Source organism: Pseudidiomarina atlantica (assembly GCF_000753735.1).
GTDB lineage: Bacteria > Pseudomonadota > Gammaproteobacteria > Enterobacterales > Alteromonadaceae > Pseudidiomarina > Pseudidiomarina atlantica.
The window spans coordinates 56574-113267 of the sequence record NZ_JPIN01000002.1; the positions used below are offsets into that span (position 1 = coordinate 56574).

The 56694-nt window shown below is 51.8% G+C and carries 57 protein-coding genes and 1 riboswitch (2 of these 58 running past the window's edge); of the genes, 24 read left to right on the top strand and 33 right to left on the bottom strand.

Features of this window, described 5'->3' with window-relative positions; all coding sequences use genetic code 11:
* Both hemN and ubiT read right to left on the bottom strand, forming a co-directional pair.
* Positions 1 to 487: the beginning of an oxygen-independent coproporphyrinogen III oxidase gene (gene hemN / locus IDAT_RS03055; RefSeq protein ID WP_034730404.1), read on the bottom strand. Its footprint begins 881 nt before the window's first position; the window shows 487 of its 1368 coding nt (coding positions 1-487); it begins with the start codon at positions 485 to 487; the stop codon falls past the left edge of the window.
* Positions 488 to 577: 90 nt separating this feature from the next.
* On the bottom strand, positions 578 to 1060 hold the full coding sequence (gene ubiT / locus IDAT_RS03060; protein WP_051986534.1) for a ubiquinone anaerobic biosynthesis accessory factor UbiT: 483 nt from the start codon (positions 1058 to 1060) through the stop codon (positions 578 to 580).
* A gap of 87 nt (positions 1061 to 1147) precedes the next feature.
* Between ubiT and ubiU the strand changes: the two genes are divergently transcribed.
* From ubiU to mog, 3 genes are read left to right on the top strand one after another with little or no spacing between them, the layout of a single operon-like run.
* Positions 1148 to 2143 (top strand): ubiquinone anaerobic biosynthesis protein UbiU, encoded by a 996-nt coding sequence (gene ubiU / locus IDAT_RS03065; protein ID WP_034730771.1) that lies wholly within the window; start codon positions 1148 to 1150, stop codon positions 2141 to 2143.
* Between the two features lie 3 nt (positions 2144 to 2146).
* Positions 2147 to 3046 (top strand): U32 family peptidase, encoded by a 900-nt coding sequence (locus tag IDAT_RS03070; protein ID WP_034730406.1) that lies wholly within the window; start codon positions 2147 to 2149, stop codon positions 3044 to 3046.
* Positions 3036 to 3578 carry a molybdopterin adenylyltransferase gene (gene mog, locus IDAT_RS03075; RefSeq protein WP_034730407.1) on the top strand — a complete coding sequence of 181 codons (543 nt, stop codon included), beginning with the start codon at positions 3036 to 3038 and terminating at the stop codon, positions 3576 to 3578. The genes IDAT_RS03070 and mog overlap by 11 nt, the downstream gene beginning before the upstream one ends.
* 38 nt (positions 3579 to 3616) lie before the next feature.
* Here the strand turns inward: mog and IDAT_RS03080 are convergent, their stop codons facing one another.
* Positions 3617 to 6283, bottom strand: coding sequence for a nitrate/nitrite transporter (locus tag IDAT_RS03080; protein ID WP_034730408.1), 2667 nt, complete (start codon positions 6281 to 6283; stop codon positions 3617 to 3619).
* Positions 6284 to 6588: 305 nt separating this feature from the next.
* Between IDAT_RS03080 and IDAT_RS03085 the strand changes: the two genes are divergently transcribed.
* Complete coding sequence (locus tag IDAT_RS03085) at positions 6589 to 7794, top strand: NnrS family protein (protein ID WP_211250573.1); 1206 nt, start codon at positions 6589 to 6591, stop codon at positions 7792 to 7794.
* Here IDAT_RS03085 and IDAT_RS03090 read toward each other — a convergent pair.
* Genes IDAT_RS03090 through norR form a run of 3 tightly spaced genes read right to left on the bottom strand, consistent with a single transcriptional unit; the run spans position 7791 to position 10472 of the window.
* A complete protein-coding gene (locus IDAT_RS03090) occupies positions 7791 to 8546 on the bottom strand; it encodes a HesA/MoeB/ThiF family protein (RefSeq protein ID WP_034730409.1) in 756 nt (251 codons plus the stop codon). The genes IDAT_RS03085 and IDAT_RS03090 overlap by 4 nt on opposite strands.
* Entirely contained in the window at positions 8533 to 8922 is a 390-nt protein-coding gene (locus IDAT_RS03095; protein WP_034730410.1) for a YbaN family protein, read from the bottom strand. The genes IDAT_RS03090 and IDAT_RS03095 overlap by 14 nt, the downstream gene beginning before the upstream one ends.
* 14 nt (positions 8923 to 8936) lie before the next feature.
* A complete protein-coding gene (norR, locus tag IDAT_RS03100) occupies positions 8937 to 10472 on the bottom strand; it encodes a nitric oxide reductase transcriptional regulator NorR (protein WP_034730411.1) in 1536 nt (511 codons plus the stop codon).
* A 164-nt stretch (positions 10473 to 10636) separates the two neighbouring features.
* Here norR and IDAT_RS03105 point away from each other — a divergent pair, with 164 nt between their 5' ends.
* On the top strand, positions 10637 to 11158 hold the full coding sequence (locus IDAT_RS03105; RefSeq protein WP_034730414.1) for a hemerythrin domain-containing protein: 522 nt from the start codon (positions 10637 to 10639) through the stop codon (positions 11156 to 11158).
* A 2-nt stretch (positions 11159 to 11160) separates the two neighbouring features.
* On the opposite strand, the gene fnr is transcribed toward IDAT_RS03105, so the two are convergent.
* Entirely contained in the window at positions 11161 to 11856 is a 696-nt protein-coding gene (gene fnr / locus IDAT_RS03110) for a fumarate/nitrate reduction transcriptional regulator Fnr (RefSeq protein ID WP_034730416.1), read from the bottom strand.
* A 175-nt stretch (positions 11857 to 12031) separates the two neighbouring features.
* Between fnr and IDAT_RS03115 the strand changes: the two genes are divergently transcribed.
* The 4 genes from IDAT_RS03115 (at position 12032) to yjjG (ending at position 14435) form a co-directional block, all read left to right on the top strand.
* Positions 12032 to 12439, top strand: a complete 408-nt coding sequence (locus tag IDAT_RS03115; protein WP_034730417.1) for a DUF1761 domain-containing protein — start codon at positions 12032 to 12034, stop codon at positions 12437 to 12439.
* Positions 12440 to 12474: 35 nt separating this feature from the next.
* Positions 12475 to 12660, top strand: a riboswitch (yybP-ykoY riboswitch).
* Between the two features lie 5 nt (positions 12661 to 12665).
* Positions 12666 to 13226, top strand: coding sequence for a TMEM165/GDT1 family protein (locus tag IDAT_RS03120; RefSeq protein WP_034730420.1), 561 nt, complete (start codon positions 12666 to 12668; stop codon positions 13224 to 13226).
* On the top strand, positions 13223 to 13735 hold the full coding sequence (locus IDAT_RS03125; RefSeq protein WP_034730422.1) for a GNAT family N-acetyltransferase: 513 nt from the start codon (positions 13223 to 13225) through the stop codon (positions 13733 to 13735). Before IDAT_RS03120 ends, IDAT_RS03125 begins: the two co-directional genes overlap by 4 nt.
* Before the next feature lie 13 nt (positions 13736 to 13748).
* Complete coding sequence (yjjG, locus tag IDAT_RS03130) at positions 13749 to 14435, top strand: pyrimidine 5'-nucleotidase (RefSeq protein ID WP_034730424.1); 687 nt, start codon at positions 13749 to 13751, stop codon at positions 14433 to 14435.
* Here the strand turns inward: yjjG and IDAT_RS03135 are convergent.
* Entirely contained in the window at positions 14421 to 15107 is a 687-nt protein-coding gene (locus IDAT_RS03135) for a gamma-glutamyl-gamma-aminobutyrate hydrolase family protein (RefSeq protein WP_034730427.1), read from the bottom strand. The two genes, yjjG and IDAT_RS03135, sit on opposite strands and share 15 nt — an antisense overlap.
* The gene (locus IDAT_RS03140) at positions 15083 to 16054 is read right to left on the bottom strand and encodes an amidoligase family protein (RefSeq protein ID WP_034730429.1); all 972 of its coding nucleotides are present in this window, start codon (positions 16052 to 16054) and stop codon (positions 15083 to 15085) included. The genes IDAT_RS03135 and IDAT_RS03140 overlap by 25 nt, the downstream gene beginning before the upstream one ends.
* 131 nt (positions 16055 to 16185) lie before the next feature.
* Here IDAT_RS03140 and IDAT_RS12935 point away from each other — a divergent pair, with 131 nt between their 5' ends.
* From IDAT_RS12935 to IDAT_RS03155, 3 genes are all read left to right on the top strand, one after another.
* On the top strand, positions 16186 to 16683 hold the full coding sequence (locus IDAT_RS12935) for a hypothetical protein (RefSeq protein WP_051986535.1): 498 nt from the start codon (positions 16186 to 16188) through the stop codon (positions 16681 to 16683).
* A 30-nt stretch (positions 16684 to 16713) separates the two neighbouring features.
* Positions 16714 to 17034: a hypothetical protein gene (locus IDAT_RS03150; RefSeq protein ID WP_034730431.1), complete on the top strand. Its 321-nt coding sequence runs from the start codon at positions 16714 to 16716 to the stop codon at positions 17032 to 17034.
* 114 nt (positions 17035 to 17148) lie between these two features.
* Positions 17149 to 17976 (top strand): MipA/OmpV family protein, encoded by an 828-nt coding sequence (locus IDAT_RS03155; RefSeq protein ID WP_034730434.1) that lies wholly within the window; start codon positions 17149 to 17151, stop codon positions 17974 to 17976.
* Here the strand turns inward: IDAT_RS03155 and IDAT_RS03160 are convergent.
* The 11 genes from IDAT_RS03160 to pilM form a co-directional block, all read right to left on the bottom strand.
* Positions 17947 to 19179 (bottom strand): BaiN/RdsA family NAD(P)/FAD-dependent oxidoreductase, encoded by a 1233-nt coding sequence (locus IDAT_RS03160; protein WP_051986536.1) that lies wholly within the window; start codon positions 19177 to 19179, stop codon positions 17947 to 17949. The two genes, IDAT_RS03155 and IDAT_RS03160, sit on opposite strands and share 30 nt — an antisense overlap.
* A complete protein-coding gene (locus IDAT_RS03165) occupies positions 19176 to 19856 on the bottom strand; it encodes a class I SAM-dependent methyltransferase (RefSeq protein WP_051986537.1) in 681 nt (226 codons plus the stop codon). The genes IDAT_RS03160 and IDAT_RS03165 overlap by 4 nt, the downstream gene beginning before the upstream one ends.
* Positions 19853 to 20311: a GNAT family N-acetyltransferase gene (locus IDAT_RS03170; RefSeq protein WP_244441590.1), complete on the bottom strand. Its 459-nt coding sequence runs from the start codon at positions 20309 to 20311 to the stop codon at positions 19853 to 19855. Before IDAT_RS03170 ends, IDAT_RS03165 begins: the two co-directional genes overlap by 4 nt.
* Positions 20308 to 21183, bottom strand: coding sequence for a Dam family site-specific DNA-(adenine-N6)-methyltransferase (locus IDAT_RS03175; protein WP_034730435.1), 876 nt, complete (start codon positions 21181 to 21183; stop codon positions 20308 to 20310). The genes IDAT_RS03170 and IDAT_RS03175 overlap by 4 nt, the downstream gene beginning before the upstream one ends.
* Positions 21184 to 21199: 16 nt before the next feature.
* The gene (gene aroB / locus IDAT_RS03180) at positions 21200 to 22306 is read right to left on the bottom strand and encodes a 3-dehydroquinate synthase (RefSeq protein ID WP_034730437.1); all 1107 of its coding nucleotides are present in this window, start codon (positions 22304 to 22306) and stop codon (positions 21200 to 21202) included.
* A 15-nt stretch (positions 22307 to 22321) separates the two neighbouring features.
* The gene (aroK, locus tag IDAT_RS03185; RefSeq protein ID WP_034730440.1) at positions 22322 to 22840 is read right to left on the bottom strand and encodes a shikimate kinase AroK; all 519 of its coding nucleotides are present in this window, start codon (positions 22838 to 22840) and stop codon (positions 22322 to 22324) included.
* Between the two features lie 122 nt (positions 22841 to 22962).
* Positions 22963 to 25062 carry a type IV pilus secretin PilQ gene (locus tag IDAT_RS03190; RefSeq protein WP_051986538.1) on the bottom strand — a complete coding sequence of 700 codons (2100 nt, stop codon included), beginning with the start codon at positions 25060 to 25062 and terminating at the stop codon, positions 22963 to 22965.
* Positions 25059 to 25601 carry a pilus assembly protein PilP gene (locus IDAT_RS03195; protein ID WP_051986539.1) on the bottom strand — a complete coding sequence of 181 codons (543 nt, stop codon included), beginning with the start codon at positions 25599 to 25601 and terminating at the stop codon, positions 25059 to 25061. The genes IDAT_RS03190 and IDAT_RS03195 overlap by 4 nt, the downstream gene beginning before the upstream one ends.
* Positions 25598 to 26179 (bottom strand): type IV pilus inner membrane component PilO, encoded by a 582-nt coding sequence (locus tag IDAT_RS03200; protein ID WP_034730442.1) that lies wholly within the window; start codon positions 26177 to 26179, stop codon positions 25598 to 25600. Before IDAT_RS03200 ends, IDAT_RS03195 begins: the two co-directional genes overlap by 4 nt.
* Positions 26176 to 26769 carry a PilN domain-containing protein gene (locus IDAT_RS03205; RefSeq protein WP_051986540.1) on the bottom strand — a complete coding sequence of 198 codons (594 nt, stop codon included), beginning with the start codon at positions 26767 to 26769 and terminating at the stop codon, positions 26176 to 26178. Before IDAT_RS03205 ends, IDAT_RS03200 begins: the two co-directional genes overlap by 4 nt.
* Positions 26757 to 27827, bottom strand: a complete 1071-nt coding sequence (gene pilM / locus IDAT_RS03210) for a type IV pilus biogenesis protein PilM (RefSeq protein ID WP_034730443.1) — start codon at positions 27825 to 27827, stop codon at positions 26757 to 26759. The genes IDAT_RS03205 and pilM overlap by 13 nt, the downstream gene beginning before the upstream one ends.
* A 217-nt stretch (positions 27828 to 28044) precedes the next feature.
* Here pilM and IDAT_RS03215 point away from each other — a divergent pair, with 217 nt between their 5' ends.
* On the top strand, positions 28045 to 30507 hold the full coding sequence (locus IDAT_RS03215; protein ID WP_034730444.1) for a penicillin-binding protein 1A: 2463 nt from the start codon (positions 28045 to 28047) through the stop codon (positions 30505 to 30507).
* 4 nt (positions 30508 to 30511) lie between these two features.
* On the opposite strand, the gene metL is transcribed toward IDAT_RS03215, so the two are convergent.
* A complete protein-coding gene (gene metL / locus IDAT_RS03220) occupies positions 30512 to 32965 on the bottom strand; it encodes a bifunctional aspartate kinase/homoserine dehydrogenase II (protein ID WP_211250574.1) in 2454 nt (817 codons plus the stop codon).
* Positions 32966 to 33164: 199 nt separating this feature from the next.
* Here metL and metJ point away from each other — a divergent pair, with 199 nt between their 5' ends.
* On the top strand, positions 33165 to 33485 hold the full coding sequence (metJ, locus tag IDAT_RS03225) for a met regulon transcriptional regulator MetJ (RefSeq protein ID WP_034730445.1): 321 nt from the start codon (positions 33165 to 33167) through the stop codon (positions 33483 to 33485).
* A gap of 1 nt (position 33486) precedes the next feature.
* Here metJ and argH read toward each other — a convergent pair whose 3' ends face one another.
* The 8 genes from argH to rpmE all read right to left on the bottom strand — a co-directional run bounded on the left by argH (position 33487) and on the right by rpmE (position 41946).
* Positions 33487 to 35328 carry an argininosuccinate lyase gene (argH, locus tag IDAT_RS03230; protein WP_034730446.1) on the bottom strand — a complete coding sequence of 614 codons (1842 nt, stop codon included), beginning with the start codon at positions 35326 to 35328 and terminating at the stop codon, positions 33487 to 33489.
* Positions 35325 to 36554: an argininosuccinate synthase gene (locus IDAT_RS03235; protein WP_034730447.1), complete on the bottom strand. Its 1230-nt coding sequence runs from the start codon at positions 36552 to 36554 to the stop codon at positions 35325 to 35327. The genes argH and IDAT_RS03235 overlap by 4 nt, the downstream gene beginning before the upstream one ends.
* Positions 36551 to 37465: an ornithine carbamoyltransferase gene (argF, locus tag IDAT_RS03240; RefSeq protein WP_034730449.1), complete on the bottom strand. Its 915-nt coding sequence runs from the start codon at positions 37463 to 37465 to the stop codon at positions 36551 to 36553. The genes IDAT_RS03235 and argF overlap by 4 nt, the downstream gene beginning before the upstream one ends.
* Before the next feature lie 57 nt (positions 37466 to 37522).
* Positions 37523 to 38290 carry an acetylglutamate kinase gene (gene argB / locus IDAT_RS03245; protein WP_034730451.1) on the bottom strand — a complete coding sequence of 256 codons (768 nt, stop codon included), beginning with the start codon at positions 38288 to 38290 and terminating at the stop codon, positions 37523 to 37525.
* Positions 38287 to 39306 carry an N-acetyl-gamma-glutamyl-phosphate reductase gene (gene argC / locus IDAT_RS03250; RefSeq protein ID WP_034730794.1) on the bottom strand — a complete coding sequence of 340 codons (1020 nt, stop codon included), beginning with the start codon at positions 39304 to 39306 and terminating at the stop codon, positions 38287 to 38289. Before argC ends, argB begins: the two co-directional genes overlap by 4 nt.
* 70 nt (positions 39307 to 39376) lie before the next feature.
* The gene (locus tag IDAT_RS12940; protein ID WP_051986543.1) at positions 39377 to 40105 is read right to left on the bottom strand and encodes a helix-turn-helix domain-containing protein; all 729 of its coding nucleotides are present in this window, start codon (positions 40103 to 40105) and stop codon (positions 39377 to 39379) included.
* Between the two features lie 105 nt (positions 40106 to 40210).
* Positions 40211 to 41455 (bottom strand): malic enzyme-like NAD(P)-binding protein, encoded by a 1245-nt coding sequence (locus tag IDAT_RS03260; protein WP_034730453.1) that lies wholly within the window; start codon positions 41453 to 41455, stop codon positions 40211 to 40213.
* Between the two features lie 269 nt (positions 41456 to 41724).
* Complete coding sequence (gene rpmE / locus IDAT_RS03265) at positions 41725 to 41946, bottom strand: 50S ribosomal protein L31 (RefSeq protein WP_034730455.1); 222 nt, start codon at positions 41944 to 41946, stop codon at positions 41725 to 41727.
* Positions 41947 to 42121: 175 nt separating this feature from the next.
* On the opposite strand from rpmE, the gene priA reads away from it, so the two are divergent.
* The 7 genes from priA (at position 42122) to IDAT_RS03300 (ending at position 50249) form a co-directional block, all read left to right on the top strand.
* A complete protein-coding gene (gene priA, locus IDAT_RS03270) occupies positions 42122 to 44335 on the top strand; it encodes a primosomal protein N' (protein WP_051986544.1) in 2214 nt (737 codons plus the stop codon).
* A gap of 39 nt (positions 44336 to 44374) precedes the next feature.
* Positions 44375 to 46117, top strand: a complete 1743-nt coding sequence (gene argS / locus IDAT_RS03275; RefSeq protein ID WP_034730457.1) for an arginine--tRNA ligase — start codon at positions 44375 to 44377, stop codon at positions 46115 to 46117.
* Positions 46118 to 46119: 2 nt separating this feature from the next.
* Positions 46120 to 46683, top strand: coding sequence for an SPOR domain-containing protein (locus IDAT_RS03280; protein WP_034730459.1), 564 nt, complete (start codon positions 46120 to 46122; stop codon positions 46681 to 46683).
* Between the two features lie 68 nt (positions 46684 to 46751).
* Complete coding sequence (hslV, locus tag IDAT_RS03285) at positions 46752 to 47288, top strand: ATP-dependent protease subunit HslV (protein WP_034730461.1); 537 nt, start codon at positions 46752 to 46754, stop codon at positions 47286 to 47288.
* The gene (hslU, locus tag IDAT_RS03290; RefSeq protein ID WP_034730463.1) at positions 47281 to 48612 is read left to right on the top strand and encodes an HslU--HslV peptidase ATPase subunit; all 1332 of its coding nucleotides are present in this window, start codon (positions 47281 to 47283) and stop codon (positions 48610 to 48612) included. The genes hslV and hslU overlap by 8 nt, the downstream gene beginning before the upstream one ends.
* Positions 48613 to 48713: 101 nt before the next feature.
* Entirely contained in the window at positions 48714 to 49199 is a 486-nt protein-coding gene (rraA, locus tag IDAT_RS03295) for a ribonuclease E activity regulator RraA (RefSeq protein WP_034730465.1), read from the top strand.
* A gap of 3 nt (positions 49200 to 49202) precedes the next feature.
* Positions 49203 to 50249, top strand: coding sequence for a formimidoylglutamase (locus tag IDAT_RS03300; protein WP_034730467.1), 1047 nt, complete (start codon positions 49203 to 49205; stop codon positions 50247 to 50249).
* On the opposite strand, the gene hutI is transcribed toward IDAT_RS03300, so the two are convergent.
* Complete coding sequence (gene hutI / locus IDAT_RS03305; protein ID WP_034730469.1) at positions 50231 to 51442, bottom strand: imidazolonepropionase; 1212 nt, start codon at positions 51440 to 51442, stop codon at positions 50231 to 50233. The genes IDAT_RS03300 and hutI overlap by 19 nt on opposite strands.
* 119 nt (positions 51443 to 51561) lie before the next feature.
* On the opposite strand from hutI, the gene hutC reads away from it, so the two are divergent.
* The 3 genes from hutC to hutH are packed head-to-tail and all read left to right on the top strand — an operon-like array spanning position 51562 to position 55484.
* Positions 51562 to 52260 carry a histidine utilization repressor gene (hutC, locus tag IDAT_RS03310; RefSeq protein WP_034730472.1) on the top strand — a complete coding sequence of 233 codons (699 nt, stop codon included), beginning with the start codon at positions 51562 to 51564 and terminating at the stop codon, positions 52258 to 52260.
* A gap of 12 nt (positions 52261 to 52272) precedes the next feature.
* A complete protein-coding gene (gene hutU / locus IDAT_RS03315) occupies positions 52273 to 53952 on the top strand; it encodes a urocanate hydratase (protein ID WP_034730473.1) in 1680 nt (559 codons plus the stop codon).
* Complete coding sequence (hutH, locus tag IDAT_RS03320; RefSeq protein ID WP_034730476.1) at positions 53949 to 55484, top strand: histidine ammonia-lyase; 1536 nt, start codon at positions 53949 to 53951, stop codon at positions 55482 to 55484. The genes hutU and hutH overlap by 4 nt, the downstream gene beginning before the upstream one ends.
* Here hutH and IDAT_RS03325 read toward each other — a convergent pair.
* The 3 genes in view from IDAT_RS03325 to dtd are tightly spaced (at most 42 nt apart) and all read right to left on the bottom strand, a layout consistent with a single transcriptional unit that may run on beyond the window.
* Positions 55481 to 55729: a TraR/DksA family transcriptional regulator gene (locus tag IDAT_RS03325; protein ID WP_034730478.1), complete on the bottom strand. Its 249-nt coding sequence runs from the start codon at positions 55727 to 55729 to the stop codon at positions 55481 to 55483. The two genes, hutH and IDAT_RS03325, sit on opposite strands and share 4 nt — an antisense overlap.
* Positions 55730 to 55771: 42 nt before the next feature.
* Positions 55772 to 56671: a bifunctional GNAT family N-acetyltransferase/hotdog fold thioesterase gene (locus IDAT_RS03330; protein ID WP_034730481.1), complete on the bottom strand. Its 900-nt coding sequence runs from the start codon at positions 56669 to 56671 to the stop codon at positions 55772 to 55774.
* A 2-nt stretch (positions 56672 to 56673) separates the two neighbouring features.
* On the bottom strand, positions 56674 to 56694 hold the 3' end of the coding sequence (gene dtd / locus IDAT_RS03335; RefSeq protein WP_034730484.1) for a D-aminoacyl-tRNA deacylase. It continues 426 nt past the right edge of the window; the window shows 21 of its 447 coding nt (coding positions 427-447); its start codon lies beyond the right edge, outside the window; the stop codon is at positions 56674 to 56676.

The window sequence follows — 56694 nt, forward strand, 5'->3', positions numbered from 1 at the left end:
GATTGAAGCCGAGCTCGCGCAGATGGCGCAACTTCTCATCACTGCAACTGCGCGGGTCGATTTCGATGCTCAACTCAGCATCGTCAGTGATGCGAAAGTGTTGTTGCAGTAACGCCATTAAGCGACTTAATTGCGCTTCGGTGAGGAAGGTTGGTGTGCCTCCGCCCATGTGAATTTGATTGACGGCTTTGTGTGCGATATGCGGCTGATAAATGGCCATTTCTTTCGCCAGCATGTCGAGGTAGCGGTCCGCTTTGTGCTGATGGCGGGTAATAACTTTGTTACAGCCACAGTAATAGCAAAGCTTGTGACAGAATGGCAAATGGATGTAGAGGCTTAACGCCTGTGGTCCATGTGCCAAAGTATCAAAAACCTTTTGCTGCGGGAAACCCGACTGCAGCGCAAGCGCTGTAGGATACGACGTATAACGCGGCCCATTGATATTGTACTTATCGATGAGTGCTTGATCCCATTTGACTGCAGACATAATAGGCTCCCAACTTGCTGCAAGTGTGAGCCTGAATTTTACGTGATTTAGCTCATAAATTTGATACTCCTGAAGGGTTACTTCTTTGATCTAGATCATGGAATTCTCTGCCAGCTTGCACAATTGCTGATACATGACCGCAGGTAGTCGCTGTTTCAGCTCAATGGTGTCTAATAGGTTCTTGATTTCGAGGCCTAGCTCAGTATCACCCGTAATCAGCAGTTTACGTCGAAAAAATAATGTATCTGGATCGACTTGCTGTGTTGCCAGTTGCAGCAAAATCGGCCAGCTCACCCGCATTTTGACATCCCCCTCACCAGCTGCAGGACTCACCACCAGTGTAGTGCGCTGATAGCGTTGCGTGGCACTCACCTGAAACATTAGCTCAAGGTCGGTAAGGTGAATCGTTGCCGTTTTACCTAATAAGAAATCAAAAGCGCCGCGTTCACAATCTTGTTGAAATAGATGACGAAAGATTTGCGTCATGACGCCATACGAAAGTGGCTCGGGTAGCCATCTAACTGCCAACTTCACGAATACTGGAGTTTGCTCTACTACTTTAGGAATAGCCATTCATTGCCTCTGTTTTTGCGCGCCGTCAAAGATATCAGCGATTATAATTGCCATTATGAATGCATGTTTATGGCAGGGATCAATAAAATGGAACTTCTTTGTCCGGCTGGCAGTATGCCGGCATTAAAAGCAGCGTTAGAAAATGGTGCTGATGCGGTTTATGTTGGCTTTAAAGGCGAAACCAATGCACGGCATTTTGCCGGGCTCAATCTCGATATGCCCACGCTGCGCGAGGCAGTACGTTTAGTTCATAGCTACGGCAAAAAAATCCATGTGGCGATTAATACTTTTGCCCATGTGCGCACTTGGGATCATTGGCGACAAGCGGTCGATGATGCAGCGGCAGCTGGTGTCGACGTGCTTATTGTTGCAGACGTTGCGGTATTGGCCTATGCGGCCGAGCGCTATCCCAAACTAGAGCTGCATTTGAGTGTACAAGCTTCCGCTACAAATGCTGCGGCTATCGACTTTTACAAGCAGTTTCATGTCACTCGTGTGGTGTTACCGCGGGTGCTGTCAATGCAGCAAGTGCGAGCCTTGGCGCGCACCACCGATGTCGAGTTGGAAGTCTTCGCCTTTGGCAGCTTGTGTATTATGGCAGAGGGGCGTTGTTACCTGAGCTCCTACATGACTGGGCAATCCCCAAATACCGCTGGCGCTTGTTCACCGGCGCAGTTCGTGCGCTGGGATGAAACCGCCGATGGCGGGCTCGAGTCGCGCTTGAATGGCATTCTTATCGACCGCTTTGCTGCAGACGAAACCGCTGGTTATCCGACGCTCTGTAAGGGGCGTTTCAAAGTCGGTGATGACACTTACCATGCACTTGAGGAGCCGACCAGCCTTAACACCCTCGATTTATTGCCTGAGCTTTACCGAGAAGGTATTGCCAGCCTAAAAATTGAAGGTCGCCAACGCAGCCCTGCTTATGTGGCACAAATTACTAGAGTCTGGCGCCAAGCTATCGACCACGTAATGTCAGACCCCGAACGATTTACCGTCGCTGACGAGTGGAATGTCGTGCTTGCGGGGCTCTCTGAAGGCAGCCAAACCACCCTTGGTGCGTACCACCGAAAATGGAAGTGATGTATGCAATTCTCGTTTGGACCTATTCTCTATTTTTGGCCGCGCCAACAAGTTGAGGCTTTCTACCAAGAGGTCGCGGCCTCAGACGTTGACTGCGTCTACCTTGGCGAAACCGTTTGTAGTAAGCGCCGCGAGTTGAAATTTGAAGACTATTTTCGTATTGCGCAAATGCTACGTGAGGCTGGCAAGCAAGTTTGTTTATCGACCATGACCTTACTGGAAGCTCCTTCAGAGCTCCGTGAGCTACGCAAATACTGTGATAACGGCGAGTTCATGGTGGAAGCCAATGACGTCGGCGCAATTAGCATGTTGGCGGAGCAAAAACTTCCCTTTGTTGGTGGTGCCGCACTGCAAATCTACAATCAGCATAGTTTGCGTAAATTTATCGGCATGGGTATGAAACGCTGGGTTATTCCGGCGGAATTGTCGCGCGATTGGCTAGCAGAATTGTTATCGGAACCAATGGTCGATAGTGTGCGCGATTGTTTCGAAACTGAACTCTTGGCTTTTGGCCACTTACCGCTGGCATGGTCCGGGCGTTGCTTCACCGCACGCTCGGAAAATCGCGCCAAAGACCAGTGCGAATTATGCTGTATCAAGTATCCACGAGGACGTAAGGTTACCAGTCAAGATGGCACTGAAGTATTTGTGCTCAATGGCATACAGACGCAATCCGGAAGCAGGTATAACTTGATCAATCAGCTCAAAGACATGCATGGTTTGGTGGATATGGTACGCTTAAGTCCAGAACCCAAAGACAGTCTGTTATGGTTGCGCCGTTTTCAAATGAATCAAGATGGTACGCGGCCGCTACAGCTCGCCAAGTTTGAAAGCAATGGTTACTGGCTGAAGCTGGCAGGCTTAGTACAAGTACAAGAGACTCCGGAGCGCTATGAAAGCTGAACAAAAACCTGCAAAGATTGGGATTTTGACTGTGAGTGACCGCGCCAGCGCGGGCATTTATGAAGATATCTCAGGTAAAGCCATCGAAGCCACGTTAAATGACTATCTGACTTCTACTTGGCAGGCGGTGTATCGGGTTATTCCGGATGAACAAGAAGTGATCGAAGCAACGCTGTGTTCGCTGGTTGATGATGAAGGCTGCTGTTTAGTCGTGACTACTGGTGGCACCGGACCTGCGGAACGAGATGTCACGCCAGAAGCAACCGAAGCTGTGTGTGACCGCATGATGCCCGGCTTTGGCGAATTGATGCGCGCTGAGTCACTGAAGTATGTGCCAACGGCGATTTTGTCGCGGCAAACGGCGGGCCTGCGTGGTTCGAGCCTTATCGTGAATCTCCCGGGCAAGCCAAAAGCCATCCGCCAGTGCCTCGATGTCGTGTTCCCCGCAATCCCATATTGCATCGACCTAATGAATGGCCCCTATCTTGAGTGCGACGAAGCTGTCATCAAGCCTTTCCGACCCAAAAAATAGCCCGCACTAGGCGGGCTATCGTCACTACCAATACTACATTAACAAGGGTTCGCGGCACCACGGCGTGAGTAGAACCACCACGTCATCAATGTACACACCGCATAGAAGCCTATGAAGGCGTACAGCGCACCAGAAACACCGCCTGTCAGAGCGATAGAGGTGCCGTACGACTTCGGAATAAAGAAGCCACCGTAAGCTGCGAATGCTGAGATAAACCCAATCACCGCTGCTGATTCTTTATTACCTTCTTTGATCGCGACGTCGGTATCACCGTGCACACGCTTACGTTGATTAAGGAAAATCACCGGCACCATGCGGAAGGTCGAGCCGTTGCCAATACCAGTGGCAATAAAGAGCACCAGAAATGCGACAAAGAAGCCGGCAAAGTTGCCCGTACTGTCGCCAAGCGGTAAGAAGTAGATCACGCCGAGCACGCCGGCAATCATCAATAAGAAGTTCCAGAAGGTAACGCGCGCACCGCCTAACTTATCGGACAGTACACCGCCCACAGGGCGTGCGAGCGCACCGACCAACGGACCCAAGAAAGCATACTTAGTCGGGTCGACTGCAGGGAACAGCATACCTGAGAGCAGCGGGAAGCCTGCGGCAAAGCCGATAAAGCTACCGAAGGTACCCAAATAAAGGATGCTCATGATCCAGTTGTGCGAACGCTTAAAAATGACCGCTTGGTCGCTGAACGATGCTTTCGCTGACGAAATGTCATTCATGCCAAACCATGCGGCAATGGCAGCGATAGCAATGAATGGAACCCACAAGAAGGCAGCGTTTTGCAGCCAGATCTCAGTACCTTGTTGCGCCCCGGCTTGCACCGTCAACGGGTCGCCGCCGAACGGTCCGAACACGCTTGCCGCAATGACCAACGGCGCAAGTAACTGCATGCCCGAAACACCAAGGTTACCAAGGCCTGCGTTCATGCCCAGCGCAGCACCCTTTTCCTTTTGCGGATAAAAGAAGCTGATGTTGGCCATGGAACTGGAGAAGTTACCGCCACCAAAACCACAGAGCAGTGCAAGAATCAGCATAATGATGTACGGCGTATCAGGATTCTGAATGGCGAAGCCTATCCAGATACAAGGAATGAGCAACGAGGCGGTGGAAATTGCGGTCCAACGTCGACCACCAAAGATCGGTACCATAAAGCTGTAGAAGATGCGTAATGTCGCACCTGAGAGCGCTGGGAGTGCTGCAAGCCAGAACAACTCATTCGAGGAATAGCCGAAACCCAGTTGCGGCATTTTCACCACCAAAATACTCCAGATCGTCCATACCGCAAACGCTAGGAATAAATTGGGAATCGAAATCCACAGATTACGAGTAGCAATCTTTTTACCTTTTTCAGCCCAAAAGGTTTCGTCTTCTGGACGCCAGTCATCCAATACATGATGATCAGGCGTGGACAGTTCTGGTAAATCGGTTTGTTCGACATCACCGCGTAGTTCAATACGCTCAGCCTGGCGAATCGCGAAGTGCATCCAAAGCAATGAGATGACAGTAATCGCGAACAACAGCATAAAGACGCTTTGCCACACACCAATCACGTCGTTCAGCATGCCGAAGGTAAGTGGAAGTAGGAAACCACCAAGACCGCCGATCATACCGACTACACCGCCGACCGCACCGACGCTTTTCGGATAGTAAACCGGAATGTGCTTGAACACTGCGGCCTTACCCAGTGACATAAAGAAGCCAAGCACGAAAGTCAGTACCACGAACGCAGCCAAGGTAATTTCGAACTGGAAGCGGATTTCGCCGTGCACCCCTTGCACTATATATTCAGTGGACGGGTAGCTCAGCATAAAGGTACAAATCGCTGAGGCGATAAAGGTCCAATACATTACGCGGCGGGCGCCATATTTATCTGACATCCAGCCACCCAGGACCCGGAATAGTGACGCCGGAATAGTATAAAGAGCGGCAATGATACCGGCTTCTTTGATGCTTAGGTCATACACTTCCATCAAATAATGCGGGAGCCACAATGCGAGTGCAACGAATGCGCCGAATACAAAGAAGTAGTAGAGACTAAAACGCCAAACGCGTAATTCTGCTAGCGGCGCCATCTGCTCCATAAACGACATTTTGGGCTGTGCCCGGCGTTGTTGGGTTAGTGGGTCTTCTTTTGCCAACACAATAAAAGCCACACCCATGATCGCAAGAACGGTCGCGTAGACTTGCGCTGCACCTTGCCAGCCCAGCGCAATCAGTAAAAACGGTGCGCCGAAGTTGGTGACTGCAGAGCCGACGTTACCCGCACCAAAAATGCCGAGTGCAGTGCCTTGTTGTTTGCTCTCGAACCAGCTCGCGGTATAAGTCACCCCAACGATGAAGGCCCCGCCCGCTAAACCCACACCTAACGCCCCAACGAGCAGCATGGTGTAGCTATTTGCGAACGTCAGCAAGTAGACGCAGGCCGCAGTGGTTAGCATCAAGATGCCAAACACCCAGCGTCCGCCGAAACGGTCAGTCCAGATACCTAGAAACAATCGACTAATGGAACCCGTTAAAATCGGTGTTGCCATGAGCAAACCGAGCTGGGTATCTGTCAGACTAAAATCATCCTTAATCTGGATGCCGATAATCGAGAAAATCGTCCACACTGCAAAACACAGAGTGAACGCAAACGTAGAAAGTCCGAGCGCACGGTAGCGATCGAATTTACTCACACTTTGCGGTGTTGATGTCATGACCAAGCTCCTCATGGTACGACGTGAAAGTTCAGCTTTGAGTTTACTTGAATATCGCCAGCGCAATAGCTTCTAACTGACTGTTATAAATAAGCTTTATCAGCATCTATACCGCTTTTGGGTAACCTTCAAACAACGCTCTAATCGGTGACAATAGGCAATAACTACTGCTTTGTAGGTAGTCGCATGAGGCGTATTCACGAGCAAGTGGTTTTCAGGGGTATCTCTAGGTTTTAACCGTGGTTTTACGGACGGTTTGTGGTATAAAACATATAAATAAAATGCATGTTTAAGGTGTGCAGCTCATGATTCAAATTACAGATATGAAAGTCGAAGAGAAAATGTGGCCATTACTGCGTCAGGCTTTTCGGCCATTCTTTCTCCTTGGTGCAACTTTTAGTGCCATTGCCATGATGCTCTGGCTTTGGGTCCTAAGTGGTGCCATACAATTACCGGTGTTTGCCGATGTCATGTTTTGGCACGCACATGAGATGCTGTTTGGCTTTGTTGCTGCGATCATTGTGGGATTTCTCCTTACCGCAGTGCAGAACTGGACCGGATTGCGAGCGACCCATGGTCGGGCATTGGCAGTGCTGACCGTGGTGTGGCTATTGGGTCGTCTTGCCTTACTGTTTGGCGCTTGGTTGCCGGTCTACGTGCCCGTTGCAATTGATTTATTGTTTTTGCCGCTGGCTGCATTCTTTTTGGCTATCCCCCTTATTACGGTAAAACAACAGCGCAATTTATTTTTTGTGCCGGTATTACTACTGCTGACGCTATGTAATGGCTTGATGTACTACGGCCGTCTGACCGGGCGTTTTGACTTACAGCAAGTCGGTAGCCAAAACGCGGTGCTGTTAATCACATTATTAATGGCCATTGTTGGTGGGCGAGTGATTCCGATGTTCACCGCCAATGGCACTATGACCCAAAAAGTACAGCCGCTGGTTTGGTTGGATAAGCTAGGCTTGGGTACTTTGTGGCTAATTTTCGCCTTGCAAATAACCCAATTGAGCAGTTTCTTTGCCGGTGTATGGCTGGCAGGGCTCTACGCGCTTGCTGCAGTGCTACTCGCCTGGCGCTGTGCACGCTGGAAACCTTGGATCACCTTGCGGGTACCGCTGGTTTGGTCGTTGCATATCGCCTACTGGTTCTTACCCATTGGTTTGGCGCTCATGGCGTGGCATCACTTTAACGGTGAAGTGACGTTGAGTACCGCTATTCACGCGCTCACAGCTGGTGCGATGGGGAATATGATTCTAAGCATGCTGGCGCGGGTGTCACTGGGCCATAGCGGTCGTCCGTTACAACCGAAAGCCATTATGTCGGTCGCCTTTTGCTTGGTGGCGCTTGCCGCGCTGGTGCGGGTGTTTGCGGTGTGGTGGTGGCCAACAATGACATTTGACTGGTATCTATTTGCCGGAGCTGCGTGGATATTGGCCTATCTTATATATGTGTTTGTTTATCTGCCTATTTTAACAACACCGCGCGCGGATGGTCGGCCAGGCTAGTCGGCACAGGCCGGACACTGTGGATGGCGAGCGAGTTTGAACGTTTGCCATTCGCCGTGCAAGCCATCATACAGCATCACTTTTCCGCTTATAGGCTCGCCGGTCTGTGCAATTAATTTCAGTGTTTCGACGGCCTGCATGGCACCGATAACGCCCACCACAGGCGCGAGAATACCCGCCTCCATGCAGCTCAGCTGTTGCTCGCCGAACAGCAAACTCAAACACTGATAACACGGACTCATACCATCATTTAAGAATACGCTTAGCTGGCCCTCGTAGCGAATCGCCGCGCCAGAAACGAGCGGAATTCTGGCCTTTACACAAGCAAGATTAATGGCGTTGCGGGTGGTGAGGTTGTCGCAGCAATCCACCACCACATCAAAATTCTTGACTAGCGCATACAGGCGTTCGGCGTCGACGTGTTCCGTTATTCCTTTGAGCTGGCAATCGGGAGCTTGGCTTTGCAACCGTGCAAGCGCAGCAAGCACTTTTGCTTGACCGACATCTGCAGGACCATACAAATGCTGGCGCGGAAGGTTATGCGCGTCGACAACATCGCCATCGACAAGAGTCAGTTGACCTATACCGCTGGTCGCTAAATAAGGAGCTGCTGCACAACCAAGCCCACCCATGCCAATCACCAATACTTTGGCTTGTAACAAGCGCTCTTGGCCAAGCATGTCGAAGCTCGGCAGCATGACATGGCGACTATAACGCAGCAGTTGTTCGCGGGTCAGTTCAGGTAGGCTCATTGCTAGGCACCTCTTCTGGGCGTAAACACAGCCAAATGGCAACACTGAGCATGATGCCAATGACGGTTAATTTGACCGCTAGATGGACTGGGCTAAAAGACAGCATGATTGCACTGCCGCTCATCATCATGATGGCGATGACTTTGGGCCGCCGTTTGACCACGCCATACTTACGCCACGCAATAATTTGCGGGCCATATTTGGGGTGTGCCAACAGTTTGGCCTCCAGCACTGGCCAGCCTTTGCCGCCAGCCCATGCTGCCACTAGCAAAAATGGCACGGTCGGCATAATCGGCAAGAGTAAGCCCACCAACCCCAATAACAGCGCAAAAATTGCAATTAAACGCCATAACAAAATACGAAGAATAACCGTCATGAACCTCTACCGTGTCACTTCAAGCCCAAGCGTTGCGCAAGTTTGTGTAAGTTGCTCGGGTCGACCTCAAGTATACGTGCCGCTTGCGTCCATTTATAGTCGGCTTGTTGTAAGGCGTGTTCGATCATTTGCGTTTGCAACTGTTGCACTGCGTCGCGCAAATTCATGCTCGTCATCGCAAAATCTGTCGCATCGATAGTTTGTGATTGGTTCGGCGTGTTCGGCAAATCGAGCAACTCAACGCCGATGCTGAGTATTGAGTTACGATCAACGCCTTGACTCAACGCTTTGATCGCCGCGCGGCTGACCGTATGTTCGAGCTCCCGCACGTTGCCTGGCCAGTCATAGCTAACCAAGGCTCGTTCTGCGGCATCGGTCAGGCGCACTGCCCGCAAACCTAAACGTGAACGGTTGAGCTCCAGAAAGTGCCCAACTAATAACGGGATGTCATCACGACGTTCGCGCAGTGGCGGTATTGGCAGCGGATAAACGCTCAAGCGATGATATAAATCGGCGCGGAAATCGCCGCTTTTGACTTGTTGCTGTAAATCGCGGTTGGTCGCGGCAACAATGCGCACGTTGACTTTGTGCGACTTGTCGCTGCCTAGACGCTGAATTTCGCCGTTCTGTAACGCTCGTAGGAGCTTCGCTTGGATGGTGCTGGGTAACTCACCGACTTCATCCAAAAATAAGGTGCCGCCATCGGCGCTATCGAATTTACCGGCACGTTCACCTGTCGCGCCGGAAAATGCTCCGCGGGTATGGCCAAACAGTTCGCTTTCAGCAAGAGACTCTGGCAACGCTGCACAATTGACATAAACCAGTGGCTTGTCACTGCGGCTCGACCAGCGATGTAACTGACGCGCAAATAGCTCTTTACCTACTCCAGTTTCACCGAGTAGCAGCACTGGGAGGTCGGCGCTAGCAACGACTTCAAGCTCCTGTAGAACTTGTTGCAAGGCAACACTACGACCAATAATCTCATTGCTGGTGGCGCTATCGCTGTTCAAAGCAGTATCGGTGTCGCGTCGGCTTTCACGCAGCGCGCGAATACCTTGCTCAATTTGGCCCATGCGAATGGCGGCCTCTACTAGCAAGCTTGCCCGTTGTAACTCGCGCATGGTTTGCGCATTAAAAGTTCCAGGGTCTAAGGCATCAAGCGTCAGTGCGCCCCAACATTTACCGTCAACATAAAGCGTGATCCCCATACAGTCATGCACCGCGAGGTGGCCGTCTGGGCTGTCCTCAATAAGGCCATCATAGGGGTCAGGCAATGCGCTGTCGGGCTCAAACCTTACCGTTTCACGCGCTGCAAGAATTGCTGCAAGGCGCGGGTGCTGCTCGGTAATGAAACGACGTCCAAGCGCTTCACGAACCAAACCAATACTGGCAATGGGGCGCAGCACGTGCTGGTCCTGTTGCAACAACACGACCGCGCCACAGTTGAAGTGGCGGCGCAAAGTCGAAACCAGCTTTTGTAAACGTACGACGGCGGGTAGTTCGGTGACTAAGTCAGCAACAAGTGTTTCTAAAAGAGACGTTTCTTGCATGGTTAAAAGAACCCAAATTGGCGGCTTTACCCGTGAATCAATGGGTCTAATTTACCATTCGACGACAAATATCTATATAAATCAAAGTAGGTAGATCTGGCATCAAACTTGCAAATTATTGTAGTGACACACATGCGAAAGCAGTAACTTTTGAGGAAATAAACATGTCGCAACAACTTATTCAGCAATGGCAAGATGCTCCGGTAAACGAACTCATACAACATATTCTCGCCAACTACCACGAAAAGCACCGTCGTCAATTGCCGGAGTTGATTCAATTAGCGCGGAAAATTGAAGACGTACACAACGATCATCAAGAATGTCCAGTTGGTCTTGCTGATCTGCTGAGCGAAATGGCCAATGAGCTCGACAGTCACATGATGAAAGAAGAGCAAATCTTATTTCCTATGCTAGCTGGCGGCATTTATCCAAGCGGTCCGATTGCAGTCATGGAAGAAGAGCACGGCGAACATGAGCAGTTGCTCGAGCGTTTGGCAAAGCTAACGCACCAAGGCAAAGCGCCACGTGGCGCCTGCGGTAGTTGGATCATGCTCTATGAGGGTATCAACGAATTAATGGCGGACTTGCGTGAGCACATAGCACTGGAAAATGAAGTGTTGTTCCGTGAACCGATAGCAGCTGCACCGCAACATGGTAAAGACTTCTGCTGCGGTTCGTGCCAGTAGGACTAGGCGGCTAGGGCGCGTAGGCGCTCTGGCTCATTAATCGCCACGAGTTTGTTTTGTACGGTCAGTAAACCTTGTTGTTGTAGTTGCGTGAGCAAACGGCTGATAGTTTCAACCGACAGGCCAAGATAGTTACCAATGTCAGCGCGGGTCATCGAAAGGCGAAACTCACGACTCGAGAGACCACGCTGCTGAAAGCGAGACGATAATGTTACGAGAAAATTCGCCAAGCGCTGCTGGGCAGTGTGGTGATTCAAATTACCTAACAAGGTTTTACTGGCGTGTAATTCGCCGCTCATCACCCGCAACAGTTGCTTACGCAACCCCGGCAGCTCCGCCGATAGTTGATCAAGTGACTGAATCGGAATCTCACACAGCATGGTGGTTTCCAGAGCTTGAGTGTAACTGCGGTACTGGCCATCAATAAGACCATCAAAACCGATGAGGTCACCGGGCAAATGGAAATCGATGATTTGCTCACCACCCTGGCCATCTAGGGTGTAGGACTTTAACGAACCCGAACGCACTGCATAGAGAAACTTCAGTGGCTCGCCGCTATGAATCAACACATCTCGTTTCTGTAGAGGCCGATGACGCTGAATAATAGTATCCAACTTCTCCGTTTGCTCTGGGCTCAGCTGATAGGGCAAACACAAGGTCGCCATGCTGCAATTTTGACAATGAATGTGTGACGTCATACTTTTCACCACTTAAATTTGACCTACCGCAAAGCGATACACTGGTGAAAAGTATACGCCAGTTGCAAAAAAGTTAAATAGTTTCTCAAGTGGTAATCTGTAGTTTCCCATTTAGGGGTAGATCAGCTATAAGTTTCCATGCACTGAATAACAATAACGAATAGGATGACAACCCATGGAAACAATGGCGATTAATTACTGGGCGGTGCTGGTAGCAACGCTACTCAATTTGTTGGTGGGTGGATTGTGGTACTCGCCCATGCTGTTTGCCAAAGTCTGGCAACGTAGTGCTGGTATTAGCGACGCGCAACTCAAAAACTTTAATGCAGCTAAGGTGTTTGGCATTACCTTAGTGGTGTCTTGGATTATCTGTCTTAACCTCGCATTTTTCCTTGCCGCACCTGGCACTGACTGGCAGTGGGGCATGACTGCCGGATTCCTTGCCGGATTTGGTTGGGCGAGCATGATTTTTATTGTGATTAGCTTATTTGAGCAACGTTCCTTGGCGTATATGCTGGTGCACGGTGGCTACATCACTGTCTACTTCACGCTTGCCGGGCTGATCCTCGGAGCTTGGCAGTGAGCGAATTGCGTCGGCGTGATGATTGGGCTAAAATGCGCGTCGTCTTAGGGGAGTAGTCGACCTGCAGCTTGATGCGCAGGAGAATACGTCAACATAATTGAGCCCTCAATGGCTCATGGTGTATTCGTTTCGGGCCACCGAAACTGGCAAGACCTGAGGTAAAGAGCAACCGCTAACTGGCGGGGGTTGCTGTTTGCCTTTGGTACAGGTCCCGCCGGAGTACATCATGGAAGCTTTTCTTACATCAACAGTAGCTGTGGCAATTGCCGAAGTGGGTGATAAAACCCAGCTTTTGAGTTTATTGCTGGTTGCGCGTTACCGGCAAAAGTGGCCCATCATCGTTGGTATTATTGCCGCGACACTGATCAATCATTTCATCTCTGCTTGGTTTGGTAACTGGTTTGCTGACTGGCTTCCTGAGCAATATGCCGGCATCATCATTGCCCTGAGCTTTATCCTGATTGGCCTCTGGGTGCTGGTGCCCGATAAAATTGATGACGACGAAGCCGAATGTTCGTGTTACGGCGCTTTGTGTGCCACTTTTATTTTATTTTTCCTTGCTGAAATTGGCGATAAAACCCAAGTTGCCACCATTGTCTTAGGCGCTCAGTACGCAAGCGTATTCTGGGTGACTATGGGCACCACGCTCGGCATGTTGATTGCGAATGTTCCTGTGGTACTGTTAGGTGAAAAGCTGATGCGCAAAGTGCCGTTGAACTTGGTACGTTATATCGCCGCAGCGGTGTTTATCCTTATTGGTATTGCAACGCTATGGTGGCAAGCATGAAGGTAATAACAACAACAGCAGCGCTGACGCTGCGAGAAGTAATCTTGGATGACGCGCAGTTCATACATGAACTCTATTGCGGCGACGACTTCCGCCGCAATATTGGTGACCGTGGTATTGTGACCCTTGAAGATGCCAAGCGGTACATCAACCAAAACCTGCGTGGTAGCTACTTGGAACATGGTTTCGGATTATGGGTCATCGAAGTTAATGGTGAACTTGCTGGGGTGTGTGGCTTGGTCAAACGTGATTACCTCGCCAGCCCAGATATTGGCTTTGCCTTATTGCCGCGTTTTTACGGCCAAGGTATTGCGCGTCAAGCTGCGCTAGCAACCCTTGATTATGCGGCTCAGCATTTACAGCTGCGACAATTGTTGGCAATCACGAGTAAAGCCAATACTGCAAGTCAGCGCTTACTGACCGCGATAGGGTTTCAACCCACGGATGCGGTTACAGAACCTCAATCTGGCGAGCAACTAACCACGTTTATTTGGTCCCCTCAAGCCTAGGTACAGGAGTTTCATGACCTTACACAATTACGATTGGCTACTGTTCGATGCTGACGAGACGCTCTTCTCATTTGATGCATTTGTGGGCTTACAGCACATGTTCCAAGCTTATGGGGTAACCTTTCAAGCGCACGACTACAGCGAGTACCAAGCGCTTAATAAACCGCTATGGGATGCTTATCAAGCAGGGCAAATTGACGCGAAAAGCTTGCAGCGACAGCGTTTTGCGCAATGGGCAGCTAAGCTTGAGGTCAGTGCCGACGAACTGAACTCCGCATTCCTAACCGCGATGGCACACATCTGTAAACCGTTAGAGGGCGCACGCGAACTCTTGGAACAAGCGCGTACTGCGGCGAAAGTGGGAATTGTCACCAATGGTTTTACTGAGTTGCAAGAGGCCCGACTACAGCAAACTGGTTTACGTGACTTGGTTGATTTGGTTGTTATTTCTGAGCAAGTTGGAGTAGCGAAACCAGATCCACGGATTTTTGACCATGCCTTGCAAAAAATGCAGCAAAGTGCGCGTGAACGGGTGTTGATGACTGGTGACAACCCACATTCGGATGTGCTCGGTGCACAACGCAGTGGGCTACACGCGTGTTGGCTCAATCGGCATGCTGAATCCTTTCCACTTGCCGAACCACCGCACTACACGGTGACCTCTTTACCTGAACTGCAAGCGGTGTTAACCGAGGTTTGACGAGCGCTTCGCAGCTTTCACCAACCAGCGAAAAATACGGAGTTCGCTGGACACATAAAACAAGTACTCGGGGTGCCACTGAACTCCCAATAGTTGATGTTCGCCAGTACTTTCAATAGCTTGTGGAATATCATCTAGGTCGTGCGCGACGATTTTCAAATCGCGGCCTACATCATGCACTGCTTGATGATGTAAGCTGTTGACCCGCAGCTTGGGCTTATCGAGGAGATCACGCAACTTGCTCTCAGCGGCAATAAAGACTTGCTTGGTCGGAAGTAATCCCGGTCGATTGTAAGTTTTTTTGCGTAGATGCCGGATGTCATCGTAAAGATTACCCCCATGCACGACGTTGATTAACTGCGCACCACGGCAAATACCCAGCATCGGCACGTTATCGCGAAGAGCTTTTTTGATCCAACGAATTTCTAGATCGTCACGTTCAGGATCATGCTTGACCTTGCCTGACAAAGTACCGCCGTAATGCTCTGGTGAAATATCGCTACCACCACCGATGACCATACCGTCGAGGGGTAATCCGGAAGGTCGGTGATGGACACTGATGCGTTCTACTTCAGCACCGCATAACCATAATGCGAAGCGCGTACACCACCAACTCGGCGACCACTTCTTACCAGCGCCGGTAACGCCTATCCGAGGTTTTCGTTGAGCCATGTATCTACCTTGGTGATCCAGGGTTGTCGCGCGACTCCGAGTACCGGCCGGTCGGCTGCTTGAAAGGCCTGCGCTAACTCTTGCAGTGCTCTCGGTCGACTTGCGAGCTGTTCGACTTGGCACCAAATCTGCCAGTCAGTTTGCAGCGACCAGTTGGGCTCATTGATGCGACAATTCGGTAATCGATAATGCAGTGTCGGGCGCGCTTTAATTTTGCTGTCATCTAATTCAGCGCGCACCCGCTCCGCGTCAAGTTCGGCAAACAGTGGCAACATATCCAAAGCGCGGTTACGGGTTGGGTTAGCTGCCAAATAGTCATCGATCAACTGTTCGAGCGTCACTTCGTCATACGCCACTAACTGGCGCACATAGCTCTCAGGATACAAGTCAATATAGGGGCTGACGCGCCGTGTTTTATCGACATCGTGGGCGCGAACGAGCCACCATTGCAGCAACGCATAGGCCTGCATGTAATGCAAGATTGTAGTCGGCTCATGATCGGGCAGCTCCGGGTTGATATGGGTGCCGTAAGCCGCAATAAAAGACTCATCGGTCCCTTGGGCACCGGCGTCACGTAACGCAACAATGAGCTCACCGAGTTTATCGAGGTCGTCCATCGCGAGTGGTGGTGAAACGACTTCAATCGGCACCACATAACTCGCGGCTTGGCTGAGCGAATCGAGCCATGCCTCAGCGTTAGCATGCTCACCTTGGTCGGCGGCGAGTTGTTGTAAAAACTGCCAGTCGATTTCAATTTTAAAATCGCCGCGCGGGCTTTCGACTTGCCAACGTGCCGGAGATTTCGCATAGGGTGAGCCACCAAAAACCCGTGCGACAGCCTCAGCTGCGGTAGCGACATCAATACCGGAAAATTCAAACTCGAAACCAACGCGACGTACTTCACCCGAAGCTTTTTGCAGACGCGGAGGACGTGCAAAACTTGGCATACTAGCCCCTTGTTTTCGCCTATGAGCAACCACTCTACCCTACCACGCGCAAATTTGTTTAGAAATCAGCAATAAAACGCGGTAACTTAGGCACCAAGCATAACAATAACATCACAATCAAAGGATACCATGTGAACCATTTAACCGCGGCCACTCTTTTCTCTGTCTTGTTAACTGCAGCACCAGCAACTGCGCAAATCGGCGATGACGAAGTCACTTACGATGTGCGCGTCAAAGAAGCACTTGATGCAGTGGGTCTGAATTACGAGATTGATGAGGATAATGACTTTAAACTGGTGATCGAATTTGACGATGACCGCTCGCATGTCGTTTATGTCAGTAGCGAAACCTACCGTCTTGAAGATCTGGAGATTCGTGAAGTATGGTCCGTCGGTCACTTGCAGAAGATGCCATTTGATCGCCAGCTCGGTGAAGATTTTCTGCTACGCAGCGCGCAAGTACGCTTAGGCGGCTGGGAATTGCAGCAGTGGGGCGACGATTATGTGGCGATTTTCCGGGCCCAAATGTCCGCGCAGTCGACCGGTGATGCGCTCTATACTGCTATTAGTGCAGTGGCCGCAACCGCTGACGAAGTTGAAGAAGAACTGGTGGGCACCGACGAACTCTAATCTGCCGTATGGCAACCTAAGGAAACCACAATGAAAAAATTAACTACCTTTGCCGTGCTTGCCTGTTTGGCGCTCGGTCTCACCGCGTGTTCAACAGCAACACCTGAAGAACAAGCGCTGCAGGCGATGAGCGAATTTGCCAATGAGCTAGAAAGCTTGGCACAGCAGGACAAAATCTGCGAGTCAGAAGTCACTGCGGTGAGCGAAGCTTTCGAAGCCAAACTGCCCGCCGAAGACAGCAATGTCGAAACCGATATGACTGCCGAGCAACAAGAGCAACTTGAGAGTCTCACCATGCGCATCGCTCAATCGATGTTTGGCATGATGATGAAAGTCGATAGCGGTTGTTAATCAACCGCTTTGGCAAAAAAACTTTACTCTACCTAGATCCTCCCACAGCGATGTTAAGTACTATACTCAGAATTTGAGGAAGCACTTTCATCACCTCATCTGGGGAGTTTTTATATGAAAAAATCTACTGGCTTATTGTTGGCGCTTGCGCTCAATGGACTTGCTATTCCAGCCGTATTTGCGCAGGAAGAGCAAATTGAGTTAGTGCCTTTACCTTCGATCGATGACTTTACCCGCGGTGAGGACGGCTGGGCCTTCGCACTCGGCGCCGGTATTGAATATGAAGCAGCTTACGAGGGTTCGGACGAGTTTGGTTTTGAGCCAGATCCTGCGGGTGGCATTCAATGGCGCAGTGGTGACAATATTTTCTACTTTGCTGGCGAAGCTATTGGTTGGCGCGGCTTGCGCGATGATGTCTGGTTACTTGAGGCCACCATCGGCTTTGAGGAAGGGCGCGAAGAAGGTGATTCGGATGACGGCTACTTGGATGGACTTGGCGATTCGGACGAAGGTACTGAGTTGGTCCTTCAAGCGCGTCGTGCCTTCGATGCTGACTGGCGCTACTGGCTAGACGGCCGTGTGGTTACGGGAGAAAACGGTAACCTTGGTATCTTCGGGGTTGGCACCCGCTTTGGTGCGCAACAAGACGGTAGTGGTTCTGAGCTTGCGCTGGTTGCGGTGTATCACGATAGCGAGCTGGCCAACAAAGACTTTGGCATTACGGCAGAGCAAGCAGTGGCCTCTGGTTTGGCCGAGACCAACATGAGTGGTGGCTTCCGCTCGGTAGGCGTGCACTACAACTATAAAAAGTATATCAACGACAACTGGCGCATTTACGTCGAAGCGCTCTACGAGCACTACAGCAGCGACGTGCAAGACAGTCCAATTGCGCGTAGCGATTACGAAGCAGAACTAGGTATCGGCTTTATTTACGTGTTCTAACTTGCTTTCAGCAGCATTGCTCAGTGCTTGCGCGCAGGCGTAAGCACTGGCCCACGCCCATTGAAAGTTGTAGCCACCAAGCCAACCAGTCACATCGACCACTTCACCGATAAAGTACAACCCAGCTTGTTTTTGACTCGCCATGGTTTTCGAGCTGAGTTCGGTAGTGTCAACGCCCCCTAGTGTCACTTCCGCCGTGCGATAGCCTTCAGTGCCATTTGGCTGCACCGGCCATGCTGAGAGCGTTTCGGCGATGTCATCGAATAGTGCATTACTGCAGTCAGCGAGCTTTTTGTCAGGCCACTGCTGGGTTGCCACTAAAGCGTTGGCGAAGCGTTTCGGCAGCCATTGCTGCAATGCGGTATGCAAACCAAGTTTGGGGCGTTCTTGGCGTAAGCTTTGAAGTTCGTCGCGCACTTGAACTTCGGGGAGTAAATCAACCTTAAACTGTTCACCCGGCAACCAGTAGGATGATAGCTGCAGCATCGCTGGGCCACTTAGTCCCCGATGGGTGAAGAGCATGGCTTCTTTAAAACTGGCGCGCGCGTTACTCGCCACCACATCCACCGCTAGCCCCGAGAGCTCGCTGTAAGCTTGTTTATCGTGATCATGCAGGGTAAAGGGCACCAGTCCGGCGCGCACTGGCAAAACAGTATGGCCGAACTGCTCCGCGATTTGATAGCCCAGTGGTGTGGCACCGAGCTTCGGCATCGACAAACCACCACAAGCAACGACGAGTTGCGGCGCCTGTAACGGCCCCTGCGACGTTGTTAGCTGATAGACCTGCCCATCGTATTCAAGCTGTTGAATCTCGGTGCGTAGCTGTACTCGTGCGCCGTACTGGCTGCATTCATCAAGCAGCATGCGGACGATCTGCTTGGCGGAGTCATCGCAAAACAGCTGTCCGAGGGTTTTCTCGTGATAGGCAATGCCGTGTTTCTCGACCAGCGCGATAAAGTCCCACTGGGTATAGCGACTGAGTGCCGATTTACAAAAATGTGGATTACTCGACAAATAATTTTCAGGGCTGGCGTAAAGGTTGGTGAAATTACAGCGACCGCCACCAGAAATAAGAATTTTTTTGCCCGCTTGCTTGGCGTGGTCAACGACGATGACCTTCAGGCCGCGCGCCGCAGCCTGCCAAGCACAATGCAAGCCGGCGGCACCGGCACCAATGATGATGACATCGAACGCTTGGCTCATGACTGCACTCTCGCAGCATCGACGCCATCGGCACATAAATAAACATCAAAGCGATGCTTCTTACTGACGATTTGATGGTCTGGCTTACGCTGCGCCAAAAAATCCGCATGTTGTGGACGTTTCACTGCCACCCGCTGACGGGCAATGCGCAGTGCAGGCGCGAGCAGTTCATCGGCATCTAAGTCGGCACCGACCAACTGTTGGAACATTTGCATATCTTTTTTAACTGCGGCTTTTTGCTTGCGATCACCTTTTGGGTACATCGGGTCGAGATACACCACATCAAAGCTTTTGGCTGGCGCTTGGGCCAGTTCTGCAAATTCAGCTAAGCGCAACTGTTCAGTAAATTCGGGGGCTTGCGTATACAAGCGCTGTAGCGCATCGGCTAATAATTCGCGCACCATCGGCTGGCGCTCATTCAAGGTAACCTTGGCACCGAGCGAGACCAATACCCAGGCATCGCGAGCAAGCCCAGCAGTGGCGTCTAACAGCGTGAGATTTTTATGCTTGTGCAGGCCGCAGGCGCGGGCAATGGCTTCGTCTTTCAGGTTCGCTTGTTGACCACGAAATGCTTGCTTGCCCGCCAAAAAGTCGATAATCAAAGGTTTCATTGTGGGCTGTTCTAACCACACCAAGCCGAGTCCTGCAGGTGTTTGTTGCAAAGCAAAGGAGCTCACGTCGAGCGCTCCATATCGACATGGGGAATGTCGTCTTCAAGGTACTCATCACTGATTTCAACAAAGCCAAAAGAGCGGTAGAAATCGCGTAAGTAGACTTGTGCCCCAAGGCGGATGGGATGCCGCGGAGCTTGCTGTTGACACCATGCGATAGCACGGCGCATGAGTTCACGCCCGAGACCTTGGCGGCGGACTTTGCCAGCACTGATCACACGCCCGATACGGCTATAGTTCGCGGTGGCGCTGGGTAAAAACAAGCGTGCATAAGCGACCATGTCGCCATTGGCATCGGTTGCCCATAAATGAAACGCTTGGTCATCAGCACCATCGGCGTCTTGATAGGGGCAGGTCTGCTCGACCACGAAAACCGCTTGGCGCAATTGCAATAATTGGTAAAGCTCGCGGGTGCTCAGCTCCGCAAATGACTTCAAGGTCCAGTTCAACGTTTGACTCATAGCGCTAGCTTCCGTTTGGCTTGTGCCAGCGATACCACGTTTGCGGCGCGTGCATAAGGCGCATAGAGCGCCAGTACTTCCGCGACCTTACCGCGGCTATCGCCTTTGGGACTGATAAAGCGTGACACTTGTAGGGTTTGTAAGTCGGCGTCCGCGTACAATAAGCGCGTCAAATCGGTATCGTGGTTACTGATTAATACTGGAATACCACGTTTGTGGGCGGCATGCGCTGCACGGCGTGCGAGTTCATGCTGTTGATCGAGACTAAAGCCGGTGGCCGCGTAGCTGGTAAAGTTTGCTGTTGCAGTTAACGGTGCATAAGGCGGATCGCAATACACCACAGCGCCTTTGCGAGCGCGCCGAAAGACCTTTTCAAAACTCATGCAGGTAAATGTCGCTTTTTGTGCTTTTTCGGCAAAAGTTTCAATTTCTTGCTGCGGAAAATAGGGCTTGCGGTATTGCCCAAAGGGTACATTGAATTGACCTGACCGATTGTAGCGGCACAAGCCATTGTAGCCGTGGCGATTGAGGTATAAAAACAGCAGCGAACGCTGATACACATCGGCACTTTCGTTAAATTGCTGACGCAACGCGTAGTACGCATTGTCGTTATTGTTGGCATCGACAAAAAACTTGCGCGCATCATTGATAAAGGTTTGCGGACGGCGTTTGATAGTTTTGAACAAGCCAATGAGGTCAGGATTAATATCGTTCAAAACGTAGCTAGGGTAATCAGTATTGAGAAATACCGAACCGGCACCTACAAAGGGTTCTACCAACTTATCGCCCTCAGGCAAGAGAGCGGTAATCGGTTCGATCAAGCTAAATTTGCCGCCTGCCCATTTCAAAAAGGCGCGATTTTTTTTCGTCACAGATAGTGGTCCAAGCTTAGCTAGAAGTTGATGTCAGCGCGCTAATGGCGGTCCAAACAGGCTGCCAATCAGTAATAGTGCGTACCTCGGCGTGGCCAATGCGGGTTGGCAGTACCAAGCGGATACGCCCAGCTTGTACCTTTTTATCACGTTGCATGCGCGCTTGCCACTGGCTTTCGCTTAGATGTGGCGCCTGCGTAGGCAAGCCGAATGCGCTGAGTAAATGGCAGATACGCTCGACTTCCGCGCTGCTGAGCTCGCTCTGTTGCAGCATAAAGTGCGCAGCAATAGCAGTGCCTGCGGCGACAGCTTCACCGTGGCGCCAACTAGCGTAGCATTCGGCTTCAATGGCGTGACCAAAAGTATGGCCGAGGTTAAGCAGAGCGCGAATGCCGTGCTCATGCTCGTCGGCCGCAACAATCTCAGCTTTGATTTCACAAGACCGCGCAATGGCATAGGCTAACGCCTGTGGCTCGCGGGCATTTAACGGTTGCTGGTTGGCTTCGAGCCACGCAAAAAAGTCGGCGTCGTAAACGATGCCGTATTTGACGATTTCGGCAAGTCCACAGGCATAGTCGCGGTCACTAAGGGTTAGCAAACAGTCGTGACTGATCACCACTGCTTGTGGTTGGTAAAACGCGCCAACTAAGTTTTTGCCACCAGGATGGTTGATAGCGGTCTTGCCACCCACAGAGGAGTCTACTTGTGCCAATAAAGTGGTCGGGATTTGATAGAACGCGACGCCGCGTTGAAAAGTTGCCGCAACAAAGCCCGCCAAGTCTCCTACAACGCCGCCACCGAGAGCAATCACCGCGCAGTCACGGTTGAAACTCGCGTTGATCAGGGTGTCCATGACTAAGCCGTAATTTTCTAGGCTTTTGCCATGCTCGCCATCGGGGATCTCATGCACGATAACCTTGCATGATGCAGGCAAGGCATCACGCACGGTCGCTAAATAATGGGAAGCGACTAGGGCATTGGTAATAATGCAGATTTGCTGAGGGAGTCGTGGTAAAAGGTCAGCAAGCTGAGACAGCAACTGCTGACCGATAAAAATGGGATAACTGCGTTCGGCAAGACCAACTTGAATACGGTGTGAAATAGCCTCAGGGTTGGCTTGCATTGGTAAACTCCGCGGTTAAAGCCCCACTTGCTCGATAATTTTATCGACCACAAACTTAGCATTCTGCTCGTCAGTACGCACTACGACATCAGCAATCTCTTCGTACAGAGGATTACGGATAGCGGCGAGCTCTTCAAGCACTGCACGAGGGTCCTCTGCTTCGGCAATCAAAGGCCGACGTTTGTCGCGTTGCGTGCGTGCCAGTTGTTTTTCGATAGGCGTTTGCAGGTAAACCACAATGCCGCGTGCCGACAAGCGATTGCGACTTTCTTTGCTCAAAATTGAGCCGCCGCCAGTTGCCAAGACAATACCAGTATTCTCGGTTAGCTCTTCGATAACTTTTTCTTCACGCGCACGAAAGCCTTCTTCACCCTCCAATTCGAAGACCCACGCAATATCTGCACCGGTGCGGCGTTCAATTTCGGTATCGGAATCGAAGAATTCTAGATGAAGTTGTCGAGCAAGTTGTCGACCAATGGTACTTTTGCCGGCCCCCATAGGACCCACTAAGAAAATGTTACGTTTTTCAGCCATATCTTTGCTTTACATCACTCGTTAACAGCTGTGACTCACGGAATCCGGAGTGTCTTTAGACCTTCCTTAACCCAACCAAAAAGAGGCGGGATTATCGCAAGTCACAGCCATTTAGGCAAGGACTAAGGCGTCGACATTACAATTCGTGGCGTTACGAAAATCAATAATTCACGTTTTTCATGAATTTGACTGTCGTTACGGAACAATACGCCAACATATGGAATATCGCCAAGTACTGGCACTTTAGTGATGTCATTGAGAATTTGCTGCTGGTAGATGCCACCAAGCACAATGGTTTCACCGTTTTCGACGAGCACTTGTGTACCGATCTCTTGAGTATCGATGGACACTGCAGGACCTGTCGGTGTTTGCACGGTTTCGCCACGGGTATTCTGGGTGATCACCAAGTCCATGATCACGCGATTATCAGGCGTGATTTGCGGCGTCACTTCTAACCCTAACACGGCCTTTTTGAACTGAACTGAAGTCGCACCAGAAGATGCACTCTCTACATATGGAATTTCCGTACCTTGTTCAATGTAGGCTTTTTTCTGGTTGGCTGTAGTGATGCGCGGACTCGCTATCACTTCACCTTTGTTCTCCCGCTCTATTGCCGATAGTTCCAGGTCAAGTAAGCGACCGTCTGCCAACTTAGCGATTTGGAAGCCAATGGTTGCGCCTGGGTTGGTCACCGGTAAATTCACGTTGAAGTCACCGCCGGTCTCGGTATCTGAACCCCACAGGTCAGGCCCATCGATATTCGGATTGGTCAGGCCCCAATTAATACCGAGCTCATCGCTGATGTTGTCACGAACGGTCACCATACGAGCCTCAATTACCACTTGCTTGACCGCCACATCGAGCGTTTTGACCATCGATTCAACTTCTTCAATTTGTCTCGGTGTGTCGCGGACCAGCAAGGTGTTGGTGCGCTCATCAACGGTTACCGCGCCGCGCTCAGACAATAAATCAGAGCTTTCGGTGCGCAAAATAGCGGCAATGTCAGCAGCTTTTGCGTAATTGATCTGAATATAAGCACTCTCAAGCGGTGCCAGCTGTGATAGACGTTGCTTAGCTTCTAACTCTTGCGCTTCGCGTTCAGCTAACTCTTCTGAAGGGGCAACAATCAGAATATTGCTATCCATGCGGCTGGATAACCCTTTCACACGCAAAATGGTATTTAATGCACGCTGCCAAGGAACATTCTCTAGGCGCAAGGTTATGTTGCCGGATACCGATTCACTCGCGACCAAGTTCAAATTGTTCTCGTTCGCCAAAATTTGCAGCAACTGGCGCACCGGAACGTCTTGGAAATTGAGTGAGATAGGACGTTGCGAACCGTCATTTTCAACCACTTCAACGGGTTCAGCGAATTTCAAATTCAAATGCCCATCAATTTGCTCCAATTGATGCTGGAATGGTCCTTTACCGGTGATGGTGATCACCGCATCGGCGCCTTCACGGAAGGTCTCAATATGGGCGATAGGGGTGGCAAATTGACTCACATCAAGCACATAGAGCAGTTCATCATCGATGTCAGTGTCATACAGCGTCAGTTCTAGACGATTCCCACGCACACGTGCTTCATGATCAATACTGTCATCGCTAAGGTTGACCCGTAGCAAGGCAACGTCATCCGGCAAGCGGGTAAAATCGATATCGGTGATGCTGGGTAAATCGCTGTCATTACTCGCACTAGTGGTAACGACAGCCGGTTGTTGGGGTGCTTGTGATTGTTCAGGAGCCTCAGTCACAGCCGCCATTTCGGGTTCGGTACTGGCAGCTTCAGGTTCAGTTGTGGTGACCGGCGCAGGTTCAACGGCGGTATCCGCGTACGTCTGTTCTTTGCCTGAATCGACAAATACCAGCACCATTACGCCTTCATAGCGGCTCATTAAATGCTCTAACGGTTTGGTCGTGGTGACACGTAGCAAAGTGTCTTCACGTTGTTGTTGGAGCTCAACGTTACGCAACAAGGGATGGTCAGCAAGGCTTTGTACGCCGTTACTGAGGTCGTTAGCAGTACCGAGCAACAAGAATTCGTGCACCAACGGGTTGTCACTACGTCGCACCACGGGAGCTTGCACCGCTTCAGCGAAATGCACCTCAAGGTTGAAGCGATCATTTGCCAACGGAATTTGTTCGATACGTACTAGCTCATTTGCGCTGGCCATCACTGGCAGCAGCAGCGCTAGCATGATGAAACGAATAGCGTACGTCATAGATCTGAACTCCCTTGTGTACCCGGTAGGCGCAGTGCGGTTTCGCGTTGTTGCCAACAACCATCACCGGCTGGAACCCATTCAGTTATCATTATGAAATCTGGGTTAATTTGTGAAACTTGTCCTAGATTGAGCCCGATGTAGGCTCCCATTGCGACGCGATATAGACGCCCTTGGTTGGTGCTGAGCAAGGCGACTTGGCCATCGGCGTTGGTTTCCATAGTGCCAACCAGCGTGAACTGATCTAGCCCCAGCGACTCCAACTCGGCGCGCGGGCGCTCGAGATTAGGTTGTGGACACCCTGGGGTGTTTTGACCAGGCTCTGGCGCATTGAGGCGCGCAGGCTCGAACGGATTACGGTAATTGGTACCGGTGTACTCAACACGTGTGAGTTCTGGCAGTGAGGGCAGCGGCGGTACACTAGGCACAGATTCTGCACGCACTTGCTCGGTATAGGCAACCAGATCTTGGTTACCGCTTTGTCCGCAACCAATCAACACGAATGCAGCAGCGATTGAGAGGGTGAAACGATAACTCATGGTTCTGCCCTCAAGGTTTGTTGCCGATAGGTCTCAGCAGTCACATTCAAGCGCAATTCTGAGGTTAAATCTTCGCGTTCTAAGGTGAAATCTTTGACGCTGATAATCCGATGTAAACCAGCGATTTGTCCAATAAATTGACCGATCTGATGATAACCGCCTTGCAAATCAAAGCGCATCGGTAGCGCGGTGTAGAACTCACGCGGCTGAGACGGTAGCCACTCAATGCGATCGAAGTCCAGCCCGCTGCGGGTGCCGACCAAGGTAATATCGTCAAGTAAACGAGCCGTTTCATCATCGTTTGGCAACATGTCCAACAACACCTCAAGGTCTTTGTTAAGTTGCTCGAACTGCTCGCGGTAAACCGGTAAATTGACCGCCGACTGATATTTGATTTGGTAATCTTGTTTCAATTGGGATTCTTTGGCTTGTTCACGCTTGTAAGCAGCCCATTCATCAGCAAGCAAGAAGTGGTAGCCTAAGCCGACACACACGACAATGAGCAAAATCAGTGCACCAAAGCGGAAGGGTGCAGGCCAAAACGGAATTTCATTAATGTCTAATTCGCGAAGGTTCATGCGCCACCTCCTGCAGCTTCATCATCAGTCATTTCTTCAGCCGGTTGCCAGAGTTGTACACTGAGACTGAAAGCACTGTATTCAGTCGGGCCAGCTTCACCGTCCGCGTCATTTTCAATTTCACGTAACATCGGGTTACGGAAGACTTCCGATGTACTCATCGCTCGCAAAAACTCTGATACGCGATTATTGGAAACGCTGCGGCCGCGCATGTTCAAGACATTGCCACGTTTTTCTAGAGTCAAAATGTGCACGCCATCGGGTGTTAGCTCAGATAACTCGTTGAGCATTCGAATGGCCGTGTTGCGGTCGCGATGCAGCGACTGAATGAGTTCCATACGATTGATAATTTCGTCTTTCTTCTTATTAATTTCCTGAATCTCTGCGATTTGCTCATCGAGTATGGCGATTTGCGCTTCTAAATACTGATTTCGCGCGCGCTGTTCTTGTTGGTAGTCTTTAATCACGGTATAGGCTGAGAATAGCAACCCAGCCGCAATGGCCAGTGCGACGAAGGCTTTGATACCAAACGCTTGCTTGGCGCGTTGACGTGCTATTTCACGCCATGGGAGCAGGTTTACGTGTGCCATGGTGTGAAACTCCGTAACGCGAGCCCAAGGGCCTCAACAAAGCGCGGTCCATGTGACTGTAAATGCGAGTATTTGTCCGGCAATGGGAAGTGCTCGAAAGGGTTTAAGCTAATGACTGGATAGTCGACTTGTTCACTCATCGCTTGCACGACCATCGGCAGCATAGCGCCACTATTGATCAGGAGCACGCCGGCAAAATCCTTTTTCGGCGAGTTACTGCGATAAATCTGAATACCGCGGCTGACTTTGGCCCATAAGTTGCCCAGAAAATCCTGCACCACCAGCGGCGAGAACTCTTCGACTTCGTCAGAGCGTAGCTTGGCAAATAATTCACCGTGGTCAACTTTGCCTTCGCCGTCCAGCGCACTGAATAACTGGCCAAGCCCGCCACTCTGATAGCGCGTAAATAGGACCTCACCGCCGCCAATGACAATGGTTTGTACCGCGGCGCTGCTAATATCGAGAACTAACAATGGCAACTTGTTGTCATACAGGTCAGGGTAAAGATGTGGCATGACATGGTCGCAAGTGCGCAAAATGGCTTGGTTATCAACATCCATGATACGTACTTTAAAGCCGGCTTCTTCCAGTGCTTGTACCCGCGTGTCGACACTCATGGTCCGCGTCGCGGTCACCAGTACACGCTGTTGGCCTGGCATGGTCGGATGTTCGCCGAGACTTTCGAAGTCGTAACGAACTTCAGCTAGGGGGAAAGGAATTAGCGCTTCAGCTTCAGTCTCAATTTTTTCTGAGATGGCTTCGTCATCGAGGTCGATGCCTACCGCGATTTGCTTGGAAATCGCTTGGCTCCCAGAGACTGAGCCAACAACATCCACGGTACGCGAACTCAGTGACTTGCGCGTCTGCTTGAGCGCGCGAGCAAGTTTCTCTATGTCGGTAATTTCATCGTCGGTAATCAGATTCTTCGGCAACTGGGTTTCAGCTGCACGCACAATCTCGTACGTATCCCCTTGGGCTACGAGTTCGATTGCCTTGATTGCGTCTGTTCCGATATCGATGCCTAGACCAGGCTTTTTACCTAGACCAAACAGCCCCATAATGTTCTCCCGATGGGAATTGAAAATGGCTTATAATTTATTGTTCTTAGTTGCCACATGCTGCGCACGTCATAGTGTAAGATTTACGCAAAGAGTCTAGCAGACAGTGTTAACGCGTAGGAATCTTAACGTATCGCTTTATAATAAGACGCAGTCTATAGCAATTCCTAACTATTTGTTTACAAGATAGCACCAGATCCAAAAAAGGATAAATTTTGTGAAAATCCTGAAGTGGTTAATGTATAGCCTATTTATAGCAATTGTTCTAGGGGGAATTACAGTTGCTAGCATGTATTGGTACTTCGAAGATGAACTACCAAGCGTGGCTGAATTGCGCGATGTGCGCTTGCAAACCCCGATGCAAGTCTACTCAAGCGATGGTGAATTGATCGCGCAATTCGGTGAAATTCGGCGTATTCCGGTAGCCCTAGAGGATGTGCCGCAGCCCTTAATTGACGCGTTCTTAGCGACCGAAGACCAGCGTTTTTATCAGCATTGGGGCATCGACCCTATTGGCGTGATGCGTGCGTTTGTTGACTTAGTTGTCACCGGTGAAATTCAAGGCGGTGGTAGTACTATAACGCAACAGTTGGCCCGAAATTTCTACCTTACTTTTGAGCAAACGTGGACGCGAAAAATAAAAGAGGCATTTATTGCCTTGCGGCTCGAAAGTGAACTCGAAAAAGATGAAATTCTTGAGTTGTATCTGAACAAAATTACCTTCGGCCATCGCGCACATGGTGTCGGCGCTGCCGCCCAAGTCTATTACGGCAAAGAATTGCAAGATTTAACGCTAGCGCAAATGGCAATGATTGCCGGCTTACCGAAAGCACCGTCAACCATGAACCCGATTTCTAACCCAGCGCGTGCTGAAGAGCGCCGCGCGGTGGTGCTCGGGCGGATGCTGGCCGAAGATAAAATTACCGAAGCTGACTATCAGGCAGCGCTAGCAGAACCGATTCGCACGCGCCTGCACGGTGCAGAAGTGACTATGAGCGCGCCTTATCTTGCTGAAATGGTGCGCGCCGAAATGGTCGCGCGCTATGGCGAAGAAACGGCCTATAACAGCGGCCTTAAAGTTTATGTGACAGCGAGTGCACAACAGCAACGGGCGGCGCAAAAAGCGGTCCAGAACAATTTGCACAACTACGATGAACGCCATGGTTTCCGTGGGGTGGAAGCACAACTCTGGCAAGCAGAGAGCGACAGCATGCCAGCGCGTGAGGAACTGCTTGAGCAATTGGAGAACTTTGAGCGGATTGGTTTGACGCTGCCAGCAGTGGTGCTTGCCACCACCGAGCAAGACGCGCAATTGTTGTTTGCGGACGGCACTGAGGCAACCTTACCATGGGCTGGCATGGCTTGGGCGCGTCCTTACATTAATCCCGAACGCCAGGGCAATGCGCCAAGCACGGTTGCCGATATTTTTACCGTAGGCGCTGTAGTTCGCGTGCGCGAAACGGACAAAGGTTGGCGCCTTGCTCAAGTTCCAGAACCAAGTGCGGCGGTTGTTGCGCTGCGTCCGAACGACGGCGGTATCGCCGCGGCAGTGGGTGGTTATAGCTTTAAAGTGAGTCAATACAACCGCGCAGTGCAGGCTGAGCGACAAGTGGGGTCGAATATTAAACCCTTCATTTATTCGGCGGCGCTGGATAATGGCTTTACACTGGCGACCCTAGTGAATGATGCGCCCATCAACCAGTGGAACCCAGGCAGCGGTATTGCTTGGCGGCCACGCAACTCGCCTGATGTTTACGATGGTCCGATACGTGTGCGCCAAGCGCTTGCGAAATCGAAAAACGTGGTATCGGTACGCCTGTTGCGAGCTATGGGGATCGAAACTGTGGTGCAGCATTTGACCAAGTTTGGTTTCGATTATGACGAATTGCCGCGCAATGAATCCTTATCGCTAGGTTCGTCGTCCATGACACCGCTGGAAGTTGCGCGTGGTTATGCTGTTTTTGCCAATGGCGGTTACTTAGTCGAACCTTATTTCATTGAACGCATTGTCGATGATAGCGATACCGAAATTTACCGCGCGCGGCCGAAAGTTGCCTGTATTGAGTGTGAACCAGAAGATCGTGATGTGGTGCAGGCACCACAAGTGATCTCTGAACAAAATGCCTTCTTGGTGACGCAAGCGATGAATTCAGCGGTCTGGGGCGGCGGTAGCTGGGCCCACAAAACCGGTTGGAATGGTACCGCGTGGCGGATTCAGCGCTCGGACATCATTATTGATAAGGCTGGGCGCAACATTGTCGGTAAGACCGGTACCACCAACGATGTCAAAGATACCTGGTTCTCCGGCTATGTATCGGGTTTAGTGGCTACCGGCTGGGTAGGTTTCGATAACCTCGAGCGCGCGCTTGGCAGTACCACCATGAACAGCAATCTTGATAGTTCCGAACAAGCGATAAGCGGCACCGAAGCCGGTGCGAAAACGGCCCTGCCAATGTGGATTGAGTTTATGGAGGGAGCGATTTCACAAGTCGCAGCCGAGCCATTCGAAGTGCCTCCGGGCCTTGTTATGGCGCGCATCGATCTGGCAACCGGCAAGTTGAGCCGAGCCAATGACTACACCACACGTTTTGAGTATTTTTTGCCGGGTACGGCGCCAAAAGAATACGTTGATGACAAGTCGTCACCAACCGTGTTCGGTGATGACGACTCGATTTTCTAAACCTTTATTTGGCTTTTGCGAGGCGGCTTAGCAGTTGGTTCAAATCTGACTGCACGCCGCCAGCGGTGACTTCTTTACCAGCACCCGGGCCACTGATAACGAGCGGCATTTCGTGATACCAATCGGTATAAATCACGAAAATATTTTCGCCCGGGATCAAGTTCGCCAACATGTCACCTTCAGGGATGTACTCGATACCGACCCGTGCCCGAACGGTATCGTCGTCTTGCACGGCAAAACTAGCGAGCAACCGCGGCACTTTGCCGGTTTTTTGCGCATCGGCGTAGAGATCTTGCATGCCTTCATCAATTTCCGGTAAGCGCTGCATGAACTCATCGAGCGGGATCTCGGCGAGGTGTTCCGGCAGCAGACTGTCAACATCGATGTCTTTCCAGTCCAAACGCAAACCAATTTCGCGGGCGAGGATCAGCAGTTTGCGGATAATATCTTGACACGATAAGTCTTCCCGCGGATCCGGTTCCGTCAGGCCGCGTTGTTTGGCGTCACGCACCAGGTCGCTAAAGTTTACTTCGCTATTAAAGTTCTCAAACAACCACGACATGGTACCCGAGAAAATACCCGAAATACTGCGAATGGTGTCGCCCGAGTTACGCAAGTCATTGAGGGCATAATTCAGCGGTAAGCCTGCGCCGACGGTAGTGTTGTAGTACCACTCGCGCTGATACTCTTGCTGAATCGTACGAATTTCACTGTATTGGCTTTCGTTCGATGCGCCGGCGCGCTTGTTGGCACTAATGATGTGCAAACCGTTCGCGAAAAAGCTCGGATACAACTGTGCCACCGCGATGGCATCGGTCAAATCGAGCATCACCAGCTCATCATATGGTGCGTTCGGCAATTCAGGGATCAGCTGACTCATTTCGTACGGTCGCGCCAAACGTTCAAATTGATCTTGCCAGTCGGTCAAATCAAGGCCGTTGTAGTCGAGCCACATCTGCGTCGAGTTGAGAATACCGATAATGCGTACATCCATTTGCTCGTTGATGCGTTCGCGCAAGCGGCGATACAGCGACAGCCAAGCGCTACCGATATTACCGCGGCCGACCACCAGTACGCCAAGGCTACGGCGGTGATTAAACAACTGACTGTGAATACGGTTCAGTAGGCGATTGTCGAGCTTCTGTTCAAGAATCGCGACCACCGCATTATTGTCAGGCGTCAACGCCAAGCGCCGCAGCGCCTGTTCGCTAACTTCTTGTTTAAACACACCGAACTGTTCGGTTTCCTGAATTCGATTGCCGACCAACGCCAACATCGCATACCCGGTCAGTTGGCTCGCGTTATTTTTGCTATCGACCTGTTCCAACCAAGCGGTCATATAGTCCTGGTGGTTCTGGTGATAGGCATAGTAGGCCTGATGCTGGGCAATTTCGTTCCAGCTAATCAGCGGTGTCAAATCAAGCTCTTCAAAGGCCTCAATGAGCTTGGCATCGCGCAAGTCGACGCGGAACAAAACAACGTCGGCAAGCGCAGTAAGCACTTTGCCGGTGGGCTCGGTATCTTCATACTGACCGATACGCGTTTGTTGGTTCTCGACTTTTAGGCTCGAGCGTACGGCTATGACCATGCGCTCACGATTCACCGGTTGAAAGGTGCGCGGGTGCAACACAGGGCTGCCCAAACGGGCCAGTTCTTCGGCCTCGCGCCAATCGAGAATAGGTAAGCTAACGACGCGCTCAACCTTGCGTGGATCGGCGGAATAAACGCCGGCGACGTCTTTCCAAATAGTGACTTGCTTCGAATCAATCAGGCTGCCAACCAAGGTGGCGGAATAGTCACTGCCATTACGACCAAGAATCAATGAGCGGCCGTTGGGGTCGCTACAAATAAAGCCGGTGACAATAAAGCGGGTGCCAGCATGCGGGGCGATGCGATTCAATAGGCCTTCACGCGAAATTTCAACGCGAATTAATGGCTCCGGCGCGTCATCCGCGACCAAGAAGCTGCGTGCATCGATGTAATCAGCACGAATGCCTTGTTGTTGCAGCAGTGCGGCGAGAAGGCGTGCCGACCATAATTCACCATAGGACAGTAATTCTGGTCGATTTTTGATCTCTTCGCCACCGGCTAGCCAGTTCCACCAGCGGCTGAAGTCCTGTTTAGACGCCTCCATGACACTGGTTAAGATATCACCGCTTAGTAAATCGGTAATCAAGCCGTGTTGATACTTCTCTAGCTGTTTCAACAACACTTCAGCCATACCGAAGTCGTCAGTTTCATCGCCTTCTTCTTTGGCGTCAATGATCGCCAAAATACGGTTGGTGGTATCGCCAGCGGCAGACACTACGACCAAATCACTAGCCCCAGCATATTCAGTAACGATGCGGGCAACGCGACGATAACAATAGGCATCAGCGAGGCTGCTACCCCCGAATTTGTGAACCTGTACCTGTTCGGCAACGGCTTCGATTTGTGCGGTTGAAACCTCTAAAGTCATGATGCGTCTGCGTTCTCCAGTATGCGAGTATCAAAGTATAAAAGTTGCGATTATACGGTGAGCGAACTGTGCAATAAAGCGTCTTGACCCAAGGTTAGCAGAATTAAGCCGTATAGACAGCTAAGCGTATAAAGTTGACGGAATGTTTTTGCACGGTACAATTCACTGGTGTACACAATAACAACAGCAGGGGCGCAAAATGGAGTGGGATGGCGAGTATATCTATCCGTATGTAGAACACGGACAAAAAAGTGAGAAGGTAAAGAAGATTACCGTCTCAATTCCTACCCGTGTACTGAAAGTGCTGACCGACGAGCGCACCCGTCGGCAAGTCAAGAACTTACGTCATGCCACCAACAGCGAATTGCTCTGCGAGGCGTTTTTACATGCCTTCACTGGGCAACCGCTGCCGGAAGATGACGATTTACGCAAAGACAATCCACACAAAATTCCAGCCTCGGTACGCGACGAATTAAAGCGTCGCGGCTTGCCGATTCCAGCGGACGACGAGCTCGAGTAACCTAGAGCAGATACTCGAGCGCGGTTTCGTCGCAGTTATCTTTGCGTGGACACAATTCGCAGTCTTTCATGACTTTTTCTGGCAGCTTATCTTTGACCGTCAGGCGGAAGTTAAGCTTGCCAAAAAATTCGGGTACGCGGGTCAGGACGATGGTTCGCGTAATCCCCAGTTCACGGGCTTTCCATAGCAAAAACGCCACTAATTCAGCCCCCATGCCTTTACCTTGCGCCTGCGGGAACAAACCCAGACTGCGAATTTCTGCTAAGCCGGTGCTGTACACGTAAAGTGCGGCACAACCTACCACCTCATCGTCAATTTCCGCTACCGCAAAGCTCTGGATCGCTTGCAACACATCGGCTTTATCGCGCGGCAAGTTTTCGCCTTGCGCCGCCCAGTAAGCAATCAATTCACAGATCTTATCGGCGTCGCTCAAGCGTGCTTGGCGCACGTGTTTGCTGGCGGCCTCTGCGGCATGCAACCAATCGTTGGCATGTTTTAATGCGGTTTTAATCGCACTTGGCGCGGTACCGCCGATTGCGCGACGTTGCTCTAGTCCGTAATCAAGTTCGAGGAACGCGTAGACATCTGGCTCGATTAAGTCAGAAAAGCCACGTAACGTGTCGATATCGAGATCTTCAAGGGGCTGCCCTTGCTGCTGGGCGAAGAGCACGGCTTGACCGGTAACATGGTGGGCGTCGCGGAACGGCATGCCTTTGCTGACCAGGTAGTCGGCAAACTCGGTGGCGTTGCTGTAACCCAACTGGGCTTGTTGCTTGGCATGGGCCTCGTTGACGCTGAGTTCCGGCATGGCAAAAGCCAGCATCTGCAAACACTGTTGATAAGTTTGCAGGGCATCAAACAAACCTTCTTTGTCTTCTTGCATGTCTTTGTTGTAAGCCAGTGGCAAGCCTTTCAAAGTGGTTTGTAGGGCATGCTGTTGACCCAATACGCGACCGGTTTTGCCGCGCAGTAATTCGAATAAATCGGGGTTCTTTTTCTGCGGCATCAGTGACGAGCCGCTGCTAATCCGGTCACTCATGGCAAAACAGCCCGACTCGCCAGAGCAATAGAAGATCACGTCTTCGGCAATGCGTGACAAGTGCAACATGCCAGTGGCTGCGCAGTGCAAAATATCCAACGCGAAATCACGGTCGGAAACGCCATCGAGACTATTTTCGCTGGCAAAGCGAAATCCTAGTTCGTGCGCTAAAGCTTCCCGGTCGATAGCCGCGGTGGTACCTGCCAGTGCACCGCTACCGAGCGGGCACACATCGGCACGCTTACGCATTTCTTTTAGTCGGCTAACATCGCGCTGCAGCATCTGCACATACGCCAAAGCCCAATGCCCTGCCATGATCGGTTGCGCCCGTTGTAAATGTGTATAGCCAGGTAAAGGCGCTGCTTGGTAGCGCTCCGCGAACAGCAGCAACTGCTGAATGGCCGCGAGGTTGGCATTAATTAACTGTTCGCAGGTTGCCTTACAAAACAAGCGCAGGTCGGTTGCGACTAAATCGTTGCGGCTGCGTCCGGTATGCAGACGTTTGGCGGTGGCACCGATTTTGTCGATCAACTGGGCTTCGACCCAACTATGAATGTCTTCTGCGTCACTTTTGAGCGGTAGTTCTGGATTGGCTTGCACGGCTTTTAGCAAGTCGCCCAAGGCGTCGTGCAACTGCTGTTGCTCAGCGCTGGTGAGGAGCCCAGCCTGTTGCAAGCTCTTCGCCCATGCTTGCGACGCTTGAATATCAAACGGCGCAAGGACGTAATCGAAACGCAGCGAATCATTAAACTGTTTGAACTCAGCAGCACTGGGTGCGCTGAAGCGTCCACCCCATAAACTCATGACGATGCCTCATCGGATTGCTGGTGTAGAGCGCGGATCCGCGCCGCTAGACTGTACAGCCGGATAAAACCTTCCGCATGCTGTTGATTATAGACTTCGTCTTCGTCAAAAGTAGCAAAGGCATTCGAATAGAGGCTATTCGGTGAACGTTTCTGAGTCACTGTGACTTGGCCTTTATAGAGCTTAACTACGATGTCGCCGGTCAGTGGTTCGGCCAACTTGTGTGCTGCCGCGAGCATGATTTCGCGCAGCGGCGTAAACCAGCGCCCATCATAGAGCAGCTGGGCAAACTCGTTGCCTAAACGGATGCGATAATCTTGCGTGGTGCGGTCAAGTACCAGACTCTCAAGCCCTTGCAGTGCCGCGAACAGCACAGCGCCAGCAGGGGTTTCGTAGCAGCCCCGCGATTTCATCCCGACCAAACGGTTTTCCACCATATCTAAACGGCCAACGCCATGGGCGCCTGCTACCTTGTTGAGCGCTTCGATAGCGCCGACCGGCTCGATAGCCTCACCATTGAGTGCCACCCATTCGCCCTGCTTAAATGACAAGGTTAGATATTCAGGGGTATTCGGCGCAGCTTCAGGTTCCGCAGTCCAGGTCCATACTTGCGCTGTAGGTGCATTCCACGGATCTTCTAGCTCACCACCCTCGGTAGAAATGTGCCATAAATTAGCATCACGGCTGTAAATTTTGGTCGCTGATGCGCTGCAAGGAATATTGCGCTCAGCCAAATAGGCTAATAATTGTGGACGACTGCGCATGCTCCACTCCCGCCAAGGCGCAATCACGTGCAAATCAGGTGCTAACGCGGCGAAGGCTGACTCGAAGCGGACTTGGTCGTTGCCTTTACCGGTGCAACCATGGGCAAGGGCATCGGCGCCGACGGCGCGCGCCACTGCCACTTGTGCTTCGGCAATGATCGGCCGCGCCAAGGCGGTCCCAAGCAAGTACTGACCTTCATAAATAGCGCCGGTTTTGAGTGTCGGAAAGATCACGTCATTCACGAATTTTTCTTTTAAGTCAACGATGTGACAGCTACTCGCGCCTGACGCAATGGCTTTTTCTTCAACTCCAGCGAGCTCTTCGTCACCTTGGCCTACATCGGCGACAAAGGCGACCACCTCGCAGTCATAATTTTCTTTTAACCACGGCACAATCGCCGAAGTATCAAGACCACCTGAGTAGGCCAAAACAACTTTTTCTACAGATTTTTGCGTGCTCATGCGGTCACTCCAGCAATTAATTCAACTAAAACGGCATTTTGTGCGTGTAAACGGTTTTCGGCTTGATGCAGTACCAAGGACTGCGGGCCATCAATGACTTCGGCCGTGACTTCACGGCCACGATAAGCTGGCAAGCAGTGCATAAAGTACTTAGCACCCAACTGCTGCATTAAATCTTGATTCACCTGAAACGGTGCGAAGTCATGCATGACCTGATTGGTGTCACGTTGTTGCCCCATCGAGAACCAAGTATCGGTATAAATAGCATCAGATTGTTGCAACTGTTTGAAATCGTGATGCAGGGTCACACTACCGCCATTGGCAGCGGCGACTTGTTGTGCTTGGGCCAGCAAATCAGCGCGGGGTTCATAGCCTTCTGGCGTCACGACTTGTAGGGTCATACCCGCGGCGGCGGCGGCCGCCATCAGCGCATGGCAAACGTTGGCACCGTCGCCGATATAGGTCAGAGTGACTTTGCTCAGGTCGCCGAGTTGCTCTTTAAGCGTCAGCAAATCCGCTAAAGCTTGGCACGGATGACACTCATCGCTTAACGCATTGATGACCGGCTTACCCGATGCGGCAGCAAGTTCATCGAGGGTTGCTTGCGAATAGACACGAGCGACAATAGCATCGTGCCACAGCGCAAGATTTGCGCCGACATCGCTGGCTGGCTCACGTTCACCCATCAAGTTAGCGGCTTCCAAATAAATACTGTGACCGCCCAAGCGGTTAATGCCAGCGGCGAAGCTAGCGCGGGTGCGTAACGACGGCTTCTCAAATACCAAGGCGATACTCTTGCCTTGTAAATAATGCTGCCACGCGCTAGGCCGCTGCTTTATGGTCTGCGCCAAATCTAATAAGTGGGCAACCTGTGCGCTATCAAGTGAGCGCATCGTTAATAAATCATGCATGGGTTCTTTCCAAATTAAATAAATTGCGAATCCTGAAGTCAGGAACGACTCGGCGAATTAGTTGCGAATGCGGGTACCGGCAGCTTCACCCTTTGCCAATCGGGTCAGCGCGTTGGCGTCTTGCCAACCGGCCACCGCGATGCTTCGTCGCGATGTTCGGGCTGCCAGTAGTGCCGCTTCAAGCTTCACCACCATGCCGTCCCGTACAACGTTGTCGGCGATGAGTTGGGGCGCATCAGCGGCACAAATGTGTTCGATGAGATTGCCATTGGCATCAAGAATGCCAGGCACATCGGTGAGTAGAATCAAGTCAGCGCCAAGCACCTGCGCGACTACCGCAGCGGCAAGGTCAGCATTGACGTTAAGGCGTTGACCGTCAGCACTGGCTCCGAGTGAGCTGACAATGGGTAAATAATCTTGATCGAGCAGCAGTTGCAACAAACGACTATCACCGGGCTGCGGAATACCCACCGCGCCGCGTGCACTGTCAACGGTGCACACCGCGGTGCCCCCCGCCTGCAAGGTGAGGCCGACCGCCCGTAAGCCCAAAGTTTGCGCCAAGCAGCACAATTGGCTGTTGATATCGCCTGCCAGCACGCCTGCCACAATTGGAATATGGGCGGCTGGCGTCACGCGCTGTCCAGCGGTTTTGCTCGAGCTTTCGCCCAGTTGCGTGAGCAAGGCTTGAACTTGATCACCGCCACCGTGCACCAGCACCAATGGACGTAGCGCCGCCAAGCGTTGCACGGTGTGCATTAATTGCTGCAATGATTGCGTATCGGTGAGTACCCGACCGCCTACTTTAACCACCAGCGGCGTACTCATAGCACCGCTCCTACCTGCAGCAAACCAGTAGTGCTAGGCAGACTAAAATACTGATTCGCCAGTTGCAGCGCCTGCGCCGCCGCCCCTTTGAGTAAGTTATCGATGGCCACACAGATAATCAGCTGTTGTTGATGCTGCTTATAGTAAATATCGCAAAACGGTGTGCCCGCCACTTGTTGAATACTCGGTGGCTTTTGCACCATACGCACCAAAGGTTGGTCGGCATAACAGGCGGCGTAGCTATCTTCAATAGCGCTGGCGCGCACCTCGTCTTTCAACTGCAAATAAATCGTTGCCAAAATACCGCGCATAAAGTTGCCAAGATGGGGCACAAATAGCACGTCGCGACCCACAGCCTGGGCGATCTCTGGCTGATGGCGATGACTTGCAACACCATAAGCCTGCAAGCTGACTTCACAGAAGCTGGTGTGCGGCTGTGCTTTGCGTCCCGCGCCAGAAACACCACTGACAGCGTTCACAATCGGCACACAGTTATCACTGAGTAATTGACGAATGGGACGTATCGCTAGTGCTGCTGCGGTAGGGTAGCAACCCGGTACGGCAATTAACGGCTCGTGACCATTTAATTGCGAAAATTCGGCCAAACCATAAGGCACGGTTTGTGACAACTTGGGTTGAGCAAAGCCATAAGCTTCTTGATGTACGGCAGGATTCTTCAGTCGGAATGCACCGGATAGATCGAAGACCACGATGCCTTGCGCCACGAGTAAGGGGGCAAGTTCGGCGCTAGCTTCGTGGGGCAGCGCCAAAAAAGCCACCCGAACCTGTTGTGCGAGTTGCGGCAACAGGTCCGAGTGCCAAGCTTGCAGAAGAACATCACAACGTCCTTGTAACTGCGGATACAGGGCGCTAATGGGTTCTGCTTCACGTGCGCTGGAGCCAAATGCATAGGCCAACGAAAAATTTGGATGATTATGCAATAACCATAAAAGCTCAACGCCACTATAGCCACTTGCTCCAAATACAGCGCATTGTATGGTTTCTTGCTTCGTCATTTCCATTCAGTTGTTGGCTTAAAAACAACTGAATTATAGTGAATAGAAATTCACAAAACAAGCATAAGTATTAATTTTTATTGCGTTTAAGTTCAATCAACAAAGCCACCAACCCAAACACCCCGAAAAAGAGTCCGAGTGCTTGCATTAAAGTGTTCTGCCAGCGTGGCTCAGCGAACGTCTTTTTCAGGTAATAGGTTCGAGTAAAACCGTCATTCGGGGCATTCTCAATCGGTTCATTGAACTGCTCACCGCGATAGTGACGGAGTAATTGGATTTTCCGATCCTCGCGCTTGATCATCTCGTTGGCAAAGGCGTTCTGTTCATCCTGGGTGGGGAAACTCAAGCGGTGCCATGCATAGAAAATGTCCGGTCGCTCGCCAGGCATCACTAGCCCCGGCGAGTTATATTCGTAAACGCTGTCATCAAACACCAAAGCTTGCTGACCGAGATAAAATAACGGCACGGCAATGGCGATAAAGAACACAGCTACGTACGTGCGTAGCCGCGCATGCACTTGGCGCTGCACCGAGTGTTCCCGTAACCATTGCTGCACATCGGGGAGTTGACTGAGTTTGGCATGCAGATAGCTCTTGTCGAGCTGGGTGAGAACGTCATCTACTGAGAGCTCGAGCGCGCTCAGCCAAGCGGTAAAGATAGCATCGGAAGGCAGCGAACGATCACCTTCAAGTTTCGATAAGTAAGATTGCTCAATCCCCATCTTTTCAGCGAGGTCGGCTTGGCTCAATTGTTGTTGAGCGCGGTGTTGTTTGAGGAGTTCACCTAAAGTCATATCCATAGTCCAAGTTGCTGATTGAAATTGCCACTCTTGGTAATTCCAACCAGCATAGGAACATGAATATTAACGACTATCTAGGAATAATCGTCAGTTTTTGCTGAAATTTTAGTCATTCATATAGTTTTTCGGTAAATCGATGCGCGCTGCGCCAGAGGCGACCGCCGCTTCTGCCACTGCCTTTGAAACTCGGGTTTTCAGGCGTGGGTCAATCGGTTTCGGAATGATGTAATCGACGCCGAATTCAAGTTTATCGACGCCGGCTGCTTTGAGCACCGATTCCGGTACCGGTTCTTTGGCTAATTGGCGAATCGCCTCAACTGCAGCAATTTTCATTTCATCATTAATCGATTTCGCGCGAACATCGAGCGCACCCCGGAAAATAAACGGGAAGCACAATACATTATTGACCTGATTCGGATAATCAGAGCGTCCAGTTGCCATAATCAAATCGTCGCGCACGCCATGGGCAAGCTCTGGTTTAATCTCGGGGTCTGGATTCGAACAGGCGAAGATAATGGGCTTGTCCGCCATTAGCTTTAGCGCCTCAGGGCTCAACAGATTCGGACCGGAAACACCGACAAATACGTCAGCTTCGGTAATCACGTCTTCAAGCGTGCGTTTGTCGGTGTTATTGGCAAACAAAGATTTGTAAGGGTTTAAGTCGTCACGACGGGTATGAATCACCCCTTTTGAATCGAGCATGTAAATATGCTCACGCTGCGCGCCGCACTTGATCAGCAGTTCCATACAGGCAATCGCCGCCGCCCCCGCACCTAAGCAAACGATTTGCGATTTACGCAATTCTTTGCCTTGAATCTCCAGCGCGTTCAGCAAACCAGCAGCGGTGACAATCGCAGTGCCGTGTTGGTCATCGTGAAAAATCGGCACATCACAACGCTCGACCAGGGCTTCTTCAATTTCAAAGCATTCTGGCGCTTTGATGTCTTCAAGATTCACCCCACCGAAGCTATCGGCGATGTTGGCGACCGTGTTGATAAAGTCTTGGGTGGTGCGGTGGGTGACTTCAATGTCAATCGCATCGAGTCCAGCAAACCGCTTGAACAATAGCGCTTTACCCTCCATGACGGGCTTCGATGCCATCGGGCCAAGATTGCCTAAGCCCAAGATTGCAGTACCGTTGGAAATCACCGCGACTAAGTTGCCTTTGGCGGTGTAGCGGTACACGTCGTCAGGATTTTCGGCAATCGCACGCACCGGCTCCGCTACCCCGGGACTGTAAGCAAGGGCTAAGTCTTTGCTGGTTTCAGCCGGCTTGGTCAGCTCGATGCTGATTTTGCCGGGGGTTGGGTATGCGTGATAGTCGAGTGCTTGTTTGCGAAAATCTGCCATGAAGTTCCGTACCTTGTAGCCTAGAAGTGACCGCAATAGTCAACATTCATTAAGTGAATAGCTGCCATTGTAGAGGCTTGGTACGGAATAACAAATCTTACCTCATAGAACGCGTGCCGATTGCGGTCACGCAAACGCAAGATAAGTGTAAAGGTGCACAAAAACACACCAGGGGTAAAGTCAATATAGCTAGTGTCTGGGGCGGCAATAGCTATAAAAAAAGGCGCCTTTTGGCGCCTTTTCTTGAATTTTTCGCAGTAAGTCGTATTTTACGAAGACTTCTTGCTACCCAACACGCTGAAACGCTTGTTGAATTTGTCGATACGACCACCAGTGTCAACAACGCGTTGTTGGCCAGTGTAGAACGGGTGACACTCTGAACATACGTCAAGGTGCAATTCGCCGCCTTTGGTCGAACGGGTCACGAAAGTGTTGCCACACGAGCAGCTAACTTTCATTTCTTCGTACTTAGGATGAATACCTGGTTTCATAGGGGTTACCTCAGTTAGGCCGCATCGCCATCCGATCTGTTGCCGGACACCATACGTGGTTAAAATTACGACTTATCGTCATTAAATAGGGCGCGAATTCTACCCGAAGGCAAAGTAATGATCAAGCATTGGATCGCGCTTGCGCAAGGTCGCGCCACACCGCACAATAGCCGTTATGCCAAGCCTATCGAACCACGCTGACAATTCTGCTGCAGCCAGCACCGTTATTAAAGTAGCGGTGCCGGTGCCACTTGCTCGCGCTTTCGACTACGACTGTGTCGGCGCACCCGAACTTGGTGCACGCGTGAAAATACCCTTTGGTAACCGCCAGTTGGTGGGTGTGTGTTTGGGCGTGGCGCAGCAGCCAGACCCACAGGTGAAACGCAAAGCCGTGCAGCAAGTGATCGACCCAGAGTCGGTATTTACTCCCGCTTTGTGGCGACTCTTGCATTGGGCCTCCGACTACTATCAGCACCCGTTAGGGGAAGTGCTGCACCATGCGTTGCCGGTGTTATTGCGCCAAGGCGAGGCGGCCAATTATCAAACCACCCAAGGCTTTCGCGTGACGGCGCAGGGTGCCCGTTGTGAGCTCAACGAACTGCGGCGCGCACCACAACAACAACGGTTACTCGCGGCGCTGCGCAAAGGTGTGTTGTTGCGCCGCGACATCAGTGCACAAGAATTTTCCGCTGCTGCACTCAAGGCTTTGCAGGATAAAGAACTTATTGAAGCATTCACCTATCAACCGGTGGGTGATGGTGAATGGGCATTTGCAATCGGTGCCGAACCTCTGCAGTTGAATCCGGAGCAAGCGTTAGCAGTGGCGGCCATCGGTGCCGCCCGTAAGCCGCAAACCTATTTACTTGAAGGGGTGACCGGTAGCGGCAAGACCGAGGTTTATTTGCAAGCTATGGCAGACGTGTTGCGCCGCGGCAAGCAAGTGTTGGTGATGGTGCCGGAAATTGGCTTAACGCCACAAACGCTGCGGCGTTTTCAGCAGCGCTTCCAAGTGCCGATTGTGATGCTGCACAGTGCCCTCACCGACCGCGAACGCCTCGACGCTTGGCTTGACGCCAAGCATGGCAACGCAGCGATTGTTATCGGCACTCGTTCGGCGGTATTCACGCCCTTTGCTAAGCTCGGCATGATCATTGTCGATGAAGAACACGATAGTTCACTGAAACAACAAGACGGTTTTCGCTACCACGCGCGTGATCTCGCGGTGGTGCGTGGTCAGCAAGAGCAGGTGCCGGTCATTTTGGGTACCGCAACGCCAGCACTTGAAACCCTCAACAATGCGCTGCAACAGCGCTATGTGCATTTACAGTTGACCCAGCGTGCTGGGCAAGCGAAACCAGCCCGGCAAACCGTGCTGGATATCAAAAACATGCCACTAAAAGCGGGGCTGTCGGTGACGTTAATCGATCGTATGCGTGCCGAGCTTGAACGCGGTCAGCAAGTGTTAGTGTTCTTGAATCGGCGCGGCTATGCCCCATCACTGCTATGCCATGAGTGCGGCTGGTTAGCCCAATGTCGACGCTGTGATGCTTATTACACGGTCCATCAACGTCAGCACATGTTGCAGTGCCATCACTGCGGCGATCAGCAACGCTTACCGCTACAATGTCATGATTGTGGTTCGACCCAACTGGTCGGCCGAGGGGTTGGTACCGAGCAACTTGAGCAGACGTTAGCCGAACTTTTTCCAGACTATCCAGTACTGCGCATTGATCGCGATAGCACCCGTCGTAAAGGCAGCCTGCAGAAGCATCTCAGCGATGCCACCGACAACAAATTCCCGATTCTGGTCGGCACGCAAATGATCGCCAAAGGTCACCATTTTCCGCACGTGACTTTGGTCGCTTTGCTAGATATTGATGGTGCATTATATAGTGCGGATTTTCGTGCCGCCGAACGGCTAGGCCAGTTAATTACCCAAGTCGCCGGACGCGCTGGGCGGGCCAGCCAGCAAGGTACAGTGGTATTGCAAACCCATCACCCCGAACATGATTTGCTGCAGGATCTGGTGCACAACGGTTACTCCGCTTTTGCGCGCTCCTTACTGCAAGAACGCAAACTGACGCAACTACCGCCGTTTGGCCAGCTAGCATTGTTTCGTGCTGAAGCCCATGACGCTCAGCAAGCTCTGCAAGCCTTACAAACCATTGCCGCGCAAATCCCGCAACATCCTGATTTAGTCGTGCTGGGACCCATGCCAGCAGTAATGGAGCGCCGCGCGGGTCGCTACCGCTATCAGTTGCTGTTACAGTGTCAACAACGCGGCCTGCGGCAACAAGTGCTCCAGCATGTGTTACCCAAGTTGGAAGCCCTCACTGAATTACGCAAAGTCCGCTGGTCGTTGGACGTAGACCCGCAGGACTTTAGCTAGTAAAATGCCGCGGTTTCCCGACAATGAAAGGTTAAAGGCATGAAAGAGCAGTTGGAACAATTGTTGGCGGCCGCGGTGGCCACCCTGAAACAGCAAGGCAGCTTACCCGCTGAGCTTGAACCTCGGATTCAGTTAGACCGCCCACGCGACAAGAGTCATGGCGACTTTGCCACCAACTTAGCGCTAATGCTTGCCAAACCAGCGGGTATGAACCCACGGGCGTTGGCCGAAGCATTGATTGCCGCATTGCCAAGCAACAATTTAGTGGCGGAAACCACCATTGCCGGACCCGGTTTTATTAACTTTGTCGTGAGCCAACAACAATTATTGCAGCAACTTGAGCATGCCTATCAAGACGCCAAGGTTGGCGTCGAGCCAGCCGAACAGGCAAAACGCATTGTCATTGACTATTCATCGCCAAATCTCGCTAAAGAAATGCACGTGGGCCATCTGCGTTCAGCGATTATTGGTGATGCAGTTGCGCGAATCGAAGAATTTCTCGGCCACACCGTCATTCGCCAAAACCATGTCGGTGACTGGGGTACGCAGTTTGGAATGTTGCTGGCGCACATGGAAGAACTCGAAGGTTCAGAACTGGAGCTGGAACTCAGTAACCTTGAGACCTTCTACAAAGCAGCTAAAAAACGTTTCGATGAAAGTCCTGAGTTTGCCAACCGTGCGCGCGAGTTGGTGGTGGCGTTACAGTCGGGCGATGCCAAATGCCGAGCCTTATGGCAGCAGTTTATCGATGTTTCCTTGAGCCATTGCCAAGAAGTCTATGACCGCTTAGGGGTGCAACTGACCCGCGCTGATGTGATGGCGGAAAGTGCCTACAATGATGATCTGGCGCAAGTGGTTGCCGATCTGCGGGCACAAGGTTTGTTGGTGGAAGACCAAGGCGCACAATGTGTATTCTTAGACGAATTCAAAAATAAAGATGGCGAAGCCTTACCTGTTATCGTGCAAAAGTCAGACGGCGGTTACTTGTATGCAACCACCGATTTGGCAGCGGTGCGTTATCGCCAAAATGAACTAGGTGGCGACCACCTCATGTACTTTGTGGATCAACGCCAAGGTCTACACTTTCAACAAATTTTCACCTTAGCACGCAAGGCCGGGTTCGCTCGTCCCGACCTACAAATGGACCACTACGGTTTCGGTACCGTAATGGGTAAAGACGGTCGCCCCTATAAGAGCCGCGATGGTGGCGTGACCAAGTTGGCGGACTTGCTTGATCAAGCTGAAGCGCGTGCCTTAGCATTAGTGCAAGATAAAAACCCAAGCTTAAGCGCGGCCGAACAAGCAGAGATCGCCAAAGTGGTCGGCATTAGCTCGGTCAAATACGCCGATCTATCGAAAAACCGGACCAGCGATTACATTTTCGACTGGGACACCATGCTCAGCTTTGAGGGCAACACAGCGCCATACTTGTTGTACGCCTATACCCGCGTGATGAGCGTATTCGCTAAAGCCGGTGTTGAGCCGACTGCAATTACCGGTGGCTTTATTATTGAAGACGAGCGTGAGCAAGCATTAGCGAACGTGTTGGTACGCTTCAACGAGGTGGTGCACAGCGTGGCCAACAAAGCCATGCCGCATTTCTTGTGCGGCTACTTATTTGAGCTGGCGGGAGCGTTTTCGAGCTTCTATGAAGCCTGCCCGATTTTGCAGGCCGAGCAAGCAGAAGTGCAACAAAGTCGCTTGAAGTTAGCCGCATTAACTGCGAAAACCTTACAACAAGGTCTGCAATTACTAGGTATTCAAACACTGGATAAGATGTAAGCATGGATTACGCCAATCGCAAACGCCCGCCGCAACGCAAGCCAAGAGGCAATGCTAGTGGCAAGAAGAATCAGGCGCCACAGCGTCAAGTACCTTGGGCGATGGTGGTGTTGGCGATTGTGCTGGTGCTGGCGATGGTGTTTGGCTTGCGCGCTATTTCCTCGGGTAATGATGCGGCCGAGCAAGTACCGTTGCAGGTGCCTGCCGCCCCCACTGGTACCCAACCGGCGGTAACTGCAGAGCCGATGCCGGAAAAGCCAGAAGAGCGCTGGCAGTACATTGAAGAGCTAGAAAACCTTGAAGTTGAAGTCGATGTGCCTGAGCGCGAGCTGGGGCCACCGAAGCTCATGCAATGCGGCTCGTTTCGCAGTCAAGCCGACGCGGAGCGGCTGCGTGCCGCGATTGCATTGCAAGGGCTAGAGAGTCAAATCTATCCATCGAACGGCGGTACTTGGTATCGGGTCGTGCTCGGTCCCTACGAGACCAAGCGCGCTGCTGAAATCGATCGGCATAAGTTACAACGGGCAAAAATTTACGGTTGCCAGATCTGGAACTGGAATCTTTAACCCTCGTTACCATTGAATTCGCAGATTTCGTCCTCATAACGGTTGCATAGCAACAAGAGGATGTATGTGTGACTACTATCGTTTCAGTCCGTCGCGGTGACAAAGTTGTCATCGGCGGCGATGGTCAAGCCACGCTTGGCAACACCGTTATGAAAGGCAATGTGCGTAAGGTACGCCGCCTCTACAACGACCAAGTTATCGCCGGTTTTGCTGGCGGCACCGCCGATGCTTTTACCCTATTTGAAAGGTTTGAACGCAAGCTTGAGCAACATCAAGGTAACTTGATGCGGGCCGCTGTTGAGCTTGCTAAAGACTGGCGCACCGACCGTGCGCTGCGTCGACTTGAAGCCTTGCTGGCGGTCGCTGACAAGCACACCTCGCTGATTATTTCGGGGAACGGCGACGTCATTCAGCCAGAAAACGACCTGATCGCGATTGGTTCTGGCGGGCCTTATGCGCAAGCCGCAGCCCGTGCATTGCTCGAGAATACCGAGCTGGGCGCGCGTGACATTGTCGAAAAGGCACTCGGCATTGCCGGCGATATTTGTATTTATACCAATGGTTTCGTGACCATTGAAGAACAGGAGTCAGTAGTAAATGTCTGATATGACCCCCCGCGAAATCGTTGATGAACTGAACCGTCATATTATTGGCCAAGACAATGCCAAGAAAGCCGTTGCGGTTGCGTTGCGTAATCGCTGGCGCCGTATGCAGTTAGGTGATGATCTGCGGCAAGAAGTGACGCCGAAGAATATCTTGATGATAGGTCCTACTGGCGTAGGTAAGACCGAAATCGCCCGCCGGTTGGCGAAATTGGCGAACGCTCCTTTTATTAAAGTTGAAGCGACTAAATTCACCGAAGTGGGTTATGTTGGTAAAGAAATTGAGTCGATCATCCGCGATCTGACCGACACTGCGGTCAAGCAAACGCGTGAACAGATGATGCAGAAAGTACGTTTTCGCGCCGAGGAAGCGGCCGAAGAACGCATCTTGGATGCCTTGTTGCCACCGGCAAAAGGCTGGGCTGACGAAGAGCAAACCAAGACTGAACAAAGTGGTACGCGCCAAGTGTTCCGCAAGAAGTTACGTGAAGGTCAACTCGACGACAAAGAAATCGAAATCGATATTGCGATGCCGGGGATGGGCGTCGAAATTATGGCCCCGCCAGGCATGGAAGAAATGACTTCGCAATTGCAAAGCATGTTCCAGAACCTCGGCAAAGAAAAAAGCAAGCCGCGCAAGCTGAAGATCAAGGATGCATTCAAGCAGTTGGTTGAAGAGGAAGCGGCAAAAATGCTCAACCCTGAGGAAGTGAAGGAACAAGCCCTGCACTCGGTAGAGCAGAACGGCATCGTGTTTTTGGATGAAATTGACAAGATTTGTAAGCGCGGTGACGTTAGCGGTCCGGATGTATCGCGCGAAGGTGTTCAGCGCGATCTTTTGCCGTTGGTCGAGGGCACTACGGTATCGACCAAGCATGGCATGGTGAAAACCGACCATATTTTGTTTATTGCGTCAGGCGCCTTCCAGATGTCGAAGCCGTCAGACTTAATCCCTGAATTACAGGGTCGTCTGCCGATTCGGGTAGAACTTGATGCGCTGACTAGCGGTGATTTTGTGCGGATTCTGACTGAGCCAAATGCTTCGCTGACGACCCAATACATTGCCTTGATGGCAACCGAAGGCGTCACCGTTGAATTCACTGAAGACGGCATTCAACGCATCGCGGAGACCGCGTTCCACGTCAATGAGACCACGGAAAACATTGGTGCACGCCGCTTGCATACCGTGCTCGAGCGTCTCATGGAAGACGTCTCGTTCCGTGCCAGCGACCTACAAGGTGACACTATTCGCATTGATGCGAGCTATGTTGACGATCATCTCGGCAAGCTTGCGCAAGACGAAGATCTTAGCCGCTTTATTTTATAGCGGCTAAGCACTTACCGTGCTTTTGCCGCAGCCGATAAAGGGCTATACTGTTGGCGAAGCAACAACTCATGTGAGTTAAAGCAACCAGCAGGGGAACGGCGATGGAATACAATACTTCGGAGCTTTGCGATCTGTACCCAGACATGGTCGATGTGCTTGAACCAATGTTCATTCACTACGGTGGTCGGGTATCGTTCGGCGGTCAATTAGTGACAGTGAAGTGCTTTGAAGACAAAGGCGTCATCGAAGAAGTGGTACAACAACCGGGCACCGGTAAAGTATTACTGATTGATGGTGGCGGCTCGAATCGACGTGCACTGATAGATGTTGCAGTGGCCGAAATGGCACTCGATAACGATTGGGAAGGTATCGTTTGCTATGGTGCGGTGCGCGACGTCGATGCTTTAGATGAGCTCGATCTCGGTATCATGGCAGTGGCATCGATTCCGGTCGGCGCCCCAGCCGAAGGCATCGGTGAAGTTGACGTTGCGGTTAATTTTGCCGGCGTAACCTTCTTACCTGAAGATCATTTGTATGCCGACACGACCGGCGTGATCTTGTCACCTGAACCGCTCGACATCGAATAACCGATGTACCTAACGGCTTGTGATCCGGCTGCGTGGTGCACGCCACGGGCCGGCGAAGTCCGCCTCGGACAAACCCTTGCCGCATTACCCGCGGTAAGTTCTTTGCAGACCTACGAAACTGAACTCGCTGATGCTTGGCAACAAGGCGCGCGCATTGCGCTGCTTGGTGTTCCTGAAAGCATTGGCCCGCGAGCTAATTTAGGTCGTGGCGGTGCAGAAACTGCTTGGTCTGCAGCACTGCGGGGCCTATGCAATCTGCAAGCCTCAGCGGCGATTGCCAGTCATGAATTATTGCTGGTGGGACAAGTTGAGTGTAGTGATCTGCAACAACAAGCCGCGGCACTGCGCACCAACGATGCTTCGCAACTGAACCAGCTACGCGAGCTCTGCGCGCAACTCGACCAACGCGTCATGCAAGTGCTCGCGCCGCTGTTTAACAACGGTTGGCAAGTGATTCTAATAGGCGGGGGCCATAATAACGCGTACCCACTGTTACGCAGCCTCAGTGAAGCGGTCGAGCAGCCGGTAGCGGCAATGAATCTTGATCCACACGCCGATTTTCGTGCCCGTGAGGGACGCCACAGTGGCAATGGCTTTAGTTATGCCCACACCGAAGGTTACCTAGCGAACTATCATGTGGTCGGCCTGCACCCTGGTAAGAACAATGCCGAGAGTCTCAAGCAATTAGCCGCAGCCGGCTTCACCTATCACAGTGTCCATGAATTTTACTTGCACGACAGTCAACAGATTTTGACTGCTTGTGCCGCGCAAGCTCAGGCTTGGCAGCGCCCACTAGGAATTGAAGTCGATGTTGACGCGTTGCAAGGCGTGCCCGCCAGCGCGATTAATTTCAACGGGCTGACAATTGCACAGGGTTATGCTTATGTGGCTACCTTGGCCACGCTAGCGAATGTACGCTATTTACACCTTGCCGAAGCTGCGCCAAGTTTGCACCCTGCTGGGCGCGAAGCCGGCGATATGGCCTGCGCCCAATTACTCAGTGAGTTAGTACTTGCTTACCTTGCTGGCGCTCAACGTCGCACACCCTGATACCAGCAACTCGTTAATCGATCCGTACCGAACTGATAGCTCAGCTCGGCCGGGTCGCTGACGTTCCAACAACAGATATCTGCACGCAAGCCCGCTTTCAGCACACCTCTATCTGAGTAGCCCAGCGCTTTGGCAGCGTTGACGGTGACCCCGCGTAAACATTCCTCGGGGGTCATACGAAACAAAGTCGCCCCCATTTGTAGCATCAACTGTAAACTCAGGATCGGTGAAGTGCCGGGGTTCGCATCGGTCGCTAAGGCGATGGGTACTTGGTGCTGCCGCAGCAATTCCAGTGGTGGCACCTGCGTGTCGCGCAAAAAGTAGAAGGCTCCGGGAAGCATAACAGCAACGGTGCCGCTGGCCGCCATTGCTTTAACGCCGGCTTCATCCAGTTGTTCGAGGTGATCACAGGACAACGCTTGATAGCGTGCAGCCAGTGCGCTGCCATGCTGATTGGTCAATTGTTCCGCATGCAGCTTGACCGGAAGATCGAGTGCGCGAGCGGCCACGAATACCCGTTCTGTTTGCGCTGGGCTAAAACCAACTGATTCGCAAAAAGCATCCACCGCATCGACTAACCCTTCAGCAGCAAGCGTGGGTAAGATTTCGCTGACGATCAGATCAATGTAGTCGTCACCGCGATCACGATATTCGGGTGGCAATGCATGTGCCGCTAACAACGTAGTTGCGACACTGACTGGATAGTCGGTGGCTAACTGGCGCGCGGCTTGTAATTGTTTGCGCTCATGCTCAAGCGACAAACCATAACCTGATTTGATTTCGATGGTGGTCACGCCCTCACGCAACAGTGCCTCAAGCCGCGGGCGGCTGACGGCTACTAGTTCTGCTAGGCTGGCTGCACGGGTGGCGCGGACGGTCGCGGCAATGCCGCCACCTTGCGCGGCAATGTCAGCATAACTCGCACCATGCAGGCGTTGGGCAAACTCATCCGCGCGCGAACCCGCCCATACCAGATGCGTGTGGCAATCAATCAGACCTGGGGTGACCAAGCCACCCTCACAGTCAACGAGTTCAGTTCCAGCAGTTGGGGGCGGCGCATCGGCGCGCTGACCGACAAAGGTGATGTAACCGTCTTGTAGGTCAATCACGGCATCTTCAAGCAAGCCATAACCGCTGTCTGCGTGCATCGTGGCAGCGCGACAGTGATGTAAACGTTGCGATTGCGGTGCCATACAAATTTCTCCCTCTGCCATCTTGTATATACAATTAGATTTGCCTACACTTTAGCACATGATTACGCTTGCGACACCTGCTTGCAAGCGCTGGCTTTCATTACAGCAAGGCACTTCGTATGGCCAAGTATTCCGCAATCAAAAAGCACATTTACGACAAAATCGCCACCGGTGAATGGCCAGAACATCACCCGGTAAGCTCGGAAAATGCTCTGGCGCTGCAGTTTAAGGTAAGTCGCATGACCGCGCGCCGCGCTTTACAAGAGCTGGCGGACGAAGGTCTGGTATTGCGTACCAAAGGCTCGGGTACGGTCGTAGCACCGATCAAATCGCAAACCTCGTTTATGGCGATTCGTAACATCGCCGATGAGATCCGTGGTCGCGAGCATGATTATCATGCCAAAGTACATGTGCTGCGCCGCGAACATGCCGACGATCACGTCGCGGAAATGCTCAATAAACAGCCCGGCGATATGGTGTATCACTCGGTGATTAGCCACTTTGAAAATAACTTGCCGGTGCAGGTCGAAGAGCGTTACGTGAATCCTGATTTAGTGCCTGATTATTTGCAGCAGCGTTACGATCAAATGACGCCGCACGAATACCTGTGTGAGGTGCAACCACTCACCGAAGCCAGCCATCAAATTGAAGCCGTGATGCCATCGCATCAACTCTGTCAATGGCTACAGCTCAGCCGCCCTGAACCCTGCTTACGCATCCAGCGGCGCACTTGGAGTGCTGGCGGCGTAGTCACTTACGCAATTCTGACTCACCCTGGCTCGCGTTTTAGTCTGGGTGGGCATCTGCAATTTTCATAAAAGGAATCTATTATGAGCTTTACTCGACTCGATCCAAGTCGTTCGATTCGTGCCCCACGCGGTAGCGAACTCACCACCTGCAATTGGCAGGTCGAAGCCGCCAAGCGTATGTTGATGAATAATCTTGACGCTGAAGTTGCCGAGCACCCGCAAGCACTGGTGGTGTATGGTGGTATTGGTCGCGCCGCGCGCAGCTGGGAGAGTTTCGATAAAATTGTAGAAGTGCTTGAGCGCTTGAAGCCAACGGAAACTTTGTTGATTCAATCTGGTAAGCCAGTCGGGGTGTTCCCGACCCACGAAGATGCCCCACGGGTACTGATTGCCAACTCTAATTTAGTCCCGCAATGGGCCAACTGGGAGCACTTTAACGAGCTCGATAAGCAGGGCTTGATGATGTACGGACAAATGACCGCGGGCTCGTGGATTTACATCGGTTCGCAAGGGATTGTGCAGGGCACTTACGAGACCTTTGTTGCGGTCGCGAAACAGCACTTTAATGGCGACACCAGTGGCCGTTGGATCCTCACTGGTGGTCTCGGTGGTATGGGCGGTGCGCAGCCGCTTGCTGCGACCATGGCCGGGTATAGCATGCTTGCGGTTGAAGTCGACGAATCGCGTATCGATTTTCGTCTGCGCACACGCTACCTTGATCACAAAGCCACATCACTTGATGAAGCCTTACAGTTACTTGAACAAGCTAAGCAAGACGGTCGCGCTATTTCAGTAGGCCTGCTTGGCAATGCTGCCGACGTGTATGCTGAATTAGTCAAGCGTAACATTACGCCAGACGTGGTTACCGACCAAACGTCAGCGCATGATCCATTACATGGTTATGTGCCACAAGGCTGGACGCTAGAAAAATATCAGCAGCAGCAAGAAGCTGATCCAACCGGTACAGTTGCTGCCGCCAAACAGGCTATGGCAGTGCAAGTTCGCGCCATGCTGACGCTACAAGAGCGCGGTGCGGCTACGCTCGATTACGGCAATAATATTCGGCAAATGGCAAAAGACGTCGGCGTCGAACATGCGTTCGATTTCCCTGGTTTCGTACCCGCCTATATTCGTCCATTGTTTTGCCAAGGCATAGGCCCATTCCGCTGGGTCGCGTTGTCCGGTGACCCAGAAGACATCTACAAAACCGACGCTAAAGTGAAAGAGCTGATCCCAGATGACCCACATCTGCACAATTGGCTCGACATGGCGCGTGAACGCATCAGCTTCCAAGGCTTGCCGGCGCGTATTTGTTGGATTGGTCTGAAAGACCGAGCACGGATTGCGCAAGCCTTCAACGAGATGGTCAAAAATGGTGAATTATCAGCACCGATTGTCATCGGTCGTGACCACCTCGATTCCGGCTCGGTGGCTAGCCCGAACCGTGAAACCGAAAGTATGCTCGACGGCTCCGACGCAGTTTCGGACTGGCCGTTGTTGAATGCACTCTTGAACACCGCTGGCGGTGCCACTTGGGTAAGTCTGCATCATGGCGGCGGCGTTGGCATGGGTTATTCACAGCACGCTGGTGTGGTGATTGTTGCCGATGGTACTGACGCGGCAGCTACCCGTATTGGTCGCGTGCTCTGGAATGACCCAGGTACCGGCGTTATGCGTCATGCCGATGCGGGTTACGACATCGCCATCGATTGTGCGCGTGAACAAGGTCTTGATTTACCTATGGTGGAGGGCAAAGCATGAGCACCCTAACCTTACAACCAGGTACTTTGACACTCAGCGATTTGCGCAACTGGTGGCAGCAACCGCAGCAGCTGCATCTGCATGACGCTGCCAAACTAGCAATTGACAGCTCTGCCGCCACCGTCGCTGAAGTGCTGCGTAAAGGCAAAGTTGTTTATGGCATCAACACCGGCTTCGGTTTGTTAGCAAATACACGCATTCCACCGGAAAAGCTGGAAGATCTGCAGCGCCGCATCGTGTTGTCACATGCCGCCGGTACTGGCGCATTGATGGACGACCGAGTCGTGCGCCTGATGTTATTACTGAAGATTAACTCCCTCAGTCGTGGCTTTTCGGGCATTCGTTTACAAGTCATCGAGCTGTTACAGCAATTATTAAATGCCGAAATGTATCCTTGCGTGCCCAGTAAAGGTTCGGTGGGTGCATCGGGTGACCTCGCGCCATTGGCGCACTTAGTGCTGCCTCTTATTGGTGAAGGCGAAGTGCGTTATCAAGGACAGATTTTGCCAGCGCAACAAGGTCTTGCCCAGCTTGGCTTGGAGCCACTCGCGTTAGCGCCAAAAGAAGGTTTAGCCTTGCTGAACGGTACCCAAGCCTCCACTGCGTTGGCGCTACACGGCCTGTTCCAAATCGAACAGGTGTTCGGCAGTGCATTGGTCGCGGGTGCCATGTCGGTGGAAGCGGCGATGGGTTCGCGCGCCCCGTTTGACGCGCGTATTCACGAGGCTCGCGGACAACCCGGACAAATCGCGGTAGCCGCGAGCTTCCGTCAGTTACTCGGTGACAGTTCTGAAATTGCCGCGGCGCATGAAGACTGTGAGAAGGTGCAAGACCCGTACTCGCTGCGTTGTCAGCCACAGGTCATGGGAGCCGTGTTCGATCAACTGCAACACGCGAGCCAAATTTTGGTGCGCGAAGCCAATGGCGTCACGGATAATCCATTGGTCTTCCCCGACAACGGCGACATTATTTCCGGGGGTAATTTCCATGCCGAACCAGTCGCTATGGCAGCGGATATTTTAGCTATCGCGGCAAGCGAAATCGGCGCTTTGTCTGAGCGCCGTAGCGCGCTGTTGATTGACCATCACTTGAGCAATTTACCGCCGTTCTTGGTCAACGATGGGGGAGTGAATTCTGGCTTTATGCTGGCGCAAGTGACCGCTGCCGCATTGGCGTCTGAGAATAAAACCTTAGCACATCCAGCCTCGGTCGATAGTTTACCGACGTCGGCAAACCAAGAAGATCATGTGTCGATGGCAACCTTTGCCGCCCGTCGGTTGACGGATATTGCCGAAAACATTCGTGATATCGTCGCGATTGAGTTACTGGAAGCGGCACAAGGGATTGATTTTCGGCGGCCATTGCGAGGGTCAGCAGCGGTCGAACAAGCCCATGCGCTGTTGCGTGAGCGGGTAAGTTTTTATGATCAAGATCGGTATTTCGCGCCGGATATTAGCGCCACAGCAGCGTTAGTGATGAGCGGCAAACTTGCCGCTTTAGTGCAGGTTGGAGCTCGGTTAGAGGACGCTTAAGCGTCCTCTTCTTCGTCTTTTAAGGCTTGGCAGTCAACGCAGAGTTCGACCTCTGGTTTGGCTGCTAACCGCGCCGCAGAAATTTCGTCGCCACACTCAATGCAATAGCCATATTCACCACTGCGCATGCGTTGCAACGCCGCTTGTGCTGCGGTTGCTGCCCGCGTGTCGGGTTGCTCGGCAACCACAGTCTCAAGTTTACTACGGATGCGTAACAACTGCTGGGCGGTTAGAGAATCACTCATGTTTACGTCCTTTTTTACGTTCTTATGGTGTGCTTATCGCACTTATTTAGGCGCAAGCACCACAAACTGTCCAGTGAATTCGGCGACTGGCTTGTCGCCATCAAAAACTTGTGATTTCAAATTCACTCGTGCGTTTTGACCGTTCTGTAGACTCGATAAATCACCGTTCATATCGACGACTTTGGCTACCGCACGGGGTTCTCGGCTAATCGGCTTATGGTAGTGTATATTGCCATCGGCTAACACCACTGCACCGGGTAACTCGCGCTCGCGCAATTGTAAATGCAGCAGCCCCCAGCACGTCAAGGTCGCGAGTGAATAAATACTGCCAGCAAACATGGTGCCATGCACATTAATGTTGCGCGACAATTGCGCGCAGGTTTCGAAACTGCGCCCGGTGTATTGGGTGATGCGAATCCCCATGGTTTCCGAAATCGGGATCTCTTCATGCCAGGTGGCTTGCAATTCCTGACACCATGTTGGCCGATAAATAATCCGGTTGTATTCGGTCAAGGTTTTGCGCAGTTGATGTTCAGCACTGGGATGTGTCACCGTATCGGCTTCTTCAACCACCTCGTAGCCGCATTTTTGGTAGAAACCAAGGGTGTTATCGCGCGAATTAATCACGATATGTGACGCGCCCTCTTTTCGGGCTAGCTGTTCAAGTGCATAGACGATGGCAACGCCGTGGCCTTCACCACGATGTTCGGGCGCTGAAGCCATGAACCGAATTTGTCCTTCGTCGGGGCTGTTAAAGTGTAAGCGGCCGACGGCTACTGCGCTGCCGGCATCGTTCACGACCATACGATGGAGACCAACTTGGTCGTATTCGTCCTGCTCAGAACCACGCGGGCGTTGAAAAGGTTCGCGCAGCACCCGATAGCGCAAATCGTAATAGGTTTGCCACTGCTGTTCAGTTTGCGGCGCGATCACTTGGTACATATTTATTTTTTCTCCGTGTCGAG

Excerpts from the sequence above, each read along its gene's own strand:
- hutU (WP_034730473.1), top strand. The coding sequence starts at position 52,273 with ATGAGCTTTACTCGACTCGATCCAAGTCGTTCGATTCGTGCCCCACGC.
- IDAT_RS03080 (WP_034730408.1), bottom strand. The coding sequence starts at position 6,283 with ATGACATCAACACCGCAAAGTGTGAGTAAATTCGATCGCTACCGTGCG.
- hutI (WP_034730469.1), bottom strand. The coding sequence starts at position 51,442 with ATGGCACCGCAATCGCAACGTTTACATCACTGTCGCGCTGCCACGATG.
- fnr (WP_034730416.1), bottom strand. The coding sequence starts at position 11,856 with ATGACGTCACACATTCATTGTCAAAATTGCAGCATGGCGACCTTGTGT.
- rraA (WP_034730465.1), top strand. The coding sequence starts at position 48,714 with ATGGAATACAATACTTCGGAGCTTTGCGATCTGTACCCAGACATGGTC.
- argB (WP_034730451.1), bottom strand. The coding sequence starts at position 38,290 with ATGAGTACGCCGCTGGTGGTTAAAGTAGGCGGTCGGGTACTCACCGAT.
- pilM (WP_034730443.1), bottom strand. The coding sequence starts at position 27,827 with ATGGGGCTGTTTGGTCTAGGTAAAAAGCCTGGTCTAGGCATCGATATC.
- IDAT_RS03200 (WP_034730442.1), bottom strand. The coding sequence starts at position 26,179 with ATGAACCTTCGCGAATTAGACATTAATGAAATTCCGTTTTGGCCTGCA.
- IDAT_RS03160 (WP_051986536.1), bottom strand. The coding sequence starts at position 19,179 with ATGAGCCAAGCGTTCGATGTCATCATCATTGGTGCCGGTGCCGCCGGC.
- IDAT_RS03105 (WP_034730414.1), top strand. The coding sequence starts at position 10,637 with ATGTCGCAACAACTTATTCAGCAATGGCAAGATGCTCCGGTAAACGAA.
- IDAT_RS03120 (WP_034730420.1), top strand. The coding sequence starts at position 12,666 with ATGGAAGCTTTTCTTACATCAACAGTAGCTGTGGCAATTGCCGAAGTG.
- IDAT_RS12940 (WP_051986543.1), bottom strand. The coding sequence starts at position 40,105 with ATGGATATGACTTTAGGTGAACTCCTCAAACAACACCGCGCTCAACAA.
- IDAT_RS03085 (WP_211250573.1), top strand. The coding sequence starts at position 6,589 with ATGATTCAAATTACAGATATGAAAGTCGAAGAGAAAATGTGGCCATTA.
- argS (WP_034730457.1), top strand. The coding sequence starts at position 44,375 with ATGAAAGAGCAGTTGGAACAATTGTTGGCGGCCGCGGTGGCCACCCTG.
- aroK (WP_034730440.1), bottom strand. The coding sequence starts at position 22,840 with ATGGCTGAAAAACGTAACATTTTCTTAGTGGGTCCTATGGGGGCCGGC.
- norR (WP_034730411.1), bottom strand. The coding sequence starts at position 10,472 with ATGCAAGAAACGTCTCTTTTAGAAACACTTGTTGCTGACTTAGTCACC.
- IDAT_RS03300 (WP_034730467.1), top strand. The coding sequence starts at position 49,203 with ATGTACCTAACGGCTTGTGATCCGGCTGCGTGGTGCACGCCACGGGCC.
- rpmE (WP_034730455.1), bottom strand. The coding sequence starts at position 41,946 with ATGAAACCAGGTATTCATCCTAAGTACGAAGAAATGAAAGTTAGCTGC.
- IDAT_RS03070 (WP_034730406.1), top strand. The coding sequence starts at position 2,147 with ATGCAATTCTCGTTTGGACCTATTCTCTATTTTTGGCCGCGCCAACAA.
- yjjG (WP_034730424.1), top strand. The coding sequence starts at position 13,749 with ATGACCTTACACAATTACGATTGGCTACTGTTCGATGCTGACGAGACG.
- IDAT_RS03125 (WP_034730422.1), top strand. The coding sequence starts at position 13,223 with ATGAAGGTAATAACAACAACAGCAGCGCTGACGCTGCGAGAAGTAATC.
- IDAT_RS03195 (WP_051986539.1), bottom strand. The coding sequence starts at position 25,601 with ATGAGTTATCGTTTCACCCTCTCAATCGCTGCTGCATTCGTGTTGATT.
- ubiT (WP_051986534.1), bottom strand. The coding sequence starts at position 1,060 with ATGGCTATTCCTAAAGTAGTAGAGCAAACTCCAGTATTCGTGAAGTTG.
- aroB (WP_034730437.1), bottom strand. The coding sequence starts at position 22,306 with ATGCAAGCCAACCCTGAGGCTATTTCACACCGTATTCAAGTTGGTCTT.
- argH (WP_034730446.1), bottom strand. The coding sequence starts at position 35,328 with ATGAGTTTATGGGGTGGACGCTTCAGCGCACCCAGTGCTGCTGAGTTC.
- IDAT_RS03155 (WP_034730434.1), top strand. The coding sequence starts at position 17,149 with ATGAAAAAATCTACTGGCTTATTGTTGGCGCTTGCGCTCAATGGACTT.
- metL (WP_211250574.1), bottom strand. The coding sequence starts at position 32,965 with ATGACTTTAGAGGTTTCAACCGCACAAATCGAAGCCGTTGCCGAACAG.
- IDAT_RS03115 (WP_034730417.1), top strand. The coding sequence starts at position 12,032 with ATGGAAACAATGGCGATTAATTACTGGGCGGTGCTGGTAGCAACGCTA.
- IDAT_RS03095 (WP_034730410.1), bottom strand. The coding sequence starts at position 8,922 with ATGACGGTTATTCTTCGTATTTTGTTATGGCGTTTAATTGCAATTTTT.
- hutC (WP_034730472.1), top strand. The coding sequence starts at position 51,562 with ATGGCCAAGTATTCCGCAATCAAAAAGCACATTTACGACAAAATCGCC.
- IDAT_RS03235 (WP_034730447.1), bottom strand. The coding sequence starts at position 36,554 with ATGAGCACGCAAAAATCTGTAGAAAAAGTTGTTTTGGCCTACTCAGGT.
- IDAT_RS03190 (WP_051986538.1), bottom strand. The coding sequence starts at position 25,062 with ATGACGTACGCTATTCGTTTCATCATGCTAGCGCTGCTGCTGCCAGTG.
- IDAT_RS03325 (WP_034730478.1), bottom strand. The coding sequence starts at position 55,729 with ATGAGTGATTCTCTAACCGCCCAGCAGTTGTTACGCATCCGTAGTAAA.
- IDAT_RS03150 (WP_034730431.1), top strand. The coding sequence starts at position 16,714 with ATGAAAAAATTAACTACCTTTGCCGTGCTTGCCTGTTTGGCGCTCGGT.
- metJ (WP_034730445.1), top strand. The coding sequence starts at position 33,165 with ATGGAGTGGGATGGCGAGTATATCTATCCGTATGTAGAACACGGACAA.
- argF (WP_034730449.1), bottom strand. The coding sequence starts at position 37,465 with ATGCATGATTTATTAACGATGCGCTCACTTGATAGCGCACAGGTTGCC.
- hslU (WP_034730463.1), top strand. The coding sequence starts at position 47,281 with ATGTCTGATATGACCCCCCGCGAAATCGTTGATGAACTGAACCGTCAT.
- argC (WP_034730794.1), bottom strand. The coding sequence starts at position 39,306 with ATGACGAAGCAAGAAACCATACAATGCGCTGTATTTGGAGCAAGTGGC.
- IDAT_RS03135 (WP_034730427.1), bottom strand. The coding sequence starts at position 15,107 with ATGGCTCAACGAAAACCTCGGATAGGCGTTACCGGCGCTGGTAAGAAG.
- priA (WP_051986544.1), top strand. The coding sequence starts at position 42,122 with ATGCCAAGCCTATCGAACCACGCTGACAATTCTGCTGCAGCCAGCACC.
- IDAT_RS03330 (WP_034730481.1), bottom strand. The coding sequence starts at position 56,671 with ATGTACCAAGTGATCGCGCCGCAAACTGAACAGCAGTGGCAAACCTAT.
- ubiU (WP_034730771.1), top strand. The coding sequence starts at position 1,148 with ATGGAACTTCTTTGTCCGGCTGGCAGTATGCCGGCATTAAAAGCAGCG.
- mog (WP_034730407.1), top strand. The coding sequence starts at position 3,036 with ATGAAAGCTGAACAAAAACCTGCAAAGATTGGGATTTTGACTGTGAGT.
- IDAT_RS03260 (WP_034730453.1), bottom strand. The coding sequence starts at position 41,455 with ATGGCAGATTTTCGCAAACAAGCACTCGACTATCACGCATACCCAACC.
- IDAT_RS03140 (WP_034730429.1), bottom strand. The coding sequence starts at position 16,054 with ATGCCAAGTTTTGCACGTCCTCCGCGTCTGCAAAAAGCTTCGGGTGAA.
- IDAT_RS03170 (WP_244441590.1), bottom strand. The coding sequence starts at position 20,311 with ATGAGTCAAACGTTGAACTGGACCTTGAAGTCATTTGCGGAGCTGAGC.
- IDAT_RS03090 (WP_034730409.1), bottom strand. The coding sequence starts at position 8,546 with ATGAGCCTACCTGAACTGACCCGCGAACAACTGCTGCGTTATAGTCGC.
- IDAT_RS03280 (WP_034730459.1), top strand. The coding sequence starts at position 46,120 with ATGGATTACGCCAATCGCAAACGCCCGCCGCAACGCAAGCCAAGAGGC.
- IDAT_RS03205 (WP_051986540.1), bottom strand. The coding sequence starts at position 26,769 with ATGGCACACGTAAACCTGCTCCCATGGCGTGAAATAGCACGTCAACGC.
- hutH (WP_034730476.1), top strand. The coding sequence starts at position 53,949 with ATGAGCACCCTAACCTTACAACCAGGTACTTTGACACTCAGCGATTTG.